The following is a 55,454-nucleotide window of genomic DNA, read 5'->3' as shown; positions in this document are numbered from 1 at the left end:
TGCGACATAAGCACCAATGAGCTGCGTCAGCACCTGTCGCGGCTCGGCGTCATCGGGCGGGATCACCGACAACTCTCCTGAAATCCGGTCCGCCGCCCGACGCATCACGGTCGCGAGGATTTCCGCTTTGCCGGAGAAGTACCGATAGATCGCGGAGGTGGGTATGCCCACCGCCGCCGCGATTTGCTCCATGGTGGTGTCGCGGTAACCGTGCTTGTCGAACAGCACCAGCGACGCGTGCAACAACGATTCGTAGACGCCGGCATCCGAAAAGATCGGCCGCCCTTGGGGATTGGGCTGGTCTTCGTCGGGATGCGGCAGCTGCGCCGACAGCACGGCCAGCCCCGCGTCGGTGAACACGGCGCGGATCTGGTCGGCAGGCATCCGGACGCGATGGTCGACGATGCTGCCGATGACGCTCAGCAGCGCCGCGGACAACATCCACCGCTGCGACGACGACAGCCCGGGGCGCAGTGCGACCAGCGGTTTCTGGATTTGTCGATTGACCACGCGCAGCTGGTCGGCGAGCAGCGCCTGATCCTGCGGACGTAGGTACCTGGTCTGCCAGCGGTACAGTCCGCCGGAGGCGCGGTTGGCCAGCGTGACGTCGATCAGCGCGTCGACAACCCGCTGCAGATCCGTGTCGGCGTCGACGAACGCGGTGCAGTCCACGAGCTGGCGGCCGAGGTTGAGCACAGCCGCCCGGAACATCTCGTACTTGCTGGGATAGTGGCGATACAACGCGGGCCCGGAGATCCCGACCTTCGCCGCAACCTCCTCCATCCGCACCGCGTGGTAGCCGGCGGCGCTGAACGCCTCGGCCGCTGCCCGTTCCACTTGGGCCTTGCGGTCCTTGGGACGCCGGCGGGGCGACGCAGCCGGCTCGGCGGGCAGGGTAGCCATCGCGTAAAGGTATCCCGATTGTCGAACTCATGTACACATGCAGAGCAAATATGCAAGCAACCTGCAAATTTTGCTCGCTCTGGCGCGGAATGGCGATTAACATACGACGAGTGATCGAGAAGGTGCGCCGTCTGTTCGGCTACCGGCTCTCCATCGCTGAACTGATCGGGATCGGGTTCCTGGTCGGTTTCCCCTACCTGCTCGTCGGGCTGCTGTGGTCGATCAACCACACCGATCATCTGCACCAGATGCACGGCTTGGACATGATCTTCTCGTTTCTCGGAGCGATCCTGTTGTGGCCCGTGCTGATCGTGTCCGACGTCTGCATGGTCTGACCTCTGGAGGCTTTGTGACGAACCGTGGTTGGCTGATTCTGACGCTGGGCGTGACGCTGCTGGGCGTCGGACTGCTGGCGCTGAACTTCCCGGTGTTCCTCGACTCCTACGACCAGTGGGGTTGGCAGATCAAGTGCGGCACCGGATACAACACCAACCTGATGCAGGCCGAGATCGCCAACCAAACGTCACCACAGGCCGACTTCGTGGGCCAGTGCCAAAGCGCGCTCGCGTTGCGCAGAGCATGGGCCATCTCGCTGGCAGTGGTGGGCTGGGTGCTGTTGTCCGGTCTGGCGGTGGCGCTGTGGCGGCACGCCGGAGAGCACCACCACGCGACAGCCGAGCCGCAAAACGTCAACGCCTAGCGGTGACAGAGCCGCAACTGCGGCGCAGGCTGGGTCTGGCCGACGCCGTGATCCTGGGCTTGGGCTCGATGATCGGCGCCGGCGTCTTCGTCGCACTGGCCCCGGCGGCAGCCGCAGCGGGGACGGGCTTGCTCGTGGGCCTGGCTCTGGCGGGCATCGTCGCCTACTGCAACGCCACCTCATCGGCACGACTGGCCGCACGCTACCCCCACTCGGGCGGCACCTACGTCTACGGTCGCGAACGCCTCGGCCCCTTCTGGGGCTACCTCGCCGGATGGGCGTTTGTGATCGGCAAGACGTCATCATGCGCGGCGATGGCGCTGACCGTCGGCTACTACGCATGGCCGGCGCAGGCACACGCCGTCGCGGTTGCCACAGTCGCGGTGCTGACGGCTATCAACTACGTCGGTATCGAAAAGTCGGCGTTTGTGACCAGGCTGATCGTGGCCGTCGTGGTGGCGGTATTGGTCCTCAGCGTGGTCGTGGTCTTCGTATCCGGCAGGGGTGACTCAGCGAATCTTGCGCTGGGCGGGCATCCCGGCGGAGTGCTGCAGGCGGCTGGGATTCTGTTCTTCGCGTTTGCCGGATACGCCCGCATTGCGACGCTCGGGGAAGAGGTACGCGACCCGGCACGCACCATTCCGCGCGCGATACCGCTGGCGCTGGGGCTGACTCTCTTGGTGTACGCCGCGGTGGCCGTTGCCATATTGACGGTGCTGGGCGACGACGGGCTGGCCGAGTCGACAGCGCCGCTGGTCGATGCAATTCGGGCCGCAGGCGTGGCCGGCGTCGAACCGGTGGTGCGCACGGGTGCAGCGGTGGCCGCCGTGGGGTCACTAATGGCTTTGATCCTCGGGGTGTCGCGGACGACCCTAGCGATGGCGCGTGATCACCATCTGCCGCACGGTCTTTCGGCCGTGCATCTCCGCTTTGGGGTGCCGCACCGCGCGGAACTCGCCGTCGGTCTCGTTGTCGCAGTGGCTGCCGGATGCGCCGATGTGCGAGGTGCAATCGGCTTCTCGTCGTTTGCGGTGTTGGTGTACTACGCGCTTGCTAACGCGGCGGCGTGGACACTGGGGCGCCGAGCTGTCCCCGGTGTCGGGCTGACAGGTTGTCTGGCACTGGCTTTCGCGCTGCCGCTGACCTCCGTGCTGTCCGGCGCTGCTCTACTGGCGGCCGGCGCGGCGGTGTACGCGCTGCGCCGACGAGCTGACACGGCTCATTGAGCCGTCACCACGTGGCGGACGCGGTCGTCGCGCACCGGCACGCCGTTGCGCCCGCCGATGTCCTGGGCATACAGCGCCACTGAATACGCCACCCCGCCGCCCTGAATGCCCAGCGCCGTGCGGTCGATGTGCGCCACGGTGTCGGTGGGCTTGTGGTAGTTCGGATCGAATGGCTGGTCGGCCTCGCCGCCCCACAGCCGCGCCTGCTCGGAGCTCTTCTTCTCTTCCGCGCCGGCGAACAGACCGCCCGACGGGATGCCGGCTTGCGTGAAGCCGTCGTAGTCGGAACGCCCGTCGAACGACGTGTCCTCCGCGGTCTTGCCGGCCAGCGTCAGATACGTGACCAAGGTGCGTTCGATGCCGGCCGAACCCTCCGGCACCCGCGGCTGGCTCTCGCCGGGACCCGACGGCGTCGACTGGTTGCCGTCATAGGTGAAGTAGCCGGGGTTCGGCGAGGCCAGCATGTCGAAGTTCAGATACAGCGCAATGTTCTTGAGGGCTTCGACGTCGAGCGATTCGACGTATTTCATGGAGCCGACGAGCCCGGCCTCTTCGGCGCCCCAGAACGCGAACCGGACCGCGTTTTGAACCGGCGGCGAACTGCCCATCTGCAGCGCGGTTTCCAGCACCGCCGCCACGCCGGAGCCGTTGTCGTTGATGCCCGGACCCTCCGGCACGCTGTCCAGATGCGCGCCCGCGACCACCACGTTCTGCGTGGAGCCCGTCTTGGTTTGCGCAATCACGTTGCGCGCCTTGATGAGTCGGACCTTGGCGTCGACCTTCATGGTGGCCGGACCCGGCTGAGCCCGTAGCCTCGCGCCGTCAGCCTTGGTCACACCGATCACCGGGATCTTGACGTCGGTGCGGGCGCCCAGCGTGGCACTCATCTTTTCTTCGTCGACGTTGTCGGCGACGATCATGCCGACCGCGCCGCGCTGAACGGCTGCGACCTCTTTAACAGAGAACGGGCAGTAGCCGCGGTCGACGAGCACCACCGCGCCCGAGACCGGCAGTCCGTCGTAGTCCGATGCCGAGCAGCCCGGGGTGTCGTCACCGGGCGCACCGGGGGCTACGACCAGCGGACCGCTCACCCCATCGGGCCCGGTGCCGATCGAGTATTCGAGCGCCTGCGCCGGGACCGTCGCGCCGTTCACCTTCAGCGCCACCTGGCCCGGCTCGAACTTGCGGAAGTCGAATTCCGGGGTCTGCACATCAAACCCCTTGTCGCGCAAGGCATTTGCGACATAGTCGACACTGGCGTCGTAGCCGGGCGTGGCTACCGCGCGGGTGCTGTTGTTGGCGTCGGCGATCTGCTGCAGGCGCTGCAGGTGCGCGAACATCGCGTCGGTGCTGACCTTCTCGCGGATCGACTGCGCGTAGTCCGACGCCGCGGGCGCGGTGCGGCGCAGCTCGGAGTCGTTGCGCGAGCAGCCGGCCAGCGCCGCGAGCACCGACACCACGCTCAGCAGAGCGACCGCGGTTCTGCCTGTTCGCCACACTGCGCCCACGTTAGCGTTCGCCATCAGGGATCGCGCCGATTGATCGCGAACACCGCGGCCGCGAACACCGCGGCCACCACACCGCTGAAGTACAGCAGCGACACCACCGGACCCCATTGCGGCCCAAACCCGCCCAGCCACGGCACCTTCGTGAACGCGTACGCATTCGCGAACGGCAGCAGCGGACCGACGTGCTCGCCGACGCGCGGGGTCGAGCTGAGCAGCGGTTCGATGACGAATGGAAGGAGCAGCAGCACCGCAATCACCGCGGCCGCATGCCTCAGCAGCACGGCGAGCCCGACGGCGAGTACGGCCGCCAGCGCCGCGTACAACCCGACCGCCCCCACGGGCCGCCACGCCGGAGCGTGCGTCAGCGACAGCCGCGCGCCCACCTGACCGTCGGCCAGCGCACGCGCCACCACCAGCGACGCGAGCACCATCAACGCGGCGAACACCCCGGCGACGACGGCCGCAATCAGCGCCTTGGCGGCCAGTACCCGGGTGCGGTCGGGGGTCGCCATGAACGTCGTGCGGATCATGCCGCTGCGGTATTCGCCGGTGACGGTCATCGCCGCAAGGATCATCAGCACCGGCACCGCGAACGTGGCGACGCCGACGGCCGCGCGTTCCGGCGGCAGCGGCGCGTCGGAGAAGCTGGCCGCGGGTTGGATCGCGGCGATGCCCAGCGACAGCACCGCCGCGACCGCGGCCGCCCACACCGGTGACCGCGTGGTCGTGAGCTTGATGCGTTCGGCGGCGAGCGTCACGTCGGCACCTCGGTGGCCCGGTAGTCGACGCTGTCGTCGGTCAGCTTCATGTAAGCCTCTTCCAGCGACGCGCGCCGGGCGCTGAGCTCGTGCAGCGTGACGCCGCGGGCAGCGGCCAGCTCGCCCACCTGCTCGATGGTGCCGCCGCCCACCAGCAGCGCGTCCCCGTCGTCGCGCACCTGCAGGCCCGCGCCCGTCAGCGCCTCACGCAAAGCGGCCAGCTGGGGACTGCGCACACGCACGGTGTCGGCGCCGGAGCGGCTGACGAAATCGGCCATCGTGGTGGCGGCGATCAGCCGGCCGCGGCCGATGACGACGAGCCGGTCGGCGGTGTTGGCCATCTCGGCGAGCAGGTGGCTGGACACGAACACGGTGCGACCCTCGTCGGCCAGTGTGCGCATCAGCATGCGGGCCCACCGGATCCCTTCTGGGTCAAGGCCGTTCACGGGTTCATCGAAGATCAGCACCGGCGGGTCGCCCACCAGCGCCGCCGCGATGCCCAGCCGCTGCGACATGCCCAGCGAGAACGTTCCCGCTTTCTTGTCGGCCACCTCCGTCAGCCCGACCATGGCCAGCACCTCGTCGATGCGCCGGGCCGGCAGCCGGTTGCTCGCGGCGATCCACCGCAGGTGGTTGCGCGCGCTGCGGTTCGGATGCAGCTGCCTGGCGTCGAGCAGCGCACCGACGGTGCGCAGTGGGTGGCGAAGTTCGCGGTACTCGCGGCCGTCGATGGTGGCGGTTCCGGCGGTGGGGCGGTCCAGTCCGACGATCATCCGCATCGTGGTGGACTTGCCGGCGCCGTTGGGGCCCAAGAAGCCGGTGACGACGCCGGGTTCGACGGTGCAGGTGAGGCCGTCGACGGCGCGGGTCTGACCGAACACCTTGGTCAGCCCGCGCATGTCGATCAGGGCGCCCATGATGGCAGATCGCCGGACACGTGTGCCGTGACCAGCGCGGCGACGGCCCGCATGCCGGTGGCGTTGGGGTGCATTGGCGCGGGTCGGCCCGGTAGCGGCAGCCGGAACCCGACGGTCCACGGCTGTTGCGACCAGGCGTGGTGCTCGCGGCTGGCCTCTGCTGCCCGCACGATCTCGCAGCCGGTCTGCTCGGCGGCTTCGGCGGTCGTGGTCTCCAGTGCGCCGGCGATGTGGCGGCCGAGGTCGGCGTCGCCGTCGGACAGCGGCGGCGCCTTCGCACCGGGGGGCGGCAGCAGCGTGAGGTAGTCGACGAACAGCACCCTGGCCTCCGGGGCGCGGCGCCGGATCGCCTCGCCCACCTCGTGCAGCGCCCGGACGACCTCGCCGAGAGCTCGGTCGCGGGCGTCACGGTTGCGCAGGTCGCGCAGCCGGCAGCCGATCACAGGCAGCCACTGGGCCGGCCGGGGCAGGCACGCCAGCGTCAGCAGCGGCACGTAGCCGACGTCGTTGCCGCCGATCGTGACCGTCACCAGCGCCTCGGTGCCGTCGAGTGCCTCGATCTGCGGCGGCGCGCCAAATTGCTTGTCGCGCAGAACATGTGCGGTGGTGGCACCGGAGTAGGTGACGTCCACCAGGTCGAGGCCCAGCTCATCGGCAACCAGGTGCGGATAGTTGCGCGCCGAGCGGCCCGATGGCCACGGTGCGCCGTCGGCGCGCGGCGGGATACCGGGACCGGCCGCCATCGAACTGCCGATCGCGACGTAGCGAGGCCTCATGGGCGCCATTGTGCCTACCTCGGCACGATCGTGATCGGGCAGCCGATGCCCGCGGCACGGCCGAGGCGCGCGTCGGCCGTCACGAGCTCACAGCCCAGCGCTTTGGCCAAGGCCACATAACTCGCGTCGTAGGCGGAGAGGTTGTCGCGCAAGTGCCAGATGCGGCCGAGCAGCGGAGTGATCGCGTGACGCGTCACGCGCAGCTTGCGCCAGGTGTCTTGCACGTGCTTAGCGTCGAGCGCTGACAGTGCTTTGGCGAGCACGAGTCTGCGCAACGCGCTGGCGAGTTCGATGTCGATCAGGTGCGGGGCATGCAGACGATCGGCTTTCGCCAGCTGCCGTGCGGGGCCCCGATGCAATAGCGGAAACCGCGGCCGACCCCTCAAGGACGATCATCGCGCCGGGCGCTCATCCTCCAGAGCGTCGACGATCTCTTGGTTGCTCACGTCGAAATCGGGCAATACGCAGATACAGGGTCTTCATGGTGGTAGCGCTCAGCCATCCTGTCCGTCGGCCCACGGCAGCTCGGGGCTGGACGCCTGCGCCCAGAACCGCTTCGGGATGCGCCCGGCATGCCGCGCCAGATGCCCGGCCGTGACGGCAGCCGCCATCGCCGCGGCCATCGCCGGCGGGTCGGCGGCCCTTGTCACCGCACTGGCCAACAGCACCGCGTCACAACCGAGTTCCATCGCGAGTGCGGCGTCGCTGGCCGTGCCGATCCCTGCATCGAGCACGACGGGCACGCCGGCGGCTTCGACGATCATTTCGATGTTGTGCGGGTTGGCGATTCCCAGACCCGTGCCGATCGGCGAGCCCAGCGGCATCACCGCGGCGCAGCCGACGTCCTCCAGCCGCCGCGCCAGCACCGGATCGTCGTTGGTGTACGGCAGCACCACGAACCCGTCGTCGACCAATTGTTCTGCCGCCCTTACCAATTCGATGGCGTCGGGCAGCAGCGTGCGTTCGTCGGCGATCACCTCGAGCTTCACCCAGTCGGTCTGCAGCGCCTCGCGGGCCAACTGCGCGGTGAGCACGGCTTCTGCGGCGCTGCGACAGCCGGCCGTGTTGGGCAGCGGGGTGATGGACAGCCGGGCGAGCAGATCCAGCACGCCGGTGCCGCCGGCGGCGTCGACGCGGCGCATCGCCACGGTAGTGAGCACGGTGCCGGATGCGACCAGCGCCTCCTCGAGCACCGCGAGGTTGGCGGCCCCGCCGGTGCCCATGATCAGCCGGGACGAGAAGCTGCGCCCCGCGATGGTCAGCTTGCCGGGGTCAGCCACCTTGCACCGCCGTCACTATTTCCAGTCGATCGCCGTCGGAAAGCCTTGTGTCCCAATCGGATCGAGGCAGTACCGACCAGTCCAGGGCGACCGCCACACCGCGGTCGGGAAAGCCGAGCCGGGCGAGTAGCGCGGCGACCGTGGTGTCGTCGTCCACCTGCACCCGTTCGTCGTTGACGGTGACAATCACCTGGCAATCACCCAGCCCCTACAAGTGCGTCGCATTCGGCGAGAATCTTCTCCGCCGTCCATGGTGCCAACAGGAATCCCGACCGGCCATGGCCGACGGCCGCCAGCACCCGCTCGTCCAACCGGCCGACTATCGGCAGATTGTCCGGCGTCATCGGCCGCAGCCCGGCCGCACATTCGGCCAGTTCGTACTCGCCCAACGCCGGCACCACCGCGCAGGCGTCGTCGAGCAGCTCGCGCACCCCGGCCACCGCCGGCGCGGTGTCACGGCCGCGCTCGTACTGGGTCGCGCCCACCACCACACCGTCTGCGCGCGGCACGAGATACACCTGCCGGCCGTGCACGCGGGCGCGAATCACCCTCTGCGGCACGGGCATACAACCACGGCGCCACCGTAGGCGCAGCACTTCTCCCTTGACCGGCCGTACCGCAAGCCCCGGCCACAGCGCAGGCGCGTCGATGCCGTTGGCCAGCACCACCGCGTCGGCGTCGGTCACCTCGGCGAGGTCGTCGACTGGCGGCGCCCAGGCCACATCGAGGCGTTCGCACTCCGCGGCCAACGCCTGCACCACCGCGCGGTTGTCCACCGCCAACTCGGTGGTGGCCCGAAAGCCGTGCCGAATGCCTTGCGCGAGAAGCGGTTCCACGTCGCGGGCGGCGGTGGTCAGGGTCACGGGCTGGCCCTGGGCGGCCAGCCACTCGCCGACGGTCCGAAGATCGGCTGCGTCGGCGCGGTCGACGGCCACGACCAGTGACTCGCGCGCCGTGATCACCGTTTCCGGCATGCCGTCGGTGAACGAGGAGTGCCACAGAGCCAGCGACTCCAGCCCGATCTGCAGCAGCCGCTCCTCCCCCGGCCAGCCCTCGCTGTGCGGGGCGAGCATGCCGCCGGCCACCCAGGAGGCGCCGGGGTCGTGGGGCTTGCGGTGCACGCGCACCGTTCGGCCGGACTGCGCGAGACGGCGGGCCACCGAAAGGCCGATGACGCCCCCGCCGATGACCGCGATGGACCGGATAGACATGTCGGTTCCTAGGCTAGTCCTCGTGCTGAGGACCCGGCTGGCGCAAGCGCGGCTGTACCTGTGCACCGACGCCCGCAGGGAGCGCGGCGATCTTGCCGAGTTCGCCGACGCGGCGCTGGCCGGCGGGGTCGACGTGATCCAGCTGCGCGACAAGGGCTCGCCCGGGGAGCAACAGTTCGGGCCGTTGGAGGCGCGCGCCGAGCTCGAGGCGCTGGCGGTGCTCGCCGACGCCGCCCGCCGGCACCGCGCGCTGCTGGCGGTCAACGACCGCGCCGACATCGCCAGGGCCGCCGGCGCCGACGTCCTGCACCTCGGCCAGGACGACCTGCCGCTGGCCGTCGCCCGGGAGATCGTCGGGGCCGCCACGCTGATCGGCCGCTCCACTCACGACATCGAGCAGGCGCGCACCGCGGTGACCGAGGACGTCGACTACTTCTGTGTGGGGCCGTGCTGGCCCACGCCGACGAAGCCGGGCCGCCCGGCGCCCGGGCTCGATCTGGTGCGGGCGGTGGCGTCGTCGAATCCGGCCAAGCCGTGGTTCGCGATCGGCGGCATCGACCAGCAGCGGCTGCCAGAAGTGCTGGCGGCCGGCGCGCGGCGGGTGGTCGTGGTGCGGGCGATCACCGCGGCCGAGGATCCGGCGCGCGCCGCTCGTGACCTCAGCGAGGCACTTGCAGCAGCGGGGTGACGCGGCTCAGCTCGAGCAGTTGGCCCCAGCTGGCCGCGAATCCGGGATGCAGCGGTAGTTCGGCAACCTGGTCTTCTTCGACCCAGCGCAGTTCGACGCTCTCGTAGTTGGGCATGGTCTGCAGCGGATGCGGCGCATCGGCGACTACGGTCGTGTAGGTCCAGTGGCTGCCGCTGGCCCTGGCTGTGACCACGGCCGCACGCACCACCACGAGCTCGGCGGGCAGCCCGGCTTCCTCCGCGGCTTCGCGGACCGCGGTCTCTTCAGGAGTCTCGTGACTGTCGCGGGCGCCGCCCGGCAGTGCCCAGGTGCCGCCCTGATGGCTCCACACCGCCCGGTGCTGCAGCAGCACCACGCGGCTCCCGTCAGGCCGCGGTGCCCGCAGCAGCAGGCCCGCCGCGCCGTGGCGGCCCCAGTACCTGGCGCCGGTGTCCGAAATCACCCACCCGTCGCCGTCGCCACGCACGAGTTCAGGATAGGGAACAGCCCGATGAGCGCTTGCGCGAAGAGCAACGACTTGCCAGCGAGAAGCCGCACGCGTCTTGCCGGGTTCTCTTAGGCTTTGCTTATAGATTGGGCGCGATCGAAGGCATGAAGGGCGCACATCGGTGACCGTGGAGTTGGCGCATCCGTCAACCGAGCCGGCCCCGTCGCAGGCAACCATCGACCCCACGCATCCGCGATGGTGGTTTTGGACCACCACCCCGGGCCGCATCTTGATCAGCGGCGCGGTGCTGATTGCGTTGGTGGCGCTGACGGCCTTCGCCACCTCCACGACGATCGACCGCCGCCAGCAGGCGCTGACCACGGTGCTCAACCACACCGAGCCGCTGGCGTTCGCGGCCGGGCAGCTGTACACGACGCTGTCGGTGGCCGACGCCGCGGCGGCCACCGCGTTCATCGCCGGCGCGGAGCCCCGGGAGGTGCGGCAGCGCTACGAGCAAGCCGTCACCGATGCGGCGGTCGCGCTGACGCAGGCTTCCAGCGGTCTGACCGACCAGCAGATGCTCGAGGTGCTGGGCCGCATCAACGCGCGGCTGGCCGTCTACACCGGGCTCATCGAGACCGCGCGCACCAACAACCGGGCCGGCAATCCCGTCGGCTCGTCGTACCTGTCCGAGGCGTCGGCGCTGATGCAGCAGCAAATCCTGCCGGACGCCAAACGGCTCTACGACGAGACGTCCGCGCAGGTGGACGTCGAGACCACCGCGTCGACGAACATCCCGACGCTGCTGATCGTGTTGGTGGCCGCGACGCTGCTGTTCGGCGCGTATTCGAACCGCTGGCTGGCGCGCAAGACCCAGCGCCGGCTGAACTTCGGCTTCGTGGCCGGCGGGCTGGCGGTGCTGATTATCGTGATATGGGTGGGCACGGTGCTGGCTATCTCCACCACCGACAGCCGCAGCGCCAAGGGCACTGCCGCTGACTCACTGAAGACCATTACCAATCTGGCGATCATGGCCCAGCAGGCGCGTGCCGACGAGACGCTGGCGCTGATCCGCCGCGGCGACGAGGACGTCCGCAAGCAGTCGTACTACCAGCGGATCGATCAGATGCACCAGATGCTTCAGGAGTACACCGGGCGCGAGGACGTGATCGACAAATCGGATCTGCAGAACGCCGACCAGCTGCTGGACCGCTGGCGCCGGGCCGACGAGCGGATCAACTCCTACATCGCCGTGGGCAACTACCAAGCGGCCACGCAGGTGGCGCTGGGTACTGGTGAGCAAGATTCGACTCCGGCGTTCGACCGGCTGGAGGAGGCGCTGAGCAACGGCATCGAGGAGAGCCGGCGCCAGCTGCGCAACGACATCGTGGACGCGCGCTCGGTGCTGTCGGGTGCGACGGTCGGCGCGGTGGTGCTGTCGGTGGTGGCGGCGCTGGCGGTGACGGTCGGGTTGTGGCCGCGAATGAGCGAGTACCGCTGATGAGCGCTTGCGCGAAGAAGAAACAAACCCTGAGAAGGCGATTGCCCGCTGTCTTGGCGGCGACGATCTTGCTCGTGGCGGGATGCGGGCAGTCCGATTCGCTGACCCCGCAGCCGTCGCTGACCCTTTCTCCGCCGACACCCGCAGGGATGCAGGAGTTGCCGCCGCAGCAGAACCCGGCGCCGCTGCCCGACGGAAACTGCGACCGCACCGCGAGCCTTCGGCCGTTCACCGACAAAAAGGACGCCGACGCCGCGGTCGCCGGCATCAGGCAGCGCGGCCGGCTGCTGGTCGGGCTGGACATCGGCAGCAACCTGTTCTCGTTTCGCGACCCGATCACCGGCGAGATCACCGGCTTCGACGTCGACATCGCCGGTGAAGTGGCCCGCGACATCTTCGGCACGCCGTCGCAAGTCGAATACCGCATCATGTCGTCGGCCGAGCGGATCAGGGCGTTGAAGAACAACGAGGTCGACATCGTCGTCAAGACCATGACCATCACCTGCGAGCGGCGCAAGGAAGTCGCATTCTCGACGGTGTATCTGCTTGCGAATCAACGGATTCTGGCGCCGCGGGACTCTGCGATCCGGCAGGCGGCGGACTTGTCGGGCAGGCGGGTGTGCGCAGCGCGGGGCACCACCTCGATCAACCGGTTGCAGCGCATCAGCCCGGCGCCGATCATCGTGTCGGTGGTGACGTGGGCGGATTGCCTTGTGGCGCTGCAGCAGCGGCAGGTCGACGCCGTCAGCACCGACGATTCGATTCTCGCCGGCCTGGTGTCACAGGATCCATACCTGCACATCGTCGGCTCGAATCTGGAAGAGGAACCCTACGGAATCGGCATCAATCTGAACAACACCGGGTTGGTGCGGTTCGTCAACGGCACGTTGGAGCGCATTCGCCGCGACGGGACGTGGTACGCGCTGTACCGCAAGTGGTTGACCGTCCTGGGCCCCACGCCGGCGGCCCCGACGCCGAGGTACTCGGACTGATGGGTGCTGATGAGCGCTCGCCCGTCGAGTCGACGGATCACGAGATGGTAGGCACGCAGCCCGCGGCCTTCGGGATCGACTACGGCGAGGACTCGTCGTCGACGCTGCGGCCGATGGCCACGCAGGCGATCTTCCGTCCCGAGCTCGACGACGAGTCGCACGACGCCCAGACCGACCCGGCCACCGACGACCACACCAGCTCGATGACCCGCCAGCTGGCGCCGAGCCGCCGGCTGGGCGGCGGCCTGGTGGAGATACCGCGGGTGCCTGAGAAGGACCCGTTGTCGGCGTTGATGCGCAATCCCGTTGTGGCCGAATCGAAGCGGTTCTGCTGGAACTGTGGCCGGCCGGTCGGGCGTTCCGGACCCGAGGGTCAGGCCAAGAGCGAAGGCTGGTGCCCGCACTGCGGCAGCCCGTATTCGTTCCTGCCGCAGCTGGGGCCCGGCGACAAGGTGGCCGGGCAATACGAGATCAAAGGCTGCATCGCGCACGGCGGGCTGGGCTGGGTGTATCTGGCCGTCGACCACAACGTCAACGAACGCCCGGTGGTGCTCAAGGGTCTGGTGCACTCCGGCGACGCCGAGGCTCAGGCGATCGCGATGGCCGAGCGGCAGTTCCTGGCCGAGGTCACCCACCCGTCGATCGTCAAGATCTTCAACTTCGTCCAGCATCCCGACAAGCACGGCGATCCGGTCGGCTACATCGTGATGGAGTACGTCGGCGGCACGTCGCTCAAGCAAGCCAGGGGCCAGAGGTTGCCGGTGGCGCAAGCGATCGCCTACATGCTCGAGATTCTGCCCGCGCTGGGCTACCTGCATTCAATTGGCTTGGCGTACAACGACTTGAAGCCCGAGAACATCATGATCACCGAGGAGCAGCTGAAGCTAATCGACCTCGGCGCGGTGTCACGCATCAACTCTTACGGCTACCTGTACGGCACGCCCGGATATCAGGCGCCCGAAATAGTCCGCACCGGCCCGACCGTGGCCACCGACATCTACACCGTGGGCCGCACGCTGGCCGCGCTGACACTGGACATGCCGACGAAGCGGGGCCGCTACGTCGACGGGCTGCCCGAAAATGACCCGGTGCTGGCCACCTACGACTCGTATGCGCGGCTGCTGCGCCGAGCGATCGATCCGGACCCGCAGCGCCGGTTCGCCAGCGCCGAGGAGATGTCCGGGCAGCTGCTCGGCGTGCTGCGCGAGGTGGTCGCGCACGACACCGGCACGCCGCGGCCGGGCCTGTCCACGGTGTTCAGCCCAACCCGTTCGACGTTCGGGGTGGAGCTTCTGGTCGCGCACACCGACGTCTACGTCGACGGCCTGGTGCATGCCGAAAAGCTGACCGCTTCTGAGATCGTCACCGCGCTGCCGGTTCCGCTGGTGGACCCGTCCGATGTCGGCGCCCCGGTGCTGTCGGCGAGCGTGCTCAGCCAGCCCGTCCAGACGCTGGACCAGCTGCGCGCCGCGCGGCACGGCGCGCTGGACAGCGAGGGCATCGACCTGACCGAGTCGGTGGAGTTGCCGCTGATGGAGGTGCGCGCCCTGCTGGATCTCGGCGACGTCGCGAAAGCCACCCGCAAGCTCGACGCGCTGGCCGAGCGGGTGGGCTGGCAATGGCGGCTGATCTGGTTCCGGGCGGTGGCCGAGTTGCTGATGGGTGACTATGACGCGGCGACAAAGCATTTCACCGAGGTGCTGAACCGGCTGCCCGGCGAGCTGGCGCCCAAGCTGGCACTGGCAGCGACCGCCGAGCTGGCCGGGAACCCCGACGGACTGAAGTTCTACGAGACCGTGTGGACCACCGACAATGGCGTGATCTCGGCCGGATTCGGGCTGGCGCGGGCGAAGTCGGCGCAGGGCGATCGCGAAGGCGCGGTGCGCACGCTGGACGCGGTGCCGGCCACCTCGCGGCACTTCACCACCGCGCGGCTGACCAGCGCGCTGACACTGCTGTCGGGTCGGTCGATGACCGAGCTGACCGAGCAGCAGATCCGCGAGGCGGCCCGCCGCGTCGAGGCGCTGCCGGACTCGGAGCCGCGAGTGCTGCAGATCCGGGCGCTGGTGCTGGGCACCGCGCTCGATTGGATCAGCGAGAACACGGCCAGCACCAACCACATCCTCGGGTTCCCGTTCACTCCGCACGGGCTGCGGCTGGGGGTGGAGGCGTCGTTGCGCGGGCTGGCGCGGGTGGCGCCGACGCGCGCGCACCGGTACGCGCTGGTCGACATGGCCAACGCGGTGCGCCCGGCGTCGACGTTCTAGGTCGGCCGGGCTTCAGGCGTTCGCTGTGATCCGCTGGTGGGCGGTCAGCAGGAGGTTGTCGTAGACCGACCGGGCCGGCAGCGCTTCGTCGTGGGCGACAGCGGAGAAGTCGGCGGCGATCTGCTCGGCCAGGGGCCGCAGCTTGACGTTCGTTTCCTGCGAGCGCCACTTGAGCAGGTCGAACGCGGCGTCGGCGTCGATGCCGTAGATCGCCATCAGCATGCCCTTGGCCTGCTCGATGACCGCCCTGCTCTGCGTGATCTTGGTGACCTCGGCGGTCAGGTGGTCCTGGCGTGCCTGTTCGGCGGGCGTGATGTCGATGTAGAAGCCGTGCGTGCCGATCACCGAGCCGTCGGCATCGCGCATCTGATCGCCGACGACGACGACGTGATGCACCACTCCCTCGGTGTCGCGGATGCGGTGACGACTGCTGAAGGCCTGCCGTGTCTGGCGGATCAGCGCCAGCGTGTCGGCGATCTGCCGGTAGTCGTCGGGATGCTTGTGCGACAGCACCAACTGGGTGGTGGGGACGACGGTGCCGGGTTGGTATCCGTGCATCTTCGCCACTTGGGGCGACCATTCCCAGCGTTCGTCGTCGAAGAAATAGCGAAACCACCCCACACGTTCGGGAGCGCCCCACGCCAGGGCTTCCCCGCCGTCGTACCCATTTGCCATATGGCTCCGCCTCAGCAGTCCGCTTCCCGTTCCTGTGCCGCGCGCCAAGGCTCGATCGGAACGCGTCTCCCCGGGGAGACGCACCATTCGTACGTTCGCCCAGGGTCCTCGAGGCAGTAATTAACTACTACGTCGGGTCGCGCAACGCAACCTTTCAGCATCGGCCTGATACCAGTGTGCCAACACCTTCGCTCAGATGACGGTCATGCAGGCGCGGGCGATGGCCAGCTCCTCGTTGGTCGGGATCACCAGCACAGTCGTCGGCGACTGGTCGCTCGAAATCCGGCGTGGCCCCCGGGCAGGGTCGGCGTTGCGGTGCTCGTCGAGCTCGATGCCCAGGCGGCTCATTCCGCTCAGTGCATCCCGGCGCACCGCGGCGTCGTGTTCGCCAACCCCTGCGGTGAACGTGATCACGTCGGTGTGGCCGAGCAAGGCCAGGTAGCCGCCGATGTAGCGGCGCAGCCGGTGGATGTAGACCTCGTAGGCGGTTTTCGCTGCGGTGTCGCCGGATTCGATGAGGTGGTGCACGCGGCGGAAGTCGATCTCGCCGCACATCCCCAGCATCCCGGAGCGACGGTTCAGCATGGTCTCGATCTCCTCGATGCCCATGCCGGCCGTGCGCCACAGATAGAAGACGATCCCGGGGTCGATGTCCCCGGCGCGGGTGCCCATGACCAGACCTTCCATCGGGGTCAGCCCCATGGTGGTGTCGACGGGCCGTCCGCCGACGATCGCGGCCGCCGACGCGCCGTTGCCCAGGTGCAGCACGATCTGGCTCAGCGACTCGAGCGGCTGGCCGAGGAACTTGGCGGCCTGCTCGCTGACGTACTGGTGGGAGGTGCCGTGGAAGCCGTAGCGGCGCACGTCCCAGCGCTCGCTGAGCTCTCGGTCGATCGCGTACAGCGCCGCGGCCGTCGGCAACCGGTGGAAGAACGCGGTGTCGAACACCGCCACGTGAGGCAGGTCCGGCAACGCTTCGCGCGCCACCTCGATGCCCAGCACACCCGGCGGGTTGTGCAGCGGCGCCAGCGGTGACAATTCCTGCAGTTTCTCCACCACCGCGTCGGTGATCACGGTCGGCTCGTAGAACGCCTTGCCTCCGTGGACGATTCGGTGGCCGACCGCCGCGAGCCCCTGCGGCTCGTCGAGCTGGCCGAACACGATGCGCAGCGCCTCGCGGTGGTCGGCCACGCCACCCTCGGCGCCGTCGTCACCGATCCGCTCGACGATGCCGTCCGCCACCGACGTGCCCGAATCCGGTTGCACCACCGCATATTTCAGGGTCGACGAGCCCGAGTTCAGCACCAGTACGGTGTCTGTCACGCGCGCTCCTGCGCCTGGATTGCGGTGATCGCCACGGTGTTGACGATGTCTTCGACCAGCGCGCCGCGCGACAGGTCGTTGACCGGCTTGCGCAGGCCCTGCAGCACCGGCCCGATCGCGATTGCTCCGGCGCTGCGCTGCACCGCCTTGTACGTGTTGTTGCCGGTGTTGAGGTCGGGGAAGATCAGCACGGTCGCACGGCCGGCGACCGGTGAGTCCGGCGCCTTGCTGGCCGCCACCGACGGCTCCACTGCCGCGTCGTACTGGATCGGGCCGTCGACCAACAGCTCGGGTTCTCGTTGCCGCACCAGTTCGGTTGCCCTGCGGACCTTTTCGACTTCAGCGCCCGCACCGGAGGTGCCGGTGGAGTACGACAGCATCGCGACGCGGGGCTCGATGCCGAACTGGGCGGCGGTGTGTGCCGACGAGATCGCGATGTCGGCCAGTTGTTCGGAGGTCGGCTCTGGAACGATCGCGCAATCGCCGTATGCCAGTACGCGATCGGCGAGGCACATCAGGAAAATGCTCGACACCGTCGACACACCGGCTTTGGTCCTGATGATCTCGAAGGCGGGGCGCACGGTGTGGGCGGTGGTGTGCGCGGCGCCCGACACCATGCCGTCGACGATGCCGTTGTAGACGAGCATGGTGCCGAAGTAGGACACGTCGGCCATGGTTTCGCGCGCCTTCTCGATCGTGGCGCCCTTGTGCTTGCGCAGCTCGACGTACTGCTCGGCGAACTTCTCCGCGAGCTCGCTGGTCAGTGGGTCGAGCAGCGTCGCCGACGACAGGTCGACGTTGAGTTCAGCCGCGCGGGAACGTATCTGAGCCTCTGGCCCGAGAATCGTCAGGTCGGCCACCCCGCGCTGCAGCAGCCGGCCCGCGGCCTGCAGGATCCTGTCGTCCTCGCCTTCGGGCAGCACAATGCGTTTGCGGTCGGCGCGGGCCCACTGGATCAGCTGGTAGGTGAACATCTGCGGCGTCGTCACGGTGGGGATCGGAACGTCCAGCAGTCCGAGGAGTTCCGGCATGTCGACGCAGCTCTCCATCAGCGACAGCGCGATGTCGATCTTGCGCTGCGAGGTGGCCGTCACGCGTCCGCGTGTCGACGCGACTGCGCTGGCGGTCTCGAAGGTGCCCAGCGTGGTCGCGATCATCGGCAGCCGCAAACCCAGCCCGTTCACCAGCGCCGCGATCGACGGATGCAGCGGCAGGCCGCCGTTGAGGATGACCGCCGACAACGATGGAAATCCTTCGGCCGCATGCGCGCTGGCCACCGCAAGCACCACGTCCGAACGGTCGCCCGGGGTGATCACCGCTGCTCCGTCCGCCAACCGCTCGAGTACATGCTCGGCGGTCATGCCGGCCACCAACACCGACGTCACCTCGCGGCTCATCAGCGCGGCGCTGCCGCTGACCAGTTCTCCGTTCACCGAACGCTGAAGGTCGGCAACGGTCGGGGCCACCAGCAGCGGCTCCTCCGGCAGCACATAGATCTTCGGCTCGAACCGCTGCAACGCCTCGGCCACCGCGTCCATCTGGGGCGGGTCGCACCGGTTGGCCACCACGGCGACGGTGTAGGCGTGCTGGTGGGCCAACTCGCCGAGACACAACTCCACCACCTGGGCCACCTGCTCGGGGCTGCGACCCCTGGCTCGCACCGAAAGCAGCACAGGCGCACCGAGATTCACGGCGATTCGGCCGTTCACGCTCAACTCGGTGGGGGTGGCCACGTCGGTGTAGTCGCTGCCGACGATCACCACCGCGTCGCACTGGTCGGCGAGGGCGTGATAGCGGTCGACGATCACGGCGATCGCCGCATCGGTGTCCTCGTGCAGCTGCTGGTAGGTCACGCCCACGCACTGGTCGTAGGGCAGGCCGGCGGTCGCGTGCGCCAGCAGCATTTCCAGTATGTAGTCGCGGTCCTCGCCGCGGCGCGTAATAGGCCGGAAGACACCGACTTTCGCGACCGTGGCCGCCAGCCCATGCAGCACCCCGAGCGCGATCGTCGACTTGCCGGTGTCGCCTTCCGGGGAGGTGATGTAGATGGACGGCTTGGCGGCCACGTCAGCCCAGCCGGCGCAGCCGCGGAGCGAGATCCTTCTCAAACAGTTCCAGGAACCGCCGCTGGTCGTGGCCGGGCGCGTGGAACACCAGGTGGTTGAGTCCCCAGTCGACGTACTGCTTCACCTTTTCGACGGCCTCGTCCGGGTCCGACGGGACGATCCACCGCTTGGCCACCTGTTCGATCGGCAACTCGTCGGCCGCCTTCTCCATTTCGATCGGATCGTCGATGCTGTGCTTCTGCTCGGCGGAGAGCGACAGTGGCGCCCAGAATCGCGTGTTCTCCAGCGCCAGTTCCGGATCGGTGTCGTATGAGATCTTGATCTCGATCATCTTGTCGATGGCGTCGGGATCCTTGCCGGCGGCTGCCGCTCCGTCCAGCACCGCGGGAATCAGCTTGTCCTTGTACAGCTCTTCGCCCTTGCCGGAGGTGCAGATGAACCCGTCGCCGGCGCGTCCCGCGTATTTCGCCACGACCGGCCCGCCCGCCGCGATGTACACCGGCACGCCCCCGTCGGGCACGTCGTAGATCGCCGCGCCTTTGGTGCGGTAGTACTCGCCGTCGAATGTGACCCTGTCGCCGTTCCACAATTCGCGCATCAGGCGAACCGCCTCGCGCAGCCGGGCGAACCGCTCCTTGAAATCCGGCCAGTCGCCTTCGTATCCGGTGGCGATCTCGTTGAGCGCTTCTCCCGTGCCGACACCGAGGAACACCCGGCCGGGATACAGGCAGCCCAGGGTCGCGAACGCTTGCGCGATCACCGCCGGGTTGTAGCGGAAGGTCGGCGTGAGCACCGACGTGCCGAGCACCAGGCGCTTTGTACGTTCGCCGACTGCGGCCATCCACGCCAGCGAGAACGGCGCATGGCCGCCCTCGAAGCGCCACGGCTGGAAATGGTCGCTGACGGTGGCGCTGTCCATGCCGTGCTGCTCGGCCAGCACCGCCAGCTCGACGAGCTCGCGGGGGTCGAATTGTTCAGCCGACGCCTTGTATCCCAATTTCAGTTCAGGCACGTGTCAGTTCTACTCCTCACTAGACTCGGCGGTCATGGCGTGGGGGATCACATCTGTCAGCGACAACGTTCATTTCGTGCAGGGCGAGCTGGTGAACTGGGCGGTGGCGACGTCCGATGACGGTGTGACACTTTTCGACGCGGGGCTACCCGGGGATCGCGACGACGTGGTGGCGTCGCTGTCCGAATTGGGTGCGACACCCGGCGACGTGCGGGCCATCGTGTTGACCCATGCCCACGTCGACCACTTGGGATCGGCCATCTGGTTCGCGAAAACCCATGGCACACAAGTGTTTTGTCACCCCGACGAGGTCGGCCACGCCAAGCGCGAATATCTGGAGCAGGTTTCGCCGCTGGACGTCGCGATGAACATCTGGCGGCCGCGGTGGGCGCCGTGGGCGGTGCGGCTACTGCGCAAGGGCGGCACCGTGCGGGACGGCATTCCCACCGCGCAGGCGTTGACCGCCGACATCGCCGCAACACTGCCCGGCCAGCCGATGGCCATTCCGACACCCGGCCACACCGGCGGACACTGCAGCTTCGTCGTCGACGGCGTGCTCGTCACCGGCGACGCGCTGGTCACCGCGCACGCGGTCAGCCGCCGGCGCGGCCCACAGCTACTGCCGTCGGTGTTCAACCACGACGACGACGGCTGCCGGCGCAGCCTGGGTGCGCTCGAGCTTCTGGACACCGACGTGCTGCTGCCGGGGCACGGGCCGCTTTGGCGGGGGCCGATCCGCGAGGCCGTCAAGCAGGCACTGGCGTGACGGACCCGCTCAAAGAGGCACTGCGTGACATGTGGTCCTCGGCAGCACCCGCGTGGGCTGAGCACGCCGAGGCGGTAGACGAGTTCGGGAGGCCAGTCACCGAAGCCATGCTCGCGATGGCAGGTGTGCGGGCTGGGATGCGAGTACTCGATCTGGCCTGTGGTGCTGGTGGTGTAGGTCTGGCGGCCGCGCAAATAGTCGGACCCGGTGGCGAAGTGGTGTTGTCCGACGTCACACCGCAGATGACGGCGGTTGCGGCCGAACGCGCCGACGGCCGGGCGCTGTCCAATGTGAAGGCCGTACAACTCGACATGCAAGACATCGTGTTTCCAGATGCTTCGTTCGACGTGGTGCTCTGCCGCGACGGGTTGACTATGGTGTTGGATCCTCTTGCTGCACTGCGGGAGTCGTTTCGAGTGCTAGTGCCGGGTGGTCGCGCAGCGTTCTCGGTGTGGGGCCCCAGTGAGCGAAACCCGTGGGTGGCGCTGCTGTTCGACGTCATCACCTCACACACCGGCGTACCGTCACCGCCGCCGGGCATGCCGGACGCATTCGGCTTGGCCGGTTACGGTCACTTGGAACCCCTGATGGCCGCGGCGAGGTTCGCCGACATCGCCGTTCGAGAGGTCTCGATGCGCTGGATTGTGCGGTCGTTCGACGAATGGTGGTCGGTGCTCACCGCACTAGCGGGCCCGGTTCGGCCGTTGCTTTCGATGCAGCCTCCGGAGACGATCGCCGCGATGAAAGCGCAAGCCAAGGTCGCGGTCGAGCAATTCCACACGGAGACAGGGCAAATCGAGCTACCCGGGCTCAGCTTCGTGGGGTGCGGCGTCCACTGACTCTCAGCGCCCGCGCCAGACGGGTTTGCGTTTATCCAGCCATGCACTCACACCTTCGGCCGCATCTTGTGTCGCGGCAGCGACTTTGCGCATGGTCTCACCGAAGCGCACCGCTTCGATCCAGCCCATGTCGGCGCTTCGCCATGCGACCTCCTTGGTAGCCCGTTGCGCCAGCGGGGCGGCTTCGGTGAGGGTGCGGGCCCACTCTCGAGCCTCTGCCTGCAGCTCGTCTGGCTCGACCAACTTCCACACCAGACCGATCTCATAGGCCCGCTCGGCGCTCATCCGCTTCCCGGTCAACAGCAATTCCATCGCATGTGCCCACCGCACCCGCTGCGGCAACCGGATCGCGCCGACGATCGTCGGAACGCCAAGCGCCACTTCGGGAAACGAAAATGTTGACTCAGTGCTGGCAATGACGAAGTCGCAGAACAGGATTCCGGTCAAGCCGTAGCCGATGCACGGGCCATGCACCGCAGCGATCGTCGGCTTGAACAGCTCCATCCCAGACTCGAAGGAATTGATCGTCGGCTTCTCCCAGAAGGTGCCGGCGAAGGTGCCGACCGAGCCCTCGCCGTCCTTCAAGTCGCCCCCTGCGCAGAACACGTCGCCGTTTGCCGCCAGGATGGCGACCCAGGCGTCCTCCTCGTCGCGAAACCTGTTCCATGCCGCGTTGAGATCCTGGCGCAGTGCGCCGTTGATCGCGTTGCGCGCCTCGGGGCGGTTGAGGGTGATCGTGGCGATGTGGTCTTGCAGCTCATACGTGACGAGGCTCATGACTGCACCCTAGGTTCGCGCCAGCACCTTCAGGAAGGCGACCGGATAGACCTCGCGTTCGCCGGGCAACGGCTCGGGCAGCCGGGTATAACCGCGCGACAGGTACAACGCCTCGGCTTCGGGCTGGCGGTCACCGGTGGTCAGGTACACCCGACGGTAGCCGCGCTGGGCGATCAGCGACTCCAACTCGGCCAGCAGTGCGCGGGCGTGGCCGCGGCGCCGGTACGCACGGTCGGTCCAGATGCGTTTCAGCTCAGCGGTTTGCGCGTCGAACCGGCGGAATGCGCCGCCCGTCACCGGCTTTCCGTCGAACAGCCCCAACAGCATCGCGCCGTGCGGCGGGGCAAATTCGTGGGCCGGGTAACCGCGCAACCAGTTCAGGATGCGGCCGTGGTCGCCGGCGTAGCGCTCGGCGTACTCGGCGGCCAGCTCTGTCAACAGCGGCGCAGCGAGCGGGTCGTCCTGTGAGACCGCGACGAATCGCAGCAGAGCCGGCCCGGTCATGCCTCCCATCCTGCCGCGGCAGCGGCCGAGCGCGAACTTGACAGGCGTAAAGTTCGGCGCCATGGACAACATCAGCGGTAAGACCATCGCGATCACCGGCGCCGCGCGGGGCATCGGCCACGCGACCGCTCAGGCGCTGCTGCGGCGCGGAGCGCGGGTGGTGATCGGCGACCGCGACGTCAATGCGCTCGAGGCCGCGGTGTCGGCGCTGGACCGGCTGGGACCTGTGTCGGGCTATCCGCTGGACGTCACCAACCGGCAGTCGTTCGGCGAATTCCTGGACAAGGCGCGCAGCGAGGGCGGCGGGCACATCGACGTGCTGATCAACAACGCCGGGGTGATGCCGATTGGTCCCTTCTTGCAGCAGTCCGAGCAGGCGATCCGCTCGGCGATCGAGGTCAACTTCTACGGCGTGCTGAACGGCTGTCAGCTGGTGCTGCCGGAGATGGTGGCCCGCCGCAGCGGGCACATCGTCAACATTGCCTCGATGGCGGGCATGACAGCGGTGCCGGGTCAGGTGGTGTACGCGGGCACCAAGTTCGCGGTCGTCGGGCTGTCCACGGCAATGGCCGACGAATTCGCACCGCAGGGAATAGAAGTCAGCGCGATCCTGCCGACGTTCACCAACACCGAGTTGATCGCGGGCACGCACACCAGCTCCGCGCAGAAGCCGGTGCAGCCGGAAGACATTGCCGCGGCGGTGGTCAAGGTGCTGGACAAGCCGACCACGCTGGTGTCGGTGCCGCGGCAATTGCGGTTCATTGCCGCGCTGGCGCAGATGCTCGGTCCGCGAGGCCGGCGCTGGCTGAACCGCAAGCTCGGCAACGACCGCGTGTTCTTGGAATTCGACTCGACGGCTCGGCAACCTTACGAGGACCGCGCCCAGCACGCGCTGGGGGTCGACGACGGCTAGAGGTCCGGCGGCGGCTGCCCAGCGCGGTATGCCTCGATCGCGTCGATGTTCTCGAAGAAGCGCTCGGGCGAAAGCCGCAGCGCGCTGACGTTCAAGCCGGTGCCGACCAGCATCACCGACACGCTGTCGGGGAAGTCGTCGTGATCCTCGAGCTCGCTTTCGATGGTGAAGAACACCCGCGTGACCGCCTCGACTTCGTCGTCGTCGGGCTCGAAACCCGACGGAGCGAAGTGCCACACCGCCAAGCCGTGGATTGAATGTTCAGCGTCAAATGTCCAGCCGCGCTGGGTGATTCGGCGGTCGAAGCGGTCAGCCTGCGCCAGTAGATCCAAAAGTTCGTCGGGGTGGCTGTCGTCGATTTCCTCGCCGACGCCAAGCACGACGTCCGTGATGTCGCGGGCATGGACGACGGTCAGCGCCCGGTCGAGCAGGTCCTCTTCGATCTCGTCGATCTCCTCCAGCAGCGACGTCAACGCCACCCATTCGGCACGCCGGGTTTGCCGCCTCTTACGACGCGCCTTCTTCGCGGCGCTCGGCTTGGACATGTGCCAGATGCTACGACGGCTTCGCGCGAAGTTGTCGGATGCGACGACCATCATGCCGGCATGGGGGAGGTGATCCGAGGCAGCGAGGCCGCACGTGCGAGAGCTACTTCAGCGCTTGGTCGAGGTCGTCGATCAGATCGTCGGTGCCTTCCAGCCCGACGGAGATCCGCACCACGCCGTCGCCCAGGCCGATCGCCGCCCGGCCTTCGGGGCCCATCGCTCGGTGCGTCGTGGTGGCCGGGTGCGTGATCAGCGACTTCGCGTCGCCGAGGTTGTTGCTGATGTCGATCAGCCGCAGCCTGTCCAGCACCTCGAACGCACGCTCCTTGGTGCCGCCTTCCAGCTCGAAGGTGACGACGGTGCCGCCGCCGGTCATCTGCCGCTTGGCCAGGTCGTACTGCGGATGCGAGGGCAGAAACGGGTAGCGCACCCAACTCACCGCCGGGTGGTTCTCCAGGAACTCCGCGATCCGCAATGCCGAGGCGGTGCTGTACTCCATCCGCACCGCCAACGTCTCCAGAGCCTTGAGCAGCAGCCATGCGTTGAAGGCACTGATCGCCGGCCCGGTGTGACGCATCAGCTTCTGCACCGGCCCGTCGATGTATTCCTTGTCGCCCAGGATCGCGCCGCCCAGCACCCGACCCTGCCCGTCGATGTGCTTGGTCGCCGAGTAGACGACCACGTCGACGCCCAGCGGAAAGCCCTGCTGCAGCAGCGGAGTGGCAAAGACGTTGTCCAGCACCACTTTTGCACCCGCCGCGTGCGCCAGCTGGCACACCGCTTCGATGTCCACCAGCGACTGCATCGGATTCGACGGCGTCTCGAAGAACACCGCCTGCGTGGGCACCGACAGCGCTTCTTCCCACTGCGACAGATCGTCACCGTCGACGAACACGGTCTCCACACCCCAGCGCGGCAGGATCTCGTCGCACACCACGAAGCAAGACCCGAACAGGCTGCGGGCCGCCACCAGCCGGTCGCCCGCTCCCAGCAGCGCCCCCAGTGAGGTGAATACCGCAGCCATGCCTGTCGCGGTCGCAAAGCATGCTGGCGCGCCTTCGATCAGCCGAAGCCGCTCCTCGAACATCGAGATTGTCGGGTTGCCGTACCGCGAATACACGTAGCGATCGATGCCGCCGGCGAACGCCTCCTCGGCTTCAGCAGCGTTGGAGTACACGTACCCCGACGTCAGGTACATGGCCTCGGCCGTTTCCTCGAAGCCGGACCGCATCAGCGCGCCGCGCACGCCGATGGTGGCCTGGCTGACGCCCTCGGGCAGCTCGGCAGGATCTTTGATACTCATGTCTGTTTCCAGGGCAAACCCACTGCGCGCCAACCCGATCCGCCGCGATGCCCGTGCTCGTCGAGGTGTCCCTCGAACCCGTCCAATACGTTGTAGGACGGGCCGATGCCGGCTGCCGTCGCAGCCTTAGCGGCGCCGATCGACCGGTTGCCCGAGCGACACAGGAAGACCACGGGTCGTTCACCGGGCTCGACACCGGCCTGGATCAGTTCGTCGATGAACTTTTCGTTGTGTGTGCCGTCCACCCTCGACCACTCGACGTACACGACGTCACGGCCCAGACCCGAGATGTCGGGAACTCCGACGAACCGCCATTCGGCATCGGTGCGGCAGTCTACGAGCACCGCGTCGGGGTTGTCGCTCAGCAGTTTCCAAGCCTCTTCGGGCGTGATGTCACCTGCGTAGCTCACGTTCCGAAGTCTCCCACAAGATGTTCTGCTCTTCGCGCGAGCGCTCATCGCCCGCGCATCACCAGAACTTCCGCAGAGCGGCGGCCACGCGGTGCACCCGCTCGCGAGCAGTGGTCACATCGGGCGCGGTGGCCAGCGCCACACCTTGGCGGCGGCGGGGATGAGACGCGGCGTGCCCGAAGATCCGCACGTCGCTTTCCGGCACGGCGAGCGCGTCCGTCAGCGCCTGCGTCGCCCGCTCGGTGTCGACGTCACCGTCAGGTGCGGCGAGCTGGCTGTGGGCGTAGACCACCTGACCGGCGCCAGGCGTGATCATGATCGTGTCCAGCGGCAGGCCCAGGATCGCGCGGGCGTGCAGCTCGAACTGCGAGAGCCGCTGCGAGCGCAGCGTCACCAGCCCGGTGTCGGTGAGCCGGGGGCTGACGTCGACGAAGTACACCTCGTCGCCCTTGACCAGCAGCTCCACCCCGTACACCCCGCGGCCGCCGAGGCCGTTAATAATCCGCGCCGCAATCGACTTGGCCGCGTCCCTGGCCGCCGCCGTCATGGCTTGCGGCTGCCAGCACTCCAGCAGTCCGCCGTCGACCTGCCGGTGCCCGATCGGCGCGCAGAACTGCACCTCGCCGCGCCCGGCGCCGCGCACGGTCAGCAGCGTCACCTCGTGGTCGATGTCCACCATGGTCTCGGCCATCACCCGCGTGTTGGCCACTCGACCACCCGCCGCGACCGCCCGGTCCCACGCCGGCGCCACGTCCTCGGGCCGCAGCAGCACCGACTCGCCCTCCCCCGGGCTGCCGCTCACCGGCCGCACCACCAGCGGGAAGCCTGCGTGCTGCGCGATCGCGGCCAGCTCGTCGGGCGACCCGGCAAACCAGAACGGCGCGGTCGGCAACCCGAGCTCGTCAGCGGCCAGCCTGCGCAGGCCCTCGCGGTCACCGCACAGCTGCGTGCTGCGGGGGGTGGGCACCACGTCGGTCAGCCCAGCCTCGGCGACGGCCAGCAGCGCGTCGTAGGCGACGGCGGGCGTGCCGTCGGCGTCGACGGCGTCGGTCACGACGTAGTCAGGGCGCTCGCGGTCAATCAGCGCGGTCAGCTCGTCGGCGTCGGTCATCTTGATCACGACACTGCGGTCGGCTGCGTCGTGCGCGGGCGCATCGGCCTGGCGGTCGACCGCCGTCACCACCACTCCGAGCCGCTGCAACGCGGTGACCAGCTCGCGGCTCAACTCGCCGGCGCCGAGCAGCATCAGGCTCAGCGGCCGCGATTCGTCGGTCACCTCGTCAGCCTCCCAGATCGACGCTCAGCCGAGCAGGACGTCCACGTAGCACCACCGCCAGCTCTCGCCCGGCTCGGCCGACTGCATCACCGGATGACCAGTCGCCCGGTAGTGGGCGGTGGCGTGCTTGTGGAGGCTGGAGTCGCAGCAACCGACGTGCCCGCAGCTCAAGCACAGTCGCAAGTGCGCCCAGGTGGACTCGCCCAGTTCGGAGCACTCCTGACAGCGGCCGGGCGTCAGCGGCTGCGGCTCACGCGCGCCCGCGGCCGCAGCCAAGTGCTCGCAGGTCTCGGGGGGCTCGGGTGCGCGGCGCCGCATGCTGCTCAAGGATAGGGACGTGAACACGCCGCTGTTGCTGGTCCTTGTCGCGGCCGTGTTGCTGGCGGCGGTGGCTCGGCGCTACAACGTGTCCGCGCCATTGGCTCTGGTGGTCGCGGGACTGGTGACCGGCTTGATTCCCGGCGTGCCCGCTGTCGAACTGAACCCCGACTTCGTGCTGTCGGTGATTCTGCCGCCACTGCTGTGGTCGGCTGGCTTGCAGAGCTCCTATGTCGCGTTGCGCAAGAACTTTCGCCCCATCGCATTGCTGGCGGTCGGTCTGCCGCTGGCGACAGCGTTCACGGTCGGCTTCGTCGCGTACCGCACTGTGCCCGAGCTGACGCCGGCCGCGGCGTTGACGCTCGGCGCGATCGTGGCGCCGCCCGACGCGATCGCCGCGCTCGCGGTGGGCCGCCGGCTGGGACTGCCGCGCAAGACCATGACGCTGCTCGGCGGCGAGAGCCTGCTCAACGACGCGACGGCGTTGACCGTCTACAAGGTGGCGCTGGCCGCGGCGATCGGCACCGCGGTCAGCTGGACGCAAGGCATAGGGACGTTCGCACTGGCTGCGGCCGGTGGTGGGGTGGTGGGCGCCCTGTTCGGCGTCACGGTGGACTTCATCAGGTCACGCCTCGACGACCCGCTGGTGGAAAGCGGCATCGGACTGGTGGCGCCGTTCGTCGTGTACCTGATCGCCGAGGAGATTCACAGCTCCGGGGTGCTGGCCGTCGTCGTCGCCGCGCTGTATCTGGGCCAGCGCTCCACGCACGCCAGCTATGCGACCCGGCTTCAGGACCAAGCGGTGTGGCGGGCCTTGCAGCTGATCCTGGAGTCGTTTGCGTTCCTGCTCATCGGTCTGCAGCTGCCCGGGGTGGTGCGCGAGATGCGCGGGATGCCGGCGGCGACGGTCATCTGGTCGTCGGTGGCGGTGTTCTTGACGGTGCTGCTGGTGCGGATCGCGTGGGTGTACCTGTTCACGTACCTGCCGCGGGCTCTGTTCGCCGGCAAGCGTGAAGGCGACCCGAAACCCACGCCGGCTCAGGTCTTCGTGCTGGCGTGGGCCGGAATGCGCGGCGTGGTCTCGCTGGCCGCGGCGTTCGCGGTGCCGCTGTCGACGGTGTCCGGTGCGCCGTTTCCGGGCCGGCCGCACCTGGTGTTCCTGACGTTCGTGGTGGTGATCGGCACGCTTCTGCTGCACGGACTGACCCTGCCGTGGTTCGTCCGGATCCTCGGCGTGCAAAGCGACGAGGCGCAGCGCGACGCGGTCACTTTGGCGGCGGCTCAAGACCGTGCCGCCCGCGCGGCCGAGGCACGGCTCGAGGAGCTGCTCGCCGAGCAGCAACAGCGCGGCCCCGCTGACGTCCACGAGCATGCGGCGAAGATCCTTCAGCACTGGAACGAGCGGCGCCGCAACGCCGCTTGGGAGCGGCTGGGCCGAAGCGACGAGGAAATCGGCGAGGGGCCGGCCTCGGCGTTTCGTCGCTTGCGCCTGGAAATGCTTGCCGCAGAACGCAAGACGTTCATCGAGGAGCGCGACGCGGGCCGTATCGACGACGAGGTGCTGCGCACGGCGTTGCGTGGGCTCGACCTGGAGGAGGCCACGCTCAACCGCGACTAGGTTGAGTCTTCGCCGAGTTCGGCTTCGAATGCCCGCATCGCGGCGATCAGCGCGGTGAACACGCGATGGGCAGCGGCCAGGTCGTCGTCGGGCAGCTCTGCCATCGCCTCGCGGGTGTGCTCGGCCAGCGGGGCGAAAAACGCACGGGCGAGGGCCATTCCGTGTTCGGCGTACCGCAGCATCACCTTGCGGCGGTCGGCCGGATGAACTTCTCGGCGAAGGTGGTCGGACTTGATCATCCGCTCGACCAAATAGGTGATCGCTGCCCCGGACACACCCATGCGGTCGCGCAGCTCACCGGACGTGAGCGGCTCGCCCGCGCTGTCGGCCACCATCACATGCAGCAGCGCCCGAAAGTCGTTAGGACTCACGCCATGTCGTGCCGCAAACAGCCGGCCGATCTGATCCGATTCGGCAGACAGCGCGCGGACGTCGGCGGAGATCTGCTCTTCGAGCTCCGCGCGTGCAGGCCGCTCCTTCGTCATCGACAGCAGCATACCTTCATTTGCTTAACTGTTAAGTATCTGAAATTATGCGCTGCATGTTCTGGGACAGGCTTGCAGCCGCAGTCACGGGCCGTCGGTCGTGGCTGATCGCGCTGGCCGTCGCGCTTCTCGGTGGCGCCTTGATGGGCTTCGTCGGCAGCAACGCGGCCAGTACCCAGGCGCCGCAATCGTTGCCCGCCAACAGCGAATCGGCGCGCGCCGACGCCGCCGCCGAGCACTTCCCGGGCGGCACCGCAGCAGCGGCGATCGTCGTGGTGACCCGCGCCGACGGCGGTGTGCTGAGTCCCGCCGACCTTTCGGCCGTCGGCTCGGTCGCGGGAACCCCGCCGATCCCGTCGCAGGACGGCAAGGCGGCTATCGCCCCGGTGCCGCTGGACCCTGCGCTGTCAGGATTCGCGCTGCGCGACGCGATCGCGTCGCTGCGCCACTTAGCCGACGACCGATTGCCGGACACTCTCACCGCGCACGTCACCGGCGGCCCGGCCTTCGGTGCCGACATCGCGAACTCGTTCAGCGGCGCGAACATCACGCTGCTGATCGTCACCGCACTAGTTGTGGCCCTTCTGCTGATCGTGACGTACCGCTCGCCGGTGCTGTGGCTGGTGCCGCTGGCCGTCATCGGGTTCGCCGATCGGGTCGCCAGCGGGGTGGGCACCGCAGTCGCCGACGCGACCGGGTTGACGTTCGACGGGTCGACCTCCGGCATCACCAGCGTGCTGGTGTTCGGCGCCGGAACCAACTATGCGTTGCTGTTGATCTCGCGGTACCGAGAAGAGCTGCGGCACAACGCAGATCATCGCTCTGCGCTGCGAACCGCGGTGCGCAGCGCCGGCCCCGCGATCGCCGCGAGCAACGCGACTGTGGTCCTGGCTCTGCTCACCCTGCTACTGGCGGTCATCCCTAGCACGCGAAGCCTAGGCGCGCTGGCTGCGTGCGGGCTGGTGGTGGCCGCGGTGTTCGTGCTGCTGGTGCTGCCGCCGCTGCTGGCTCTGTTCGGCAAGCGGTTGTTCTGGCCCTTCGTTCCGCGCCCGGGCAGCGCCGAGACCGTCGACACCGGTCCGTGGCACCGCGTCGCAGAGGCTGTGTCACGGTGTCCGACATTGGTAGGCGGCGTTGCGATCGTCGTGCTGGCGGTGCTGGCGACCGGTCTTGCAGGCACCAAGATCGGGCTTTCGCAGACGCAGCAGTTCCGGGTCAATGCCGACTCGGTGGCCGGATTCGACGTGCTCGCAACACATTTCCCCGGTGGATTCTCCGATCCGACGGTCGTCGTCGCCCAGACCGCTCACACGGCTGCGGTGCAGCAGGCGATCGACGGCACACCGGGCGCGGTGTCGGCTCGGGTCACCGGCCAGTCGCCGACCGGGCTGAGCCGGTGGTCGGTGATCGTCGATGCCGCACCAGCGTCGGACGGTGCCTTCAAAGCCGTTGGCGCGCTTCGTGATTCAGTGCATTCAGCAGACCCGAGCGCGCTGGTCGGCGGCTCGGACGCGAAAGCGCTCGACGTGCGCGACGCCGCCGCCCGGGATCGGCTCGTCGTCATTCCGGCGATCCTGGCCGTCGTGCTGCTGGTGTTGTACCTGCTGCTGCGCGCGGCGCTGGCGCCACTGGTGCTGATCGCGGCCACCGTGCTGTCCGCGTTTGCCGCCCTCGGACTCGGCAGCTGGGCCAGCATCCACGTGTTCGGCTTCCCCGCGCTCGACAACAGCACTCCGCTGTTCGCGCTCCTGTTCTTGGTCGCGCTCGGGGTGGACTACACAATCTTTTTGGTCACCCGCGCCCGCGAAGAGACAACCCGGCACGGCACGCGGCAGGGGATGGTGCGCGCAGTCTCGGCGACGGGCGGGGTGATCACCAGCGCCGGCATCGTGCTGGCAGCAGTGTTCTGCGTGCTCGGCGTCCTGCCGCTGATTGTGATGACACAGCTGGGAATCATTGTGGGCCTTGGCATTCTGCTCGACACGTTCGTGGTGCGCACGCTTGTCATCCCAGCCTTGTTCGCGTTGATCGGCTCGGCGATCTGGTGGCCCGCAATCAAATCCGAAGACGATTCGGCTAGCCGCCCGCAGTCCCGAACAACAAGCCCAGCAGGTAGGTGATGGTGGCCGCGCCGTAGCCGATCAGCAGCTGACGCAACGCCCGGCGCAGCGGCGAGCCGCCCGACAGCAGACCGACCACCGCGCCCGTCGCCAACAAGGTGAGCCCGACCAGCGCGGCAGCGACCACCAACGCCGCGATTCCGCGCAGGCCCGCGAGAAACGGCAGGACCGGGATCAGCGCACCGGAGGCGAAGAAACAGAAGCTGGACGCCGCCGCCCGCATACCCGTTCCGATCGCCTCGCTGCGTTCGGCGTGGCTCTGGCCGCTGTCCGCACTGCCCAAGTGAGGCTGCTGACTGCGCAGAACTTCGTCGGCGTGGGCACTGGCCTGCGCCGCGTCCATGCCCCGCGCCCGGTAGATCAGCGCCAGCTCGTTGGCGTCGACGTCCAGCTGCGGCACCGCCGAGCTCGCCTGCGGGTGCGGGATGGACGCATCCAGCAGCTCGCGTTGCGAACTGACCGACACGTACTCACCGGCGCCCATCGACAGCGCTCCGGCGAGCAACCCGGCCAGCCCGGTGGCCAGCACCGTGTGCCCCGACGCCCCGGTTGCGCTGACACCCAGCACCAGCGCCAAGTTGCTGACGAGCCCGTCGTTGGCGCCGAACACCGCCGCGCGGAAGGTGCCCGACAACCGGTCGCGGCCCCGGCTGGCCAGTGCACGCACCACCTCCTCGTGGATGGTTTCGTCGGCCGCCATCGTCGGGGTGGCGTCGACGTCGGTGTCGTAGGCCGACCGGCCCTCGGCACGCTGCGCCAAGGCCAGCACGAACACCGATCCGAAGTGGCGCGCCAGAAAGCCGAGCATCCGCGTGCGCAGATCCGGACGGCGCGGCTTGCCGACCTGCGCACCGAGCAGGTCGAGCCAGTGCCGCTCGTGGCGGGCTTCAGCGGCGGCCAGCGCCAGCAGGATCTCGCGTTCCTCACCGCTGCGGCGTTGCGCCAGATCGCGGTAGACGGCTGCCTCCGCGCGCTCGTTGGCCAAGTGTCGCCGCCAGCGGCGCAGATCGGACGCGCTCGGGCCTCCCGCAGCGTCGCGTCGCGATTGCGCCGACTCGAAGTCAGAGTCCATGAGGGCATTGTCGTCCCGGCACTGACAACGCCGCCGTCGAACACCCGACCGACACGACTCGAGCCCAATCCACAGCAAAGGCAAAGGGATTCATAGCCTGCACACATACGTGCTGATAGCCGCGCCACGGGAGCGTAACGAGACGAGCCCGTCGGGCTGTCTGAGCGCTCCGGTCGCTTCCCGCCGTGCGCGTCTTGGGTAAGAGTCTGTGTCAGCACGGCGGCGGCCGGCATCGAGTTGCCGCCGAGATGCATCTTCATCGGTGAAACCAGGCAAAGGAGAACGGGTTGAAGCGCGAATTGATGTTCGGTCTCGCGGCTGCGGGCATGGTGGCCGCGACGCTGGCGGGCTGTTCGGGTGGTAAGTCCAACGAGAGTTCGTCGACGTCGTCGGCACCTGCGGCCGGCCCGGCCGTGATCGTGGACGGGCAGAGTCAGAACGTCAGCGGCCAAGCCAGCTGCACCACCTCCGGGGACAACGTCAACATCGGCATCGGTGACCCGACGAACGGTGTCGGCGCGGTGGTCACCACCGCGAATCCACCAGCGGTGCACTCGGTGGGGCTCGGCGTGGTCAACGGCGTGACATTGGGCTATTCCGATGCGGCCAACCAGGGCAGCGCGACCGCATCGCTGAACGGGAAGTCCTACAAGATCACCGGCACCGCAACGGGTTTCGACAGCGGTACGCAGCAGCAGGTGTCACGTTCGTTCGAGCTGGACGTCACCTGCCCGTAGAGATACTCGCCCGGCGAGTATGCCAGCAGAACCTTCAAAGAAAGGGAACAACTTTGTACGTCAGAAAAATAGCCGGCGCGGCGGTCGCCGCCGGACTCGGCCTATCGGCGATTCTGTGGGGCGCGGGCCCGGCCGTCGCCGAGCCGTGCGGTCAGGGCGGCAACCAGCAAAACTGCCAGCCCGGCCCGAGCGGGCCAGGCCAGCAGGGCAATTCGCCACAGAGCCCGCAGGACAGCAACCGCCAAGGCTCGCAAGGCAACTCACCGCAGAGCCCACAAAGCAATGCGCCGCAGAGTCCGCAGGGCAACGCGCAGAGTCCGCAGAACAATACGCCCCAAGCGCCGCAAGGCAATTCACCACAGGGTCCGCAGGACAACAATCGCCAAGCGCCCCAAAGCAATTCGCCCCAGGTTCCGCAGGGTGACAACCGCCAAGCGCCCCAAGGCAATTCACCACAGGCTCCGCAGGGCGACCGGCCTGAGCAGGGCAACCAGCCGCAGGGCAACCAGCCGCAGGGCAATGCGCCGGTGAACAACGCTCCGCCGTACGTCCCGCCCGGGCATTTCGAGCGGGGCAACGACCAGGTCGGCGGACCTCGTGACGCACCGCACGGCTTCAGCACGCCTGGCAACGGTGCGCCGCCACCTCCGCCGGAACGCGGCCCCGGCTGGAACGACGGCCCGGCGCCGGGTGCGCCGCCGCCGAACTGGGATGGCCCGCCGCCTGCCGGGGGCTGGGACGGACCGCCGCCTCCAGGGGGATGGAACCGTCACTATGACGGCCCACCGCGCGACGTGGTCGCTGCCCGCGCTGATTTCGGGCCGTTCGACTACAACGGCTACACCGCCGTTCCGGTCTTCAACCCGCAGTTCGGGGGCTGGGGATTCTGGTACTTCGGAGTGTGGGTGCCCCTGTTCTGAGGGGATGCGCTTTCCGGCGTCGCGGACGGTCCGGCTGACGGGCCGTCCGCGGCGCCGGTTCCGCGTATCCGCCAAAGCGCTGGCAGTGACGCCGCCATTCAATAGGCTTCTCCGCGGGCACTGGGGACTCAGCGGCCAGTTCTCTTCGGCCGTCAAGACCGGGGGTGGCTGCGATGAGGGTCTCGCTGCTGGACGGGTGGCTTCCGTGGACGCTGCGGGCTGCGGCGTTGAGCGTGGCCCTGTTGGCCATCGGCTGGCGCACTCGGCACTGGCGGACACGGTGGCTGCCGATCGTCGCCGTCGCCGCAGCCGTCGGTGCTACCGCCGTCTGGTTCGCGGTGCCGACGGTGCTGGGCACGGATGATCCACTGCCTGCCGAGGCGCCGGTCTGGGTGGCCGCGCTCCTGTTCGCCGCGCTCATACTCGTCGCGGGCTGGCGCGGCGAGCGGTGGTGGCGACGCGGGCTGGCCGTGCTGGCGGTGCTGCTCAGCACGGTGACACTGGCCAACGCGGTCAACGCCGACGTCGGCTACTACCCCACATTGCGCGACGCGTGGTTGTCGATCTCGCATGCGCCGATGCCCGCTGTGATGCAGCTTTCCCAGCTGAGCGCCATCTCGCCGACCACCCGCACCGGGCGCGTCGTCGCCGTCTCGATACCGGCTACTGCCAGCCACTTCCGGCACCGACAAGAGTTCGTCTACCTGCCGCCGGCGTGGTTCGGCCAGCCCAGGCCGCAGCTGCCGGTGGTGGAGCTGATCGGCGGCGTGTTCGCCGCACCCGACGACTGGATCCGTGCCGGGCATGCGGTGCAGACCGCCGACGCCTACGCCGAGCAGCACGCCGGGCGCGCGCCGATTCTGGTGTTCGCCGACGCCACCGGTGATGTGGTCACCGACACCGAGTGCGTCGACGGCTCCGCCGGCAACGCCGAGGACCATCTCGTCGCCGACATCCCGACCTATCTGAGGTCGACGTTCGGCGCCGCGGCGGGCCCGCGGAGGTGGGCGGTGGCTGGCTGGTCGATGGGCGGCACCTGCGCGGTGAGCCTCGTGGTCGTACACGCCGGCGACTTCGGCAGCTTTGTCGACATCTCCGGTGATCTCGGACCCAACCTCGGCAGCAGACAAGACACCATCGCCCGATTGTTCAACGGCGACGCGGCGGCATGGGCCGCTCACGATCCGCTCACCGTGATGGCCCGTCACGGCCGCTACCACGACACCGCGGGGCGGTTCATCAGCGGCACCGCCGAGCCCACCCACCAACGCCACGCCAACCAGCTCGGTGCCGCGGCCCGCAAGGCCGGCATCGCCGCCGAGGTGCGAGTCCTGCCGGGAGAACACACCTGGAAGTTCGCCGCGCACGCGTTCGCCTCGGCCCTGCCGTGGCTCGCCGCGCGCCTGGAGTCGGACCCTACTCGGTGAAGTCCAGGGAATTCGGCGCAAGCTTTCAGGCTGATTGACAGGAAGGCTGGCTCAATGGCGTTGTGGTAGCAGGGGCGCAGCGGCGGCAATGATCAACCTGCTCTTCGACGCTCCGCCGGCACCGCCGTCACCCGCACCGCCATCCCCGGTGCCGCCGGTTCCACCGCCGGACTGGGTGCAGGCACGCCACGGCGTCTCTCTGCTCGGCGGGTGGCTACCCATCCTCGTCGAGGTCGCCGCCGTCGTCGCGGTGCTGGCCGCGGTCGGCTGGCGATCCCGGCGCTGGCGGCTGGTGTGGGTGCCGGTGAGTGTGGCCGCTGGAGCCGTCGCGGCGTTGGCGGCGCGGGCCTACGTCAATTCCGAGGGACTGGCCTCAGATCCGGCGCCCGTCCAGCTATGGCTGTGGACCGCCGTCTTCGTCGCCGCGACCGCAGTGGCCGTCGTCGGGTGGCGCGGCGCCAAGATCTGGCGTCGGGTGGTGTCGGTGCTGACCGTTCCGCTGACGCTGCTGGCGGTGCTGATCACCCTCAATCAATGGGTCGGCTACTACCCCACCGTCCAGGCGGCATGGAACGCACTGACCGCCGGGCCGCTGCCCGACGAAGTAGACGCCAACGATCTGCCCGCACTGCGTAACACGGCGGTGTCGACCGGCAAGCTGGTCAACGTCGACATCCCCGACGACGCCAGCGGCTTCAAGCATCGCAGCGAATACGTCTACCTGCCGCCCGCATGGTTCCTCGGCGACACACCGCCTCAGCTGCCGGCGGTGATGATGATCGGCGGCGAGTTCAACACGCCCGCCGACTGGATCCGCAGCGGCAACATCATGCCGGTCATCGACGGCTATGCCGCCAGCCACCCCGGGCAGGTGCCCATCTTCGTGTTCGTGGACGCCGGCGGCCGATTCAACAACGACACCGAATGCGTCAACGGCCCGCGCGGCAACGCCGCCGACCATCTCGTCAAAGACGTTCGGCCCTTTGTGATTTCGCGGTTCAACTCGGCGCCGGAGGCGGCCCGGTGGGCTGTCGTGGGCTGGTCGATGGGCGGCACCTGCGCAGTCGATCTGACGGTGATGCACCCCGAGCTGTTCTCCACCTTCGAAGACATCGCCGGCGATCACGGGCCGACCGCCGGAACCAAGCAACAGACGATCGATCGCCTCTACGGCGGCGACGCGGCGCAATGGGCCGCCTACGATCCGGCCACCGTCATGGCCGAACACGGACCCTACCGCGGCGTGGCGGGATGGTTCGAAGACACCATCAAACCGCCTGCGGACCAACTCAATTCGGTGGTCGGGCACCTCGGCGCACGCCCGCATTCGGCCGCCCCGCAGGGATTCGGCGGACACGACGAGGGCAAAGACGCCGACCAGGCCGGCGCCGCCGAAGACCTATGCGCGGCGGCGACGAAGGTGAACATCAGCTGTTCGGTGCACAGCCAGGTCAGCTACCACACCTGGCAGTTCGCCGCCCGCGCATTCGCCGACGCCCTGCCATGGATTGCCGCACGCATCACCACGCCGTCCCAGGCCGCCGGGCCCTGACCACAACCGGAGCTGTCGACCGGTTGGCCCTTGACGCCGCCCCAGCCGAAGCTGTGCGATGACTGAGTACCGCGACGATTCCCGCTTCGGCGGAGCAGTCAGCACCTGACGGAAACGGGCAGCCATGACCAAGCGCGCCGGCAAGCAGTTGTCCGGCCGCGCCGAATTGGAAGGACTGATGTCCGCGGACTTGCGTGCGCTCACCGCGCACTCCGAACGAATCGGCCGCTATTTCGCCCAGGGAACCGGCGTCGGCAACAACGATTTTCACGCGCTGCTGCAGATCATGGTCGCCGAGACAACCGGCGAGCCGTTGACCGCGGTCACCCTGCGCCGCCACATGAACGTCTCCCCTGCCACCATCACCTATCTGGTCGAGCGGATGATCACCGCCGGCCACATCCGCCGAGAACCCGACCCCACCGACGGCCGCCGTGCCCGACTGCGCTACACCACCGCGGGCATGGCGCTCGCACAGCAGTTCTTCACCAGGCTCGGCTCTCACATGCGCGGCGAAATGGCCGGGCTGACCGACGAGCAGCTCAGCTCCGCACACCAGGTGTTCAGGGCGATGGTCGCCGCGATGACGGCCTTCGAGGACGAACTCGTCGACATCCGCGATTCAGGGCCGACGTCAACCAAAGGCTAACGGCGCGAACCTATTTCGGCTCAGTTCTCCGACGTCATCAACCGCAACGTGCCCCGCGCGTGCTGCCGGATCCGCTGCAGCGCCTCGATCGCCGAGCCTACCGCCGGCAGCGTTTGGTCGGGATCGCCGATCCGCAGCAGTCGAACCACAGCCGAGCTGGTGATCACCGACCAGCACACGCCGTGCCGAGCACACTCCACGCTGACCGTTTGCAGCGCGCGCAAGCCGTCCATGCCGACGAAATCGGTGTCGGCCATGTCGAGGATCAGCGCGCCTTGCGTGGGCACCGCCTCGCGCAACCACAAGCTCACCGAGTCACTGTTGGCGGCGTCGATGTCGCCGCAGACCGTGATGATGGTCAGCGCGGGATCGGACACGCGTGCCCGCAGCCGGGCGCCTCGGCAGCTCAATTCGGCAACGCCGGATCCCGAATCCCCCTGCAGCCCGGTGAGTTTCAACTCGGCCATGGCGCTGGTCCTCATCTCCGCGCGGGACGCCGCGCGTTGCGTCGGCGCCGGCCGAAACGCCGTGGCGGTTCAGATGGCTCCGAAGAAGCCGTAGATGCCGGCTGCGATCTCAACCCGCAAGACGCCTCCGCGGCCGCATCTGCTGCCGATGGAGGTGTTTCACAATTTAGTCCTATCCGTCGCCGATGGATAGGTTTCGGACGTTTCTGCTACATGACAGTCAACAAGCGGCCGCGGTCGCTGTTCACCGGCACCTGCGGCCAACCGCCGCGCTTGTTCAAGGCTTGGCGAAACCGACTGCCGCCAACGTCTTCTGTCCGGCTTCACCGGTGACGAGATCGACGAATTTGTGTGCCAGTTCCGGATTCTGGGACTGCTCGAGGACGGCGATCGGATAGGTGTTGACCGCCGCTGCTGCTTCAGGGAACCCCACAGCGGTGACCTTGCTGCCCGCGGCTTGCGCGTCCGTGACATACACGACGCCGGCGTCGGCCTGCCCGGTCGTCACTTTGTTGAGAACGTCGGTGACTTGCGATTCTTCGCTCACCGGATCCAGGTGCACACCGGTGGCCTGCTCGACTTTCTGAGTGGCCGACCCGCAGGGCACCTGAGGCGCACACACCACCACCGACAACCCGGGTTGCGCCAAGTCCCGGAAAGAGGTGATCTTCTTTGGATTGCCCGGTGCCACAACGATTGTCAGCGTGTTCGAGGCGAAGTTGACCGGGTTCCCGGACAGCAGACCGGCCTGGGCAGCTTTGTTCATGTTGTTGGTGTCTGCCGAGGCGAAGACGTCAGCCGGGGCGCCCTGGGTCAACTGGGTGACCAGATCCGACGACCCGGCGAAGGAGAATTCGATGTCGGCACCAGGGTTGTCGGTTTTGAATTGTTCGCCTATCTCGGTGAATCCCTGTTTCAGCGATGCTGCAGCGAACACCACGAGTCTGCCGCTGGTCGACGACGAGGGCGCGGAAGTGTCCTTCGATGACCCGCTCTCGCATCCGGCGAGCAGCCCGACCGCGATGAGTACCGCCGCAACACGTCGAGCTGCGCGTTTCACGATTCCGCTCCGTTGATCGCCGAACGTTACGGCTGTCCGGGCAGGAGTCGCACCATCAGGCCGTGCGCCTCGGCGAGCACCGCGCCGTCGCCGTCGGTCAACTCCGCGGACACGAACGCCTTGCGACCTTCGGTCGAATCAACCCGGCCGCGGACGGTCAGCGGCTGGTCGACCGGTGTCACCTTGCGGTAGTCGACATGCAGAAACGCCGTGCGGCTGATAGGCCGGTTCGCCGCATGCACGACCATGCCGAACAGCCAGTCGAACAGCAACGGCAGGACGCCGCCGTGTACGGCGTTGTTCCCGCCCACGTGGTATCGGGTGAACTGTCCGCGCATTTCGACGCCGTCGGCCTGATACCGAGTGAGCACCCACGGCGGCAACAGCAGGCTGCCCATCCCGGGCAGTTTGGGCGAACGGCCCGCCGGGGCCACGCCCTCCGGCGCGACAGTGGGCGCCAGCAGCTCGACGAGCTCGTCGGCCCGATCAGCCGCCTTGTCCCAGTCGTCCTCGGACGGATTGGCCGACACCGCAAGGTCTTGCAGCCGGCGCATCGCGGTGACGAACCGGACAAAACCCGGCGGGGGGTCGGTGGCCTCGTAGTCCGGGAACCCGCCGTGCTTGCGGTAGTCGGGGTCCATCGGCTCGCTGCTCATGCGCCCGTCCGCAAAATGTCGCGCCGGACGATGGTCTGGTCGCGCCCCGGGCCGACGCCGATGCACGAAACATGCGCCCCCGCAAGCTCTTCCAGGCGCAGCACATAGTCGCGGGCTTTGGCTGGCAGGTCGTCGAACTCGCGCGCTCCGGAGATGTCCTCCCACCACCCGGGCAGCTCCTCGTAAACCGGTTCGGCGCGCATGAATTCGCTCTGCGTCATCGGCATCTCGTCGACCCGCCTGCCGTCGACCGTGTAGGCGACGCACACCGGGACCGTCTGCAAGCTGGACAGCACGTCGAGCTTGGTCAGGAAGTAGTCGGTAATGCCGTTGACGCGCGTCGCATAGCGGGCCACCACCGCGTCGAACCAGCCGCAGCGTCGGCGGCGGCCGGTGGTGACGCCGAACTCGCCGCCGGTCTTGACCAGATACTCGCCGTGCTCGTCGAACAACTCGGTGGGGAACGGCCCAGACCCCACTCTCGTGGTGTAGGCCTTGAGGATTCCGAGCACCGCGGTGATCTTCGTAGGACCGATGCCGGACCCCACGCACGCGCCGCCGGCGGTCGGATTCGACGACGTGACATAGGGATACGTGCCGTGGTCGACGTCGAGGAGGGTGCCTTGCGAGCCCTCGAGCAACACGGTCTCTCCGCGGTCGAGGGCGGTGTTCAGCAGCAGCCGGGTGTCGGCGATGCGATGCGCGAATCCTTCGGCCTGCCGTAGCACCGTGTCGACGACGGTGTCGGGGTCCAGCGCCTTGCGGTTGTAGATCTTGACCAGCACCTGGTTCTTGAATTCCAGTGCGGCTTCCACCTTTTGGGTCAACAGTGCCGGGTCGCGCACGTCGGCTACCCGGATACCCATGCGGGCGATCTTGTCCTGGTAGCACGGTCCGATGCCACGTCCGGTGGTGCCGATCTTCTTGTTGCCGAGGTAGCGCTCGGTCACCTTGTCGATCGCGACGTGGTACGGCATCAACAGGTGCGCGTCGGCCGCGATCAGCAGCCGCTCGGTGTCCACGCCGCGCTCCTCGAGTCCGCTGAGCTCCGACAGCAGAACGCCGGGGTCGATCACCACGCCGTTGCCGATCACGTTCGTGACGCCCGGCGTCAGAATGCCCGATGGAATCAGGTGCAGCGCAAAGTTCTCGCCGCTGGGCAACACCACGGTGTGCCCGGCGTTGTTGCCCCCCTGATAGCGCACCACCCACTGGACGCGGCCACCGAGCAGATCAGTGGCCTTGCCCTTTCCTTCGTCGCCCCATTGGGCGCCGATCAGGACGATTGCCGGCATGGCGTAGTCTCCCGCTGAAATCGTGGTGCAGCCGGTGACCCACCCTATCCGAGCAATGCGCAGGAGTTTCGCTTTGACTGGCGATGAGCGCTCGCGCGAAGAGCAGAAGGGCACCGACGTCGCTGTGCTGGCGTTCGACGGCCGCTCTCTGCCGTGGGTGCTGCGCGGGCTTCCTGTCGCCGACGTGGAGGACATCGAAGGCGCGGCCCGGTCCTTTCGCAGGCTGATCGTCGTCGGCTCCGACGCCGACCTCGCCACAGTGCTGACGACGCTGCTGCGCACCGAAAACCTGGACGTGGAAATCGGATTCGTCTCGGCGCACCGATCGCCGGCCACTCGCGCCTACGGATTGGCGGCGGGCCGGCGCGGCGCCCGGCGCGCGTTGCGCCGCCCAGCGCAGCGAGTGCCGCTGATCCGCGACGACACCGGCCACGCGATCGCCGGCACGGCGATGTGGCGCGGCGCCGACGGCTTGTTGCACGGCGAAGCGGTGGTGGACGACACCACGCTGTTCGACGGTGACGTGGCCTGGGTGCGGATCGAGCCGACGGCCTCGATGCCCGGCCTGCGGGCGGCGGTGGTGACGGCGCGCGGTGAGCGGCGCCGCTGGGTCACCGGCCGCGCGGCCCAGCTCGGCACTACCGGTGCGGTGGTCGCCCGTGACGGCGTGGCCGCAGCGCGCACGGTGCGGCGGTCGACGTTCTATCGGCATGTCAAGGGCTGGCTGCTCGCACGGTAGAGCGGGCAAGCCAGCGCACGGCAGGTAGTTTTCGTGAGGTGAACATCCGTCCGCTGCAGCAATCGGTGCGGCCCAGCCCGATCTTCTTGGCCATCTGCGCGACCACCGTGCTCGGCGGCGTCTTGGCGTGGCTGGCGGAGTCGTCGCGCACACCGCTGGCCTATGCCGGGGTGTTCGTGTTCGTCATCGCCGGCTGGCTGGTGTCGCTGTGCCTGCACGAATTCGCGCACGCCTACCTTGCGTGGCGCTACGGCGACCACGACGTCGCGGTCCGCGGCTACCTGACCCTCAATCCGCTGCGCTACAGCAACCCGCTGTTGTCGCTGGGCTTGCCGATCCTGTTCATCGCGCTCGGTGGAATCGGCCTGCCCGGCGGCGCGGTGTACGTCCGCACCTCGTGGATGAAGCCCTGGCGACGCACGGCCGTCGCGCTGTCCGGCGCGGGCGTCAACGCGGTGCTGGCTGTGCTGTTGCTTGTTCTCACTGCGGAGCTCGCGGACCTGGGGCATGCGGTGTTCTGGTCCGGCATGGCGTTTCTGGGCTTCCTCCAAGTGACCGCGGTCGTGCTGAACCTGCTGCCGATCCCGGGGCTCGACGGGTACGAGGCGCTGGAGCCACACCTGAGTCACGAGACCCAGCGCGCGCTCGAGCCGGCCAAACAGTTCGGCTTCTTGGTGGTGTTCATCTTGCTGATCGCGCCGCCGCTCAACCACGCGTTCTTCTCGATCGTCTACCAACTGTTCGAGCTGTCCGGCGTGCCGAGCATCCTGGCGGCGTGGGACAGCCAGCTGACGCGGTTCTGGTCCGCGTGGTTCTGACCTAGCGACGTAGCCCTTGCGACATATGCGCGGCGACGCATAGATTGCGGGCATGGGCGCAGGTCACGACCACACATCAGCTGATGCCCGCCTATCGCGGATGGTTGCCGCGGCCGGTGTGCTGACCGCGTTCTTCGCCGTCGAGCTGACCACGGCGCTGCTGATCGGCTCGATCGCACTGCTCGCCGACGCCGGTCACATGCTCACTGACCTGGTCGCGCTGTTCATGGGCCTCACGGCCCTGGTGGTCGCGCGCCGCGGAAGCACCTCGCCCGCACGCACCTACGGCTGGCACCGCGCCGAGGTGTTCACCGCCGTCGGCAACGCCGTGTTGTTGTTCGGTGTCTCGGCGTTCATCCTCTACGAGGCGTTCGAACGGCTCGGCAACGCACCGGAAGTGCCGGGCGTGCCGATGATCGTCGTCGCGGTGGCGGGGCTTTTTGCCAACGGTGTCGTGGTGCTGCTGCTGAGGTCCAGCTCGCGCGAGAGCCTGGCCGTCAAGGGCGCGTACATGGAGGTCGTCGCCGATACGGTCGGCAGCCTCGGTGTGCTCGTCGCGGGCGTCGTCACCGTCACCACGCACTGGCCCTACGCCGACGTCGTCGTCGCGGTGTTCGTCGCGCTGTGGGTGTTGCCGCGCGCACTGTCGCTGGCCCGCGCGGCGTTGCGCATCCTGTCCGAGTCGTCGCCGGCCCACATCGACGTCGACGAACTGCGCGCGGCCCTCAACGGCGTCGACGGCGTGCTCGACGTTCACGATCTGCACGTTTGGACCCTGGTGCCGGGTAAGGACATGGCGACCGCGCACCTGACCAGCTGCGACGACTCGGCGCGAGTGCTTGCCGACGCGCGCGCGGTGCTCGCGGCACGCGGGCTGGAGCACGCGACGGTGCAAGTGGAGCCGCCCGAGGACGCCGACGACTGTCAGACCCAGGCGGACTGGTGATTCAGAGCCCGAGCTTGCCGCGGGCGCTGGGATCGCAGTCGTCGAGCAGATCCAGGCAGCGCTGGTATTCGTCGGTCTCGCCGATCGTGTCCGCGGCCCGGGCCAGCGCGGCCACGCATCGCAGGAATCCGCGATTCGGCTCGTGGTCGTAGGGCACGGGGCCGAATCCCTTCCAGCCGTTGCGGCGCAGTTGGTCCAGCCCCCGGTGGTAGCCGGTGCGCGCGTAGGCGTAGGCGGTGATCGCCTTGTCGTCGGCCAGGGCGTCTTCGGCCAGCTGCGCCCACGCGACCGACGCCGCGGGGTGAGCCGCCGCGACGATCGCCGGGTTCTCGCCGGCCGCCAACTCGGCCTCGGCCTGCGGGTCGCCGGGCAGCAGGACGGGGTCAGGTCCCAACAAGTCGCCGAACTGAGTCATGCGCCCCATTGTGCCGTGCCGCGCTCGACGCTTCGCCAGCCTGACCGGCACCGCCCGCACGAGTCGTTAAGCTTCCGCGGAGACAACCCGTCGCCCTCGTGACAACCAGAGGACAGCCACACCCATGTCGAACCCTTCGGGTCCCGGCCAGGACGCCACGCCGGACGAAACTGCGGCCGACGACCGCCAGGACCGGGCCGAAGAGCCGCCGTCGGAGCCTCCGACCGAGGCGATCAGCACCGCCGACCCGCAACCCGAGTTCGACACCGCCGAGCCCACCGAGGTGCTGTCGGGCCACGACGACGAGCCGACGCAGCGGCGCTACAGCGCGCCGTCGAGCTTCGACGCCCGGTCCACGGAGATCATCCGCACCGCCCCCGAGCCGGTGACCGAGGTAATCGCTGCCCCTGGTCAACCGAGACCCGTTGGGCCGCAAGAGATTCCGCCGCGACCGGACGTCGCGCGGCACCGCAGCTGGGGCCTGGTTGTCGCGCTGGCGCTGGTGATCGCCGCACTTGCCGCGATCGCCGTGCTGGGCACCGTCTGGTTGACGCACCGGGCCTCGTCGAAGGCCTCTCAGGAAGACTTGGTGCGCCAGACGATCGAGGAATTCGACACCGCGATCCAGAAGGGCGACCTGGCTGAATTGCGCAGTATCACCTGCGGCGCCACGCATGACCGCTACGTCAACTTTCCCGACGACGACTGGGCCGCCACCCATCAGCGGGTCGCGGCGGCCAAGCAGTACCCGGTGGTCGCCAGCATCGACCAGGTGGTGGTCAACGACAAGCATGCCGAGGCCAACGTCACCACGTTCATGGCCTACGCGCCGCAGGTGCGGTCGACCCGCAGCTTCGACCTGCAGTACTTGGACGACCGCTGGAAGATCTGCGACGGGCCGATCGGTTAGGCGTGGTGGATCGCCGGCTCAGCCGGCGGTCACCGAACGGCCGGCGCTGCGCAGGTCGTTGCAGGCCTCGACCACGCGTTCACTCATCGCCGCTTCGGCTTTCTTCATGTAGCTGCGCGGGTCGTATACCTTCTTGTTGCCGACTTCTCCGTCGACCTTCAACACCCCGTCGTAGTTGGTGAACATGTGCCCGGCGACCGGCCGGGTGAACGCGTACTGGGTGTCGGTGTCGACGTTCATCTTCACCACGCCGTAGCGCAGGGCCTCTTCGATCTCGGATTTCAGCGAGCCGGAGCCGCCGTGGAACACGAAGTCGAAGGGCTTGCTGTCCGGCGGCAGGCCGAGCCTGGCGGCGGCCACCTTCTGGCCCGTCGCGAGGATGTCGGGGCGCAGCTTGACGTTGCCCGGCTTGTACACGCCGTGGACGTTGCCGAATGTGGCGGCCAGCAGGTACTTGCCGTGCTCGCCGGCGCCTAGCGCGTCGATGGTCTTCTCGAAGTCCTCCGGTGTGGTGTAGAGCTTCTCGTTGATCTCGTGCGCGACGCCGTCCTCCTCGCCGCCCACCACCCCGATTTCGATCTCGAGGATGATCTTCGCTGCCGCGGTCTGTTTCAGCAGCTCTTTAGCGATCGCCAGGTTCTCGTCGATCGGCACTGCGGAGCCGTCCCACATGTGCGACTGGATCAGCGGGTTGCCGCCGTCGGCCACCCGCTGCTGGGAGATCTTGAGCAGTGGCCGCACGTAGCTGTCGAGCTTGTCCTTCGGACAGTGGTCGGTGTGCAGCGCCACGGTGATGGGGTACTTCTCGGCGACGGCGTGCGCGAACTCGGCCAGGGCCACCGCCCCGGTGACCATGTCCTTGACACCAAGACCCGAGCCGAATTCGGCTCCGCCCGTTGAGAATTGGATGATGCCGTCACTGCCGGCGTCCGCGAAGCCTTTCAGCGCAGCGTTGATGGTCTCCGACGACGTGCAGTTGATGGCCGGAAACGCGAACTCGTGCTCTTTGGCGCGGGACAGCATCTCGGCATAGATCTCGGGCGTGGCGATGGGCATGGGTGTTCCTTCTGCGGCTGACGTGCCCTAATTATCGCAACAACGTCGTGCGTTCTCGCCGATTCGCCTGTGCATTTGCTCAGCAACTGCGATCCTGGATCATGCGCACCGTCGGGGGTTGCACGCGCCCTGCCGCGTCGGCGGCCGCTGAGAGTCCATGATCAGCCGGGTCGTCAGCCGCGAGTCCGAGGCGGCCGCAATTGAAGACTTCCTGGACGAGGCGGCCGCCGCGCCGACTGCGCTTGTCATGGAAGGCCAACCCGGCATCGGCAAGACGACGCTATGGCTGGCCGCGGTTGAACAGGCCCGTCATCGCGGCTTCGAGGTGCTTTCCGCGCGTGCGGCGGAAGCAGAGTCGGTGCTGGCTTATGCGGCGCTGGCCGACATGCTCGATGGTGTCGACGCGGAAATACTGCAGGACTTACCGGCACCGCAACGACGTGCGATGGACCGTGCTCTGCTGCGCGCCGAAGACGACGAGACGCCGACGGACCAGCGCGCGATCGCTGCAGCGTTCGTGTCGGTGCTCGGCAGCCTCACAGAGACCGCCAGTGTCTTGGTCGCCGTCGACGACCTGCAATGGCTGGACCCATCGAGCGGCCACGTGATCGCGTTCGCCGTCCGTCGGCTGGTGGGGCCGGTCGGCGTGCTCGCCACCGTCCGCACCGGTGAGGCCGGCGGACGCGGGTCGTGGTTGACGCTGCCGCGACCCGATGCGGTCCGGCGCATCGCCGTTCCGCCGCTGAGTCTGGGTGCGCTGCACACGATCATCTCCGAACGACTCGGCCGCTCACTGTCGCGGCCCGTGATGGCGCGCATCGCGGAGATCTCCGGGGGCAACCCCTTTTACGCTCTCGAGCTTGCGCGGGCACTGGGGGACAGGCAGCCAGCCAACGACATCACGTTGCCGGACACTCTGAGCGAATTGGTCCGGGCGAAGCTGGGCGGGCAACGGCCTGACGTCGACGACGTGCTGCTGGCCGCCGCGTGCCTGGCCGCGCCGACGATCGGTAAAGTCGCCCGAGCAGTCGGCTCAGAGCCCGGCAGCGTCGTCGCACTCATCGATGACGCTCGCGACCGCGGGATCATCGACATCGACGGCGAGCGGCTTCGATTCACACACCCGTTGTACGCCAAAGGAATTCACGACAATGCACCTGCGCTCCGGCGACGGGCGATGCACCGATGCCTGGCTGAGGTCGTCGATGAGCCTGAACTGCGCGCACGGCACCTGGCGCTGAGCTCCACCGGCGGCGACGCCACCACTCTTCACGCCCTCGACGCGGCGGCCGAGTCCGCGCGCACACGCGGCGCGCCGGCGGCAGCGGCGGAGTTGGTCGACCTCGCGATCAGCCTGGGCGGCGACACGCCGCAGCGCCGAATCCAGTCGGCGAGCCATCACTTCAACGCCGGCGATCCGGACCGCGCCCGCCGCCTGCTCGAGGAAACGATCACGCGGTGCCAGCCTGGACCACTGCGCGCACAGGCGGTCAGCGTGCTCGGCTACATCCGGCTGATCAACGACAGCTTTCCGGAGGCTGCCGATCTTCTGCAGCGCGCCCTACCCGAGGCTGGCGACGACCCCGCGATCTTGGTGCCGTTGCTGGTCGCACTGTCGTTCGCACTGTTCAACGCCGGCAGCCTCGAGAGTGCGAAGCGAACCGCGCAGGACGCGGTAGCGCACGCCGAGCGCCTCGACCGCGCAGACCTGTTGGGCCAAGCGTTGAGCATGCGCACGATGCTGCGCTTCCTGCACGGTGACGGCGTCGACGAAGCCAGCCTGCGGCGGGCACTGGAGCTCGAGGACCCCGAGGCCGGTGTGCCCGGTGCCTTCCGCCCCAGCGCACACCATGCGTTGCTGCGCGCCTGCACCGGGCAGCTCGACGAGGCGCACGACACTCTTGTGTCTCTGCGTCGGCGCTGCGTCGAACGTGGCGAAGACGGGGAGTTGATGTTCGTCTCGTTCCACGGGGCGATGGCCGCGATCTGGCGTGGTGACTTCGCCGGTGCTTCGCTGATCGTCGAGGACACGATGGAGCTCGCGCAGCAGTTGGGCGGCGACCTGCCCCTGTTGGTGGCGCTGACGTCCCGCGCGTTGCTCGGGGCCTATACCGGCCACGCCGACGACGTGCGACGCGACGTCACCGCGGCGTTTGATGTCAGCCAGCGGTGCGGCTCGAAACTGCTGGGCGAGTGGCCCGCCACCGCCCTCGGATTTCTCGAGGCGTCGCTGCGCCGATACCGGGCAGCTCTCGTCGCGGTCGAGGGCCTGGTGCCCAAGGTGCACGCCGCGCCCCGCGCCACCGAGATCATCGCAGCGTCGTTCGTGCCGGACGCTGTCGAGGCGCTGGTCGCGCTCAACCGGAGCGCCGAAGCAGAGCCGTTGGTGGCCGCACTGGAAAGCAACGGTCGCCGGCTGAGCCGGGCCTGGATGTCGGCCGTCGGCGCGCGGGGCCGGGCCATGGTGCTGGGCGCCCGCGGCGATATCGAGCTCGCCGTAGAGGCCGCGCTTGAGGCGATGGCCGCCCACGAGCGCCTGCCGATGCCGTTCGAGCGCGCGCGCTCCCAGTTGTTGCTGGGTCAGCTCCAACGGCGGCAACGCCACAACGACGCAGCCGCAGCCACCCTCCAAGACGCGCTGGATACCTTTGAGCGACTCGGCACCTCGCTGTGGGCCGACCGCGCGCGCGCCGAATTGGGCCGCGCCAACGTCGGGCCGCGCCGAACCGCCGAACTCACCCCATCTGAGCAGCGCGTCGCTGAGCTCGCTGCCTCCGGAATGACCAATCGCGACGTCGCGGCGGCGATGTTCATCAGCCCGAAGACCGTAGAAGCCAACCTGTCCCGGATCTACGCCAAACTCGGGATCCACTCTCGCGCCGAACTCGGCCGGCGCATGGGGCAAGAGCCTCAGAACCGTTCGGAAACGTAGGGAAACACCCGATTTCCCGGTCCGCACACTGTCGTTAGCGTGATCCGATGAGCACCGCGGTGCCCTGCTATCTCGCCGAGTGGTACCAATCCGCAGTGGCGGCGGACCCGCTCGACGACACCGCAACACGACTCAGCCGAAGTGCGGAGTCGATGTCGCGGCTGGGCTCGCCGGTGCACCTGATCACGATGCTGGCGGTACCGGCCGACGAGGTGCTGTTCGGTGTGTTCACAGCCAGCTCCGCGACACTGGTCGCCGAGACCTGCGACCGCGCCGGCATGCCCGTGCAGCGTCTGGTAGCCGCCACCGATCTCACTTTCCCGCAGGCGCGCTGAATCGCAAAGCATAGGGAAACACCCGATTTCTCAGGCCGTTGCGCGGCGATAGCTTTTGGGCCTCACCACCACTCACTGGGCGATGGAGCCAGCCAATCGGCTTGTCGGGGAGCCGGTCGCCAGCGTCAAAGACCAGTCAGGACCCGAGGAGAAGGACCCTATGAGGAAGCCACCATTGTTCGCCGCCGCGGCGGCATTCGCCGCGGCAGGGTGGATGGTCTTGCCGGTGACGGCGAACGCCGACCCGCTGCCGAATGGATACAACGTGACCTGTCGGCCAAACGGCGACAATCAGGTGCTCTGCGACGTCAGCGGCTGTCCGAGAGTACGTGAGGACTATGCCGGGGACGTGGTCCACATCAGAATCAACGGCGGTTCGCAGGACGAAATAGGAAAGCCTTGCGACGCGACCATCACCTACACGGTCAACCTGCCCTCGAGCCAGGGGTTCAACTTGGCCGTCCAGGGTTGCCGCAAGAAGACGTTGGAGGGTGACTGGTGCGGCCCGTGGTCTGATTACAAGTTCGCGGGTGTGCCCAAACCCGAAGCACCCAAACCCGAACCCGTTCAATGCCCGCCGGGATCCAAGAGTGCGACGGTTCCCGCCGGACAGCAGTGCGAGGCCGCGCCGAAGCCGAAGGTGAAATGCCCCGAGGGCTCGCCGACTCCGGAGGTCGACGAGGGCCAGCAATGCGCGCCGGTTCAAGCCGTGACGAACGCGATCACGGCGTCGTTCGACAAGGGTCTCGGCAAAATCACCGCGAACGTCCAGAACTCGTCGAAGCTGCCTGCGAAGTGCACCTACGACTCGACGCCGTTCGATCAGCACCGCGACTTCAACATCGGTCCGAACGGAAGTACGTCGCTGACGTTCAGTGGGCTGAACCTCGGCGTCACCTATCACGTGACGATCGTGTGCAATGACGCCAGCGGCAAGCAATCCGAACCGCTGGGTCGCGTCGATCAGGATGTGACGTTCTAGCGGCAGTCCTATTCGGCGGCAGCGGCTTTCAGCAAAGAGAGTCGCTGCCGCCGACGTCTGTCCGGGACTGCCACGTCAGGACGGAAGGTTCGGCGGCCGGGCGACGTCGCCGCGGCACCAATCGCCGTCGGCCGGGCGGTGGGGTGACTACCTCCCCCCGACAGCGCCCTTCCACGGTGCGCGGAGCCGGCGCCGGTATGTTGGGTCGTCATGAGCACGACGCTCGCGGCCCTACCGGCGATCATGGACCCGTGGACGTACATCGGCCCCAACGGCCTGTTCGCGTCCGCGATCCTGCCCGGCATCCTGGTCATCGTCTTCATCGAGACGGGCCTGCTGTTCCCGTTCCTGCCCGGTGACTCGCTGCTGTTCACCGGAGGGCTGCTGGCCGCCAAGGGGACGCTGGACATCTGGACCCTGGCGATCGCAGTGCCGCTGGTGGCCATCGCCGGTGACCAGACCGCGTACTTCATCGGACGGCGGATCGGCCCAGCGCTGTTCAGGAAAGAAGACTCACGCTTCTTCAAGAAGCACTACGTGACCGAATCACACGAATTCTTCGAGAAATACGGGCCGTTCACGGTCATCCTCGGTCGCTTCGTGCCGTTCGCGCGAACGTTCGTTCCGGTGATCGCGGGTGTGTCGAAGATGCGCTACCCGCTCTTCTTGGGTTTCGACATCATCGGCGGATTCGCCTGGGGCGCCGGCGTCACACTGGCGGGCTACTTCCTGGGCAACATCTCGTTCGTCAACCGTCACCTCGAGCTGATCATCCTCGGGATCGTGTTCGTGTCCATCTTGCCGGCGCTCATCTCCGTCGGACGCGGGCTGCTGGCGCGCCGCCGGTCAGCCAAGGTACCCGGTTCGATGGAGTAGCCCGCTACGCTGTCGGCCTTCTCGGCCTGCCATGACCATCGGCGTCATGGCGAGAATCGGTAACCATGCGGTGGTCCTCGGTGCGAGCATGGCGGGCCTGCTGGCCGCGCGGGCGCTGGCCGACTTCTATGTCAACGTCACGATCGTCGAGCGAGACGTGCTGCCTGACAGCGTCGCTCACCGCCGCGGGGTGCCGCAGGGCCGTCACGTGCACGGCTTGCTGCCGCGCGGCGCCCAGGCATTCGAGGAACTGCTGCCTGGCGTACTGAGCGAACTGATTCGCGACGGCGCACGCTATTTCGACGGTAGCGACATCTCTCGGCTGTACTACAACCTCAACGGGCACCGGATGGCACCGACGGGCTCGGCGCCGAGCTTCACCGCATACTTGGCCAGCCGTCCGTTTCTGGAGCAGCACATCAGGGACCGAATCAGCGCGATTCCCAATGTCAGCGTGCTGCAGGGCCACGACGTAGCGGGCCTGACGGCGGTGCCATGGCGGGTCACCGGCGTGCGTGTGGTGAACCGGCTTAGCCGCAGAGAGTCAATGCTTTCGACCGATCTCGTGGTCGATGCGACGGGCCGCGGTTCACGCACACCGTTGTGGCTTGCAGCTCTTGGTTATTCGCGTCCCACGGAAGACCACGTTGTGGTGCAGCTGCGCTATTCGACGTTGTGGCTGCGGATGCCCGCTGATGCCATGCATGAAATGGGTGCTCTGGTCGGTCCGGTGCCGGGCCGCCCGACCGGACTGGGCTTGCTCGGCTGCGAAAACGACACGTGGTTGTTCACGCTCCAGGGGATGGCCGGGGTCGATCCGCCCACCGAACCCAGCGAAATGTTCGATTGGGCAGGGGAATTCGCGCCAAACCGTATCTGGATGTGCTCCGCACCGCCGAGCCGATCAGTGAGGTGGCACAGCATCGATTCCCGTCGAGCCAATGGCGCCGCTATGACAAATTGCGCCGCTTCCCTGAGGGGCTGCTGGTTATCGGTGACGCAGTCTGCAGCTTCAATCCGATCTACGCCCAAGGCATGACGGTGGCCGCTTTGCAGGCATTGGCCTTGCGCGACTGCCTCACACGCGGGACGACGGGTCTGGCGCGGCGGTATTTCCGCGCGACCGCCAAGCCGGTACGCCGGGCCTGGCAGTTGGCGACGGGCGGCGATCTTGCCCTTCCCGAGGTCGACGGCGAAGAACGTTGGCCCGCAAGGCTATTCAACACTATGTCCAGCGCGTGCTCACCGCAACCGAATATGACACCGCCGCAGTGGATCAGTTCAGCCGAGTGACGTCGCTGTTGGATCCGCCGACCCGGCTGCTTAGGCCGGCGATGCTCTGGCGCGCCGCCGCCGCGAATTATCGGCATCCGCGTCGCCAGCCAGCCGATGAGGCAAGGTCTATCGCTGTCGTGCAGTAGGTAGCTCGCTGTCGTCTGTCAAGGACGGCGGGTGAATCTGTGGATGGATTCGCGGTTGTGGATAACTGTGCGTGAAATCGGTTGCCGCGCAATGACTTGTCGGTGGGTGTCTCTAGATTCGGGGTATGAGTTCTCCCGCGTTCGACGCGGCGTCGGCCTTGTGTGACCAGGTCGATGCCGCACTCGACGCGTTCGACGCGCTCGACGTCGACGGGCTCTCGACCGCGGAGCGGCTCGTGTTGTTGGAGCGCCGCGAAACATGGCGGCGCCGGCTGCCCGCCGCCGAGCACGCGCTCATCGCGGAATTAACCCACGCAGCAGCCGACGAGCTGGGCGGGCGGCTGCCCCAGGTGCTGGCCGACCGGCTGCGGATCTATCGCCGCGATGCGGTGCGGCGCATCGAAGAAGCCGCCGACCTCGCCCCACGGCGGGCGCTGACCGGCGAACCGCTGCCACCGAAGCTGGGCGCGACGGCCGTCGCCCAGAGCGCCGGGGCTATCAGCACCGAGCATGTGCGGATCATCAGGTCGTTTCTGGCGCAGCTGCCGTGCTGGATCGACGAACCCACCCGCATAACCGCGCAAGAGCGGCTGGCCGATATCGCCACCCGCCATCGCCCCGATGAACTGCAGCGCGCCGCCGACCACTACACCGACGTCCTCCATCCCGACGGCGAATTTTCCGACGAGCACCGCGCCCGCCGCCGCGGCCTGACCATCAGCCCCCAAGGGCCCGACGGCATGAGCAAAATCAGCGGCTGGCTCGACCCCCAATTACGCGCCGGATTCGACGCCGTGCTGTCGAAATGGGCCGCGCCCGGCGCCTGCAACCCCAACGACCCCAACACGGCCGTCGACGGGCAGCCCACGCCAGAAGCGGTCACCGCCGATGATCGCAGCGCCGCGCAACGCAACCACGACGCGCTCGCAGCGATGGTGCGCTCGACGTTGATGTCCGGCGAACTCGGCAGCCACCAAGGGTTGCCGGTGACCATCACCGCCACCGTCGCGCTCAATGATCTCCAAGACAAGGCGGGCAAGGCCCACACCGGCTCCGGCAGCTGGTTGCCGGTCACCGACCTGATCCGCATGGCCGCCCACGCCTACAACTACCTGCTAATCTTCGACCAGGCCAAACCCGTCGAGCTCTATAGGGGCCGCACCACCCGGCTGGCCACCCCCGAACAACGCCTCGTCCTGTATGCGATGGAGCGCGGCTGCACCCACCCCGGCTGCGACGTGCCCGCTCACTGGTGTCAAACCCACCACGTACGCGACTGGGCCACCGGCGGCCCCACCGACATCGACAACCTCACCCTGTCCTGCGGACCGCATAACCGCGACGCCACCACCGGCTGGCAAACCCGAAAACAACCCGACGGCACCACCGAATGGATCCCACCCCCGGAGCAAGACCACGGCCAGCCCCGCACGAACACCTACTTCCACCCCGACCGCATGCTCGCCGACGAAGAAGAAGACGAAAACGAAGACGATCCCGGGTAGGCCGTTAGCGTCCGCCGCGCACGATCGCGGCCAGCTCCTCCCGGGTGTTCGCGCCCACCCGCTGGCAGGCCCGGTACACATGTCCTTCGACAGTGCGCACCGACATGACCAACCGGTCGGCGATGTCGCGGTTGGACAGGCCTGCCGCCACCAGCTCGATCACGTCGCGTTGCCGGCCGGTCAGCGGAATGCCCAGCTGACTGCGCAGTGCGGGGGTGCACAGCCCGCCGCACTCGTTGGCGAGTTCCTGCGCGATCGCCGCAGCATACGACCCTCGGCTGCGCTTCTGCCCCTGGACAAGCACCGCGGCGGCTTGGCCGGCACTGTCGGCGGCAGTGGCCCGGTCACCAAGGGCTCGGTAGTCAGCCGACACCGCCAGCAACCCCTCGCCGTCGCCAGCGTGGAGCGAATAAGCATGGCGCGCAACACAATCCGCCAGCGGCAGCGACAAGTCGCCGGCGAGTTCACGGGCGCGCGCCGCACCCGAACCGTCACCCCACTGCGTCGCGGCCTGGATACAGGCCAGTTCGTGCGTGGGTTGGTCGCGGTCGCGCGCTTCCGCAGCGGCCGCCTGCACCAC

The 55,454-nt window shown here is 68.0% G+C and carries 57 protein-coding genes (2 of these 57 only partly in view); 27 read left to right on the top strand and 30 right to left on the bottom strand.

What is annotated here, in order from left to right:
• On the bottom strand, positions 1-903 hold the 5' portion of the coding sequence (locus AC5Y39_RS01920; RefSeq protein WP_500016025.1) for a TetR/AcrR family transcriptional regulator. Its footprint begins 288 nt before the window's first position; only the first 903 of its 1,191 coding nucleotides appear in the window; it begins with the start codon at positions 901-903; its stop codon lies beyond the left edge, outside the window.
• A 110-nt stretch (positions 904-1,013) separates the two neighbouring features.
• Here AC5Y39_RS01920 and AC5Y39_RS01915 point away from each other — a divergent pair, with 110 nt between their 5' ends.
• Genes AC5Y39_RS01915 through AC5Y39_RS01905 form a run of 3 tightly spaced genes read left to right on the top strand, consistent with a single transcriptional unit; the run spans position 1,014 to position 2,829 of the window.
• Positions 1,014-1,238, top strand: coding sequence for a hypothetical protein (locus AC5Y39_RS01915; protein WP_499905496.1), 225 nt, complete (start codon positions 1,014-1,016; stop codon positions 1,236-1,238).
• Positions 1,239-1,252: 14 nt separating this feature from the next.
• The gene (locus AC5Y39_RS01910; RefSeq protein WP_500016024.1) at positions 1,253-1,603 is read left to right on the top strand and encodes a hypothetical protein; all 351 of its coding nucleotides are present in this window, start codon (positions 1,253-1,255) and stop codon (positions 1,601-1,603) included.
• Between the two features lie 2 nt (positions 1,604-1,605).
• Complete coding sequence (locus AC5Y39_RS01905; RefSeq protein ID WP_500016023.1) at positions 1,606-2,829, top strand: APC family permease; 1,224 nt, start codon at positions 1,606-1,608, stop codon at positions 2,827-2,829.
• Here AC5Y39_RS01905 and AC5Y39_RS01900 read toward each other — a convergent pair.
• The 8 genes from AC5Y39_RS01900 to thiO all read right to left on the bottom strand — a co-directional run bounded on the left by AC5Y39_RS01900 (position 2,823) and on the right by thiO (position 9,279).
• Positions 2,823-4,352, bottom strand: coding sequence for a M28 family metallopeptidase (locus AC5Y39_RS01900; protein ID WP_500016022.1), 1,530 nt, complete (start codon positions 4,350-4,352; stop codon positions 2,823-2,825). The two genes, AC5Y39_RS01905 and AC5Y39_RS01900, sit on opposite strands and share 7 nt — an antisense overlap.
• On the bottom strand, positions 4,352-5,095 hold the full coding sequence (locus tag AC5Y39_RS01895; protein WP_500016021.1) for an ABC transporter permease: 744 nt from the start codon (positions 5,093-5,095) through the stop codon (positions 4,352-4,354). The genes AC5Y39_RS01900 and AC5Y39_RS01895 overlap by 1 nt, the downstream gene beginning before the upstream one ends.
• Positions 5,092-6,003, bottom strand: a complete 912-nt coding sequence (locus AC5Y39_RS01890; RefSeq protein ID WP_500016126.1) for an ATP-binding cassette domain-containing protein — start codon at positions 6,001-6,003, stop codon at positions 5,092-5,094. Before AC5Y39_RS01890 ends, AC5Y39_RS01895 begins: the two co-directional genes overlap by 4 nt.
• Positions 6,000-6,788: an SGNH/GDSL hydrolase family protein gene (locus tag AC5Y39_RS01885; protein ID WP_500016020.1), complete on the bottom strand. Its 789-nt coding sequence runs from the start codon at positions 6,786-6,788 to the stop codon at positions 6,000-6,002. Before AC5Y39_RS01885 ends, AC5Y39_RS01890 begins: the two co-directional genes overlap by 4 nt.
• Positions 6,789-6,802: 14 nt before the next feature.
• On the bottom strand, positions 6,803-7,147 hold the full coding sequence (locus AC5Y39_RS01880) for a type II toxin-antitoxin system VapC family toxin (protein ID WP_500016019.1): 345 nt from the start codon (positions 7,145-7,147) through the stop codon (positions 6,803-6,805).
• A gap of 135 nt (positions 7,148-7,282) precedes the next feature.
• Complete coding sequence (locus tag AC5Y39_RS01875) at positions 7,283-8,068, bottom strand: thiazole synthase (RefSeq protein WP_500016018.1); 786 nt, start codon at positions 8,066-8,068, stop codon at positions 7,283-7,285.
• Positions 8,061-8,258: a sulfur carrier protein ThiS gene (gene thiS, locus AC5Y39_RS01870; RefSeq protein ID WP_500016017.1), complete on the bottom strand. Its 198-nt coding sequence runs from the start codon at positions 8,256-8,258 to the stop codon at positions 8,061-8,063. Before thiS ends, AC5Y39_RS01875 begins: the two co-directional genes overlap by 8 nt.
• Before the next feature lie 7 nt (positions 8,259-8,265).
• Positions 8,266-9,279 carry a glycine oxidase ThiO gene (gene thiO / locus AC5Y39_RS01865; protein WP_500016016.1) on the bottom strand — a complete coding sequence of 338 codons (1,014 nt, stop codon included), beginning with the start codon at positions 9,277-9,279 and terminating at the stop codon, positions 8,266-8,268.
• Here thiO and thiE point away from each other — a divergent pair.
• Positions 9,278-9,967, top strand: coding sequence for a thiamine phosphate synthase (thiE, locus tag AC5Y39_RS01860; RefSeq protein WP_500016015.1), 690 nt, complete (start codon positions 9,278-9,280; stop codon positions 9,965-9,967). The genes thiO and thiE overlap by 2 nt on opposite strands.
• On the opposite strand, the gene AC5Y39_RS01855 is transcribed toward thiE, so the two are convergent.
• Positions 9,939-10,433, bottom strand: a complete 495-nt coding sequence (locus tag AC5Y39_RS01855) for an NUDIX hydrolase (protein ID WP_500016014.1) — start codon at positions 10,431-10,433, stop codon at positions 9,939-9,941. The two genes, thiE and AC5Y39_RS01855, sit on opposite strands and share 29 nt — an antisense overlap.
• A 142-nt stretch (positions 10,434-10,575) precedes the next feature.
• On the opposite strand from AC5Y39_RS01855, the gene glnX reads away from it, so the two are divergent.
• From glnX to AC5Y39_RS01840, 3 genes are read left to right on the top strand one after another with little or no spacing between them, the layout of a single operon-like run.
• The gene (gene glnX, locus AC5Y39_RS01850) at positions 10,576-11,895 is read left to right on the top strand and encodes a protein kinase G-activating protein GlnX (RefSeq protein WP_500016013.1); all 1,320 of its coding nucleotides are present in this window, start codon (positions 10,576-10,578) and stop codon (positions 11,893-11,895) included.
• Positions 11,895-12,887, top strand: a complete 993-nt coding sequence (locus AC5Y39_RS01845; protein ID WP_500016012.1) for a glutamate ABC transporter substrate-binding protein — start codon at positions 11,895-11,897, stop codon at positions 12,885-12,887. The genes glnX and AC5Y39_RS01845 overlap by 1 nt, the downstream gene beginning before the upstream one ends.
• Positions 12,887-15,154 (top strand): serine/threonine-protein kinase PknG, encoded by a 2,268-nt coding sequence (locus tag AC5Y39_RS01840; protein ID WP_500016011.1) that lies wholly within the window; start codon positions 12,887-12,889, stop codon positions 15,152-15,154. Before AC5Y39_RS01845 ends, AC5Y39_RS01840 begins: the two co-directional genes overlap by 1 nt.
• A 12-nt stretch (positions 15,155-15,166) precedes the next feature.
• Here AC5Y39_RS01840 and AC5Y39_RS01835 read toward each other — a convergent pair whose 3' ends face one another.
• The 4 genes from AC5Y39_RS01835 to fgd all read right to left on the bottom strand — a co-directional run bounded on the left by AC5Y39_RS01835 (position 15,167) and on the right by fgd (position 20,230).
• The gene (locus AC5Y39_RS01835) at positions 15,167-15,829 is read right to left on the bottom strand and encodes a PAS and ANTAR domain-containing protein (protein WP_500016010.1); all 663 of its coding nucleotides are present in this window, start codon (positions 15,827-15,829) and stop codon (positions 15,167-15,169) included.
• Between the two features lie 192 nt (positions 15,830-16,021).
• Positions 16,022-17,152, bottom strand: coding sequence for an acetate kinase (locus AC5Y39_RS01830; RefSeq protein ID WP_500016009.1), 1,131 nt, complete (start codon positions 17,150-17,152; stop codon positions 16,022-16,024).
• Complete coding sequence (pta, locus tag AC5Y39_RS01825; protein WP_500016008.1) at positions 17,149-19,218, bottom strand: phosphate acetyltransferase; 2,070 nt, start codon at positions 19,216-19,218, stop codon at positions 17,149-17,151. Before pta ends, AC5Y39_RS01830 begins: the two co-directional genes overlap by 4 nt.
• A 1-nt stretch (position 19,219) precedes the next feature.
• On the bottom strand, positions 19,220-20,230 hold the full coding sequence (fgd, locus tag AC5Y39_RS01820; protein ID WP_500016007.1) for a glucose-6-phosphate dehydrogenase (coenzyme-F420): 1,011 nt from the start codon (positions 20,228-20,230) through the stop codon (positions 19,220-19,222).
• A 34-nt stretch (positions 20,231-20,264) separates the two neighbouring features.
• Here fgd and AC5Y39_RS01815 point away from each other — a divergent pair, with 34 nt between their 5' ends.
• On the top strand, positions 20,265-20,996 hold the full coding sequence (locus AC5Y39_RS01815) for an MBL fold metallo-hydrolase (RefSeq protein ID WP_500016006.1): 732 nt from the start codon (positions 20,265-20,267) through the stop codon (positions 20,994-20,996).
• The gene (locus AC5Y39_RS01810; protein ID WP_500016005.1) at positions 20,993-21,835 is read left to right on the top strand and encodes a class I SAM-dependent methyltransferase; all 843 of its coding nucleotides are present in this window, start codon (positions 20,993-20,995) and stop codon (positions 21,833-21,835) included. Before AC5Y39_RS01815 ends, AC5Y39_RS01810 begins: the two co-directional genes overlap by 4 nt.
• A gap of 3 nt (positions 21,836-21,838) precedes the next feature.
• Here AC5Y39_RS01810 and AC5Y39_RS01805 read toward each other — a convergent pair whose 3' ends face one another.
• Both AC5Y39_RS01805 and AC5Y39_RS01800 read right to left on the bottom strand, forming a co-directional pair.
• Complete coding sequence (locus AC5Y39_RS01805) at positions 21,839-22,612, bottom strand: enoyl-CoA hydratase/isomerase family protein (RefSeq protein WP_500016004.1); 774 nt, start codon at positions 22,610-22,612, stop codon at positions 21,839-21,841.
• Positions 22,613-22,621: 9 nt separating this feature from the next.
• Positions 22,622-23,116, bottom strand: coding sequence for a GNAT family N-acetyltransferase (locus tag AC5Y39_RS01800; RefSeq protein ID WP_500016003.1), 495 nt, complete (start codon positions 23,114-23,116; stop codon positions 22,622-22,624).
• 61 nt (positions 23,117-23,177) lie between these two features.
• Between AC5Y39_RS01800 and AC5Y39_RS01795 the strand changes: the two genes are divergently transcribed.
• Positions 23,178-24,029: an SDR family oxidoreductase gene (locus tag AC5Y39_RS01795; RefSeq protein WP_500016002.1), complete on the top strand. Its 852-nt coding sequence runs from the start codon at positions 23,178-23,180 to the stop codon at positions 24,027-24,029.
• Here AC5Y39_RS01795 and AC5Y39_RS01790 read toward each other — a convergent pair.
• From AC5Y39_RS01790 to AC5Y39_RS01770, 5 genes are all read right to left on the bottom strand, one after another.
• Positions 24,026-24,574: a hypothetical protein gene (locus tag AC5Y39_RS01790; protein ID WP_500016001.1), complete on the bottom strand. Its 549-nt coding sequence runs from the start codon at positions 24,572-24,574 to the stop codon at positions 24,026-24,028. The two genes, AC5Y39_RS01795 and AC5Y39_RS01790, sit on opposite strands and share 4 nt — an antisense overlap.
• Positions 24,575-24,677: 103 nt before the next feature.
• Positions 24,678-25,877 (bottom strand): O-succinylhomoserine sulfhydrylase, encoded by a 1,200-nt coding sequence (locus AC5Y39_RS01785; RefSeq protein WP_500016000.1) that lies wholly within the window; start codon positions 25,875-25,877, stop codon positions 24,678-24,680.
• Positions 25,874-26,287, bottom strand: coding sequence for a rhodanese-like domain-containing protein (locus tag AC5Y39_RS01780; RefSeq protein WP_500015999.1), 414 nt, complete (start codon positions 26,285-26,287; stop codon positions 25,874-25,876). The genes AC5Y39_RS01785 and AC5Y39_RS01780 overlap by 4 nt, the downstream gene beginning before the upstream one ends.
• Before the next feature lie 58 nt (positions 26,288-26,345).
• Positions 26,346-27,563, bottom strand: a complete 1,218-nt coding sequence (purT, locus tag AC5Y39_RS01775; protein WP_500015998.1) for a formate-dependent phosphoribosylglycinamide formyltransferase — start codon at positions 27,561-27,563, stop codon at positions 26,346-26,348.
• Positions 27,564-27,587: 24 nt separating this feature from the next.
• On the bottom strand, positions 27,588-27,881 hold the full coding sequence (locus tag AC5Y39_RS01770) for a UBP-type zinc finger domain-containing protein (RefSeq protein ID WP_500015997.1): 294 nt from the start codon (positions 27,879-27,881) through the stop codon (positions 27,588-27,590).
• 19 nt (positions 27,882-27,900) lie between these two features.
• On the opposite strand from AC5Y39_RS01770, the gene AC5Y39_RS01765 reads away from it, so the two are divergent.
• Complete coding sequence (locus AC5Y39_RS01765; RefSeq protein ID WP_500015996.1) at positions 27,901-29,499, top strand: Na+/H+ antiporter; 1,599 nt, start codon at positions 27,901-27,903, stop codon at positions 29,497-29,499.
• Here the strand turns inward: AC5Y39_RS01765 and AC5Y39_RS01760 are convergent.
• Positions 29,496-29,984, bottom strand: coding sequence for a MarR family winged helix-turn-helix transcriptional regulator (locus AC5Y39_RS01760; RefSeq protein WP_500015995.1), 489 nt, complete (start codon positions 29,982-29,984; stop codon positions 29,496-29,498). The two genes, AC5Y39_RS01765 and AC5Y39_RS01760, sit on opposite strands and share 4 nt — an antisense overlap.
• Positions 29,985-30,040: 56 nt before the next feature.
• On the opposite strand from AC5Y39_RS01760, the gene AC5Y39_RS01755 reads away from it, so the two are divergent.
• Positions 30,041-32,104 carry an MMPL family transporter gene (locus tag AC5Y39_RS01755; protein WP_500015994.1) on the top strand — a complete coding sequence of 688 codons (2,064 nt, stop codon included), beginning with the start codon at positions 30,041-30,043 and terminating at the stop codon, positions 32,102-32,104.
• Here AC5Y39_RS01755 and AC5Y39_RS01750 read toward each other — a convergent pair.
• The gene (locus AC5Y39_RS01750; protein ID WP_500015993.1) at positions 32,061-33,176 is read right to left on the bottom strand and encodes a VIT1/CCC1 transporter family protein; all 1,116 of its coding nucleotides are present in this window, start codon (positions 33,174-33,176) and stop codon (positions 32,061-32,063) included. The two genes, AC5Y39_RS01755 and AC5Y39_RS01750, sit on opposite strands and share 44 nt — an antisense overlap.
• Positions 33,177-33,463: 287 nt before the next feature.
• Here AC5Y39_RS01750 and AC5Y39_RS01745 point away from each other — a divergent pair, with 287 nt between their 5' ends.
• The 5 genes from AC5Y39_RS01745 to AC5Y39_RS01725 all read left to right on the top strand — a co-directional run bounded on the left by AC5Y39_RS01745 (position 33,464) and on the right by AC5Y39_RS01725 (position 38,461).
• Positions 33,464-33,913 carry a lipoprotein LpqH gene (locus tag AC5Y39_RS01745; RefSeq protein ID WP_500015992.1) on the top strand — a complete coding sequence of 150 codons (450 nt, stop codon included), beginning with the start codon at positions 33,464-33,466 and terminating at the stop codon, positions 33,911-33,913.
• A gap of 53 nt (positions 33,914-33,966) precedes the next feature.
• Positions 33,967-34,833, top strand: coding sequence for an MAP_0585 family protein (locus AC5Y39_RS01740; protein WP_500015991.1), 867 nt, complete (start codon positions 33,967-33,969; stop codon positions 34,831-34,833).
• Positions 34,834-35,006: 173 nt separating this feature from the next.
• On the top strand, positions 35,007-36,260 hold the full coding sequence (locus AC5Y39_RS01735; RefSeq protein WP_500015990.1) for an alpha/beta hydrolase: 1,254 nt from the start codon (positions 35,007-35,009) through the stop codon (positions 36,258-36,260).
• Positions 36,261-36,348: 88 nt separating this feature from the next.
• Positions 36,349-37,812, top strand: a complete 1,464-nt coding sequence (locus AC5Y39_RS01730) for an alpha/beta hydrolase (protein ID WP_500015989.1) — start codon at positions 36,349-36,351, stop codon at positions 37,810-37,812.
• Positions 37,813-37,936: 124 nt separating this feature from the next.
• Positions 37,937-38,461, top strand: coding sequence for a MarR family winged helix-turn-helix transcriptional regulator (locus AC5Y39_RS01725; RefSeq protein ID WP_500015988.1), 525 nt, complete (start codon positions 37,937-37,939; stop codon positions 38,459-38,461).
• Positions 38,462-38,481: 20 nt separating this feature from the next.
• On the opposite strand, the gene AC5Y39_RS01720 is transcribed toward AC5Y39_RS01725, so the two are convergent.
• From AC5Y39_RS01720 to AC5Y39_RS01705, 4 genes are all read right to left on the bottom strand, one after another.
• A complete protein-coding gene (locus AC5Y39_RS01720) occupies positions 38,482-38,928 on the bottom strand; it encodes an STAS domain-containing protein (protein ID WP_500015987.1) in 447 nt (148 codons plus the stop codon).
• Between the two features lie 277 nt (positions 38,929-39,205).
• Entirely contained in the window at positions 39,206-39,988 is a 783-nt protein-coding gene (gene modA / locus AC5Y39_RS01715) for a molybdate ABC transporter substrate-binding protein (RefSeq protein ID WP_500015986.1), read from the bottom strand.
• 26 nt (positions 39,989-40,014) lie between these two features.
• On the bottom strand, positions 40,015-40,644 hold the full coding sequence (locus AC5Y39_RS01710) for a PaaI family thioesterase (RefSeq protein ID WP_500015985.1): 630 nt from the start codon (positions 40,642-40,644) through the stop codon (positions 40,015-40,017).
• Positions 40,641-41,939, bottom strand: coding sequence for an adenylosuccinate synthase (locus AC5Y39_RS01705; protein ID WP_500015984.1), 1,299 nt, complete (start codon positions 41,937-41,939; stop codon positions 40,641-40,643). The genes AC5Y39_RS01710 and AC5Y39_RS01705 overlap by 4 nt, the downstream gene beginning before the upstream one ends.
• A 55-nt stretch (positions 41,940-41,994) precedes the next feature.
• Between AC5Y39_RS01705 and AC5Y39_RS01700 the strand changes: the two genes are divergently transcribed.
• Genes AC5Y39_RS01700 through AC5Y39_RS01690 form a run of 3 tightly spaced genes read left to right on the top strand, consistent with a single transcriptional unit; the run spans position 41,995 to position 44,442 of the window.
• The gene (locus tag AC5Y39_RS01700; RefSeq protein WP_500015983.1) at positions 41,995-42,678 is read left to right on the top strand and encodes a peptidase M50; all 684 of its coding nucleotides are present in this window, start codon (positions 41,995-41,997) and stop codon (positions 42,676-42,678) included.
• Between the two features lie 38 nt (positions 42,679-42,716).
• Positions 42,717-43,496, top strand: a complete 780-nt coding sequence (locus AC5Y39_RS01695) for a site-2 protease family protein (protein ID WP_500015982.1) — start codon at positions 42,717-42,719, stop codon at positions 43,494-43,496.
• A 52-nt stretch (positions 43,497-43,548) separates the two neighbouring features.
• Positions 43,549-44,442 carry a cation diffusion facilitator family transporter gene (locus AC5Y39_RS01690; protein ID WP_500015981.1) on the top strand — a complete coding sequence of 298 codons (894 nt, stop codon included), beginning with the start codon at positions 43,549-43,551 and terminating at the stop codon, positions 44,440-44,442.
• 1 nt (position 44,443) lies between these two features.
• On the opposite strand, the gene AC5Y39_RS01685 is transcribed toward AC5Y39_RS01690, so the two are convergent.
• Positions 44,444-44,857 carry a DUF3151 domain-containing protein gene (locus AC5Y39_RS01685; RefSeq protein ID WP_499905383.1) on the bottom strand — a complete coding sequence of 138 codons (414 nt, stop codon included), beginning with the start codon at positions 44,855-44,857 and terminating at the stop codon, positions 44,444-44,446.
• Between the two features lie 124 nt (positions 44,858-44,981).
• On the opposite strand from AC5Y39_RS01685, the gene AC5Y39_RS01680 reads away from it, so the two are divergent.
• Positions 44,982-45,767 (top strand): Rv0361 family membrane protein, encoded by a 786-nt coding sequence (locus AC5Y39_RS01680; protein WP_500015980.1) that lies wholly within the window; start codon positions 44,982-44,984, stop codon positions 45,765-45,767.
• 18 nt (positions 45,768-45,785) lie between these two features.
• Here AC5Y39_RS01680 and fbaA read toward each other — a convergent pair whose 3' ends face one another.
• Entirely contained in the window at positions 45,786-46,823 is a 1,038-nt protein-coding gene (fbaA, locus tag AC5Y39_RS01675; RefSeq protein WP_500015979.1) for a class II fructose-bisphosphate aldolase, read from the bottom strand.
• A gap of 157 nt (positions 46,824-46,980) precedes the next feature.
• Between fbaA and AC5Y39_RS01670 the strand changes: the two genes are divergently transcribed.
• From AC5Y39_RS01670 to AC5Y39_RS01645, 6 genes are all read left to right on the top strand, one after another.
• Positions 46,981-49,755 (top strand): helix-turn-helix transcriptional regulator, encoded by a 2,775-nt coding sequence (locus AC5Y39_RS01670; protein WP_500015978.1) that lies wholly within the window; start codon positions 46,981-46,983, stop codon positions 49,753-49,755.
• Positions 49,756-49,802: 47 nt separating this feature from the next.
• Positions 49,803-50,090, top strand: coding sequence for a hypothetical protein (locus AC5Y39_RS01665; RefSeq protein WP_500015977.1), 288 nt, complete (start codon positions 49,803-49,805; stop codon positions 50,088-50,090).
• Between the two features lie 160 nt (positions 50,091-50,250).
• A complete protein-coding gene (locus AC5Y39_RS01660; protein WP_500015976.1) occupies positions 50,251-51,072 on the top strand; it encodes a hypothetical protein in 822 nt (273 codons plus the stop codon).
• A 210-nt stretch (positions 51,073-51,282) separates the two neighbouring features.
• On the top strand, positions 51,283-51,948 hold the full coding sequence (locus AC5Y39_RS01655) for a DedA family protein (protein ID WP_500015975.1): 666 nt from the start codon (positions 51,283-51,285) through the stop codon (positions 51,946-51,948).
• A 46-nt stretch (positions 51,949-51,994) separates the two neighbouring features.
• Positions 51,995-52,987, top strand: coding sequence for an FAD-dependent oxidoreductase (locus tag AC5Y39_RS01650; RefSeq protein WP_500015974.1), 993 nt, complete (start codon positions 51,995-51,997; stop codon positions 52,985-52,987).
• 507 nt (positions 52,988-53,494) lie between these two features.
• The gene (locus AC5Y39_RS01645) at positions 53,495-54,874 is read left to right on the top strand and encodes an HNH endonuclease signature motif containing protein (protein WP_500015972.1); all 1,380 of its coding nucleotides are present in this window, start codon (positions 53,495-53,497) and stop codon (positions 54,872-54,874) included.
• 4 nt (positions 54,875-54,878) lie between these two features.
• Here the strand turns inward: AC5Y39_RS01645 and AC5Y39_RS01640 are convergent, their stop codons facing one another.
• Positions 54,879-55,454, bottom strand: partial view of a LuxR C-terminal-related transcriptional regulator gene (locus tag AC5Y39_RS01640; protein ID WP_500048135.1) — the end only. The gene runs 2,073 nt beyond the window's last position; only the last 576 of its 2,649 coding nucleotides appear in the window; its start codon lies beyond the right edge, outside the window; it ends in the stop codon at positions 54,879-54,881.

Source organism: Mycobacterium sp. NGS39 (genome assembly GCF_059812765.1).
The sequence above is the reverse complement of the archived record's forward strand: the minus strand, read 5'-3'. Positions and strand labels throughout refer to the sequence as shown.

What these genes read in the sequence shown, in the direction of transcription:
- AC5Y39_RS01900 (WP_500016022.1), bottom strand. Translation starts at nt 4,352, where the DNA reads ATGGCGAACGCTAACGTGGGCGCAGTGTGGCGAACAGGCAGAACCGCG.
- AC5Y39_RS01885 (WP_500016020.1), bottom strand. Translation starts at nt 6,788, where the DNA reads ATGAGGCCTCGCTACGTCGCGATCGGCAGTTCGATGGCGGCCGGTCCC.
- thiE (WP_500016015.1), top strand. Translation starts at nt 9,278, where the DNA reads ATGTCGGTTCCTAGGCTAGTCCTCGTGCTGAGGACCCGGCTGGCGCAA.
- thiO (WP_500016016.1), bottom strand. Translation starts at nt 9,279, where the DNA reads ATGTCTATCCGGTCCATCGCGGTCATCGGCGGGGGCGTCATCGGCCTT.
- AC5Y39_RS01845 (WP_500016012.1), top strand. Translation starts at nt 11,895, where the DNA reads ATGAGCGCTTGCGCGAAGAAGAAACAAACCCTGAGAAGGCGATTGCCC.
- AC5Y39_RS01840 (WP_500016011.1), top strand. Translation starts at nt 12,887, where the DNA reads ATGGGTGCTGATGAGCGCTCGCCCGTCGAGTCGACGGATCACGAGATG.
- AC5Y39_RS01835 (WP_500016010.1), bottom strand. Translation starts at nt 15,829, where the DNA reads ATGGCAAATGGGTACGACGGCGGGGAAGCCCTGGCGTGGGGCGCTCCC.
- AC5Y39_RS01815 (WP_500016006.1), top strand. Translation starts at nt 20,265, where the DNA reads ATGGCGTGGGGGATCACATCTGTCAGCGACAACGTTCATTTCGTGCAG.
- AC5Y39_RS01805 (WP_500016004.1), bottom strand. Translation starts at nt 22,612, where the DNA reads ATGAGCCTCGTCACGTATGAGCTGCAAGACCACATCGCCACGATCACC.
- AC5Y39_RS01800 (WP_500016003.1), bottom strand. Translation starts at nt 23,116, where the DNA reads ATGACCGGGCCGGCTCTGCTGCGATTCGTCGCGGTCTCACAGGACGAC.
- AC5Y39_RS01795 (WP_500016002.1), top strand. Translation starts at nt 23,178, where the DNA reads ATGGACAACATCAGCGGTAAGACCATCGCGATCACCGGCGCCGCGCGG.
- AC5Y39_RS01790 (WP_500016001.1), bottom strand. Translation starts at nt 24,574, where the DNA reads ATGTCCAAGCCGAGCGCCGCGAAGAAGGCGCGTCGTAAGAGGCGGCAA.
- AC5Y39_RS01785 (WP_500016000.1), bottom strand. Translation starts at nt 25,877, where the DNA reads ATGAGTATCAAAGATCCTGCCGAGCTGCCCGAGGGCGTCAGCCAGGCC.
- AC5Y39_RS01770 (WP_500015997.1), bottom strand. Translation starts at nt 27,881, where the DNA reads ATGCGGCGCCGCGCACCCGAGCCCCCCGAGACCTGCGAGCACTTGGCT.
- AC5Y39_RS01760 (WP_500015995.1), bottom strand. Translation starts at nt 29,984, where the DNA reads ATGACGAAGGAGCGGCCTGCACGCGCGGAGCTCGAAGAGCAGATCTCC.
- AC5Y39_RS01755 (WP_500015994.1), top strand. Translation starts at nt 30,041, where the DNA reads ATGTTCTGGGACAGGCTTGCAGCCGCAGTCACGGGCCGTCGGTCGTGG.
- AC5Y39_RS01750 (WP_500015993.1), bottom strand. Translation starts at nt 33,176, where the DNA reads ATGGACTCTGACTTCGAGTCGGCGCAATCGCGACGCGACGCTGCGGGA.
- AC5Y39_RS01735 (WP_500015990.1), top strand. Translation starts at nt 35,007, where the DNA reads ATGAGGGTCTCGCTGCTGGACGGGTGGCTTCCGTGGACGCTGCGGGCT.
- AC5Y39_RS01730 (WP_500015989.1), top strand. Translation starts at nt 36,349, where the DNA reads ATGATCAACCTGCTCTTCGACGCTCCGCCGGCACCGCCGTCACCCGCA.
- AC5Y39_RS01725 (WP_500015988.1), top strand. Translation starts at nt 37,937, where the DNA reads ATGACCAAGCGCGCCGGCAAGCAGTTGTCCGGCCGCGCCGAATTGGAA.
- AC5Y39_RS01720 (WP_500015987.1), bottom strand. Translation starts at nt 38,928, where the DNA reads ATGGCCGAGTTGAAACTCACCGGGCTGCAGGGGGATTCGGGATCCGGC.
- AC5Y39_RS01710 (WP_500015985.1), bottom strand. Translation starts at nt 40,644, where the DNA reads ATGAGCAGCGAGCCGATGGACCCCGACTACCGCAAGCACGGCGGGTTC.
- AC5Y39_RS01705 (WP_500015984.1), bottom strand. Translation starts at nt 41,939, where the DNA reads ATGCCGGCAATCGTCCTGATCGGCGCCCAATGGGGCGACGAAGGAAAG.
- AC5Y39_RS01700 (WP_500015983.1), top strand. Translation starts at nt 41,995, where the DNA reads ATGCGCAGGAGTTTCGCTTTGACTGGCGATGAGCGCTCGCGCGAAGAG.
- AC5Y39_RS01690 (WP_500015981.1), top strand. Translation starts at nt 43,549, where the DNA reads ATGGGCGCAGGTCACGACCACACATCAGCTGATGCCCGCCTATCGCGG.
- AC5Y39_RS01685 (WP_499905383.1), bottom strand. Translation starts at nt 44,857, where the DNA reads ATGACTCAGTTCGGCGACTTGTTGGGACCTGACCCCGTCCTGCTGCCC.
- AC5Y39_RS01680 (WP_500015980.1), top strand. Translation starts at nt 44,982, where the DNA reads ATGTCGAACCCTTCGGGTCCCGGCCAGGACGCCACGCCGGACGAAACT.
- fbaA (WP_500015979.1), bottom strand. Translation starts at nt 46,823, where the DNA reads ATGCCCATCGCCACGCCCGAGATCTATGCCGAGATGCTGTCCCGCGCC.
- AC5Y39_RS01670 (WP_500015978.1), top strand. Translation starts at nt 46,981, where the DNA reads ATGATCAGCCGGGTCGTCAGCCGCGAGTCCGAGGCGGCCGCAATTGAA.
- AC5Y39_RS01665 (WP_500015977.1), top strand. Translation starts at nt 49,803, where the DNA reads ATGAGCACCGCGGTGCCCTGCTATCTCGCCGAGTGGTACCAATCCGCA.
- AC5Y39_RS01660 (WP_500015976.1), top strand. Translation starts at nt 50,251, where the DNA reads ATGAGGAAGCCACCATTGTTCGCCGCCGCGGCGGCATTCGCCGCGGCA.
- AC5Y39_RS01655 (WP_500015975.1), top strand. Translation starts at nt 51,283, where the DNA reads ATGAGCACGACGCTCGCGGCCCTACCGGCGATCATGGACCCGTGGACG.
- AC5Y39_RS01650 (WP_500015974.1), top strand. Translation starts at nt 51,995, where the DNA reads ATGGCGAGAATCGGTAACCATGCGGTGGTCCTCGGTGCGAGCATGGCG.
- AC5Y39_RS01645 (WP_500015972.1), top strand. Translation starts at nt 53,495, where the DNA reads ATGAGTTCTCCCGCGTTCGACGCGGCGTCGGCCTTGTGTGACCAGGTC.